At 63.1% G+C, this 57671-nt stretch carries 50 protein-coding genes, 1 pseudogene and 1 CRISPR repeat array (2 of these 52 running past the window's edge); of the genes and pseudogenes, 26 read left to right on the top strand and 25 right to left on the bottom strand.

The annotated features are described in order from the left end of the window. A CRISPR array of direct repeats spans positions 1–5193; the repeat unit is 28 nt; unit sequence TTTCTGAGCTGCCTGGGCGGCAGCGCAC; it reaches 1497 nt to the left of the window's first position. Between the two features lie 130 nt (positions 5194–5323). The 6 genes from cas6f to cas1f all read right to left on the bottom strand — a co-directional run bounded on the left by cas6f (position 5324) and on the right by cas1f (position 14061). Then, complete coding sequence (cas6f, locus tag DU490_RS03650; protein ID WP_114572978.1) at positions 5324–5893, bottom strand: type I-F CRISPR-associated endoribonuclease Cas6/Csy4; 570 nt, start codon at positions 5891–5893, stop codon at positions 5324–5326. Between the two features lie 4 nt (positions 5894–5897). Continuing rightward, complete coding sequence (csy3, locus tag DU490_RS03645) at positions 5898–6935, bottom strand: type I-F CRISPR-associated protein Csy3 (RefSeq protein ID WP_114572977.1); 1038 nt, start codon at positions 6933–6935, stop codon at positions 5898–5900. Positions 6936–6952: 17 nt separating this feature from the next. Next, complete coding sequence (gene csy2, locus DU490_RS03640; RefSeq protein ID WP_114572976.1) at positions 6953–7939, bottom strand: type I-F CRISPR-associated protein Csy2; 987 nt, start codon at positions 7937–7939, stop codon at positions 6953–6955. Then, a complete protein-coding gene (gene csy1 / locus DU490_RS03635; RefSeq protein ID WP_258801230.1) occupies positions 7932–9251 on the bottom strand; it encodes a type I-F CRISPR-associated protein Csy1 in 1320 nt (439 codons plus the stop codon). The genes csy2 and csy1 overlap by 8 nt, the downstream gene beginning before the upstream one ends. A 482-nt stretch (positions 9252–9733) precedes the next feature. Further along, positions 9734–13090: a type I-F CRISPR-associated helicase Cas3f gene (gene cas3f, locus DU490_RS03630; protein ID WP_114572974.1), complete on the bottom strand. Its 3357-nt coding sequence runs from the start codon at positions 13088–13090 to the stop codon at positions 9734–9736. Further along, complete coding sequence (gene cas1f, locus DU490_RS03625; RefSeq protein ID WP_114572973.1) at positions 13087–14061, bottom strand: type I-F CRISPR-associated endonuclease Cas1f; 975 nt, start codon at positions 14059–14061, stop codon at positions 13087–13089. Before cas1f ends, cas3f begins: the two co-directional genes overlap by 4 nt. 152 nt (positions 14062–14213) lie before the next feature. On the opposite strand from cas1f, the gene DU490_RS03620 reads away from it, so the two are divergent. Together DU490_RS03620 and DU490_RS03615 are read left to right on the top strand one after the other, a co-directional pair. Beyond that, positions 14214–15083, top strand: a complete 870-nt coding sequence (locus DU490_RS03620; RefSeq protein WP_114572972.1) for a WYL domain-containing protein — start codon at positions 14214–14216, stop codon at positions 15081–15083. A 417-nt stretch (positions 15084–15500) separates the two neighbouring features. Beyond that, positions 15501–16261, top strand: a pseudogene (locus DU490_RS03615) (aldo/keto reductase). Between the two features lie 31 nt (positions 16262–16292). On the opposite strand, the gene DU490_RS03610 reads toward DU490_RS03615, so the two are convergent. Then, a complete protein-coding gene (locus DU490_RS03610) occupies positions 16293–16886 on the bottom strand; it encodes a malonic semialdehyde reductase (RefSeq protein ID WP_114572971.1) in 594 nt (197 codons plus the stop codon). 255 nt (positions 16887–17141) lie between these two features. On the opposite strand from DU490_RS03610, the gene DU490_RS03605 reads away from it, so the two are divergent. The 7 genes from DU490_RS03605 (at position 17142) to DU490_RS03580 (ending at position 24475) form a co-directional block, all read left to right on the top strand. Beyond that, complete coding sequence (locus DU490_RS03605) at positions 17142–17810, top strand: hypothetical protein (RefSeq protein WP_181869945.1); 669 nt, start codon at positions 17142–17144, stop codon at positions 17808–17810. A 314-nt stretch (positions 17811–18124) separates the two neighbouring features. Beyond that, a complete protein-coding gene (locus DU490_RS17100) occupies positions 18125–18280 on the top strand; it encodes a hypothetical protein (RefSeq protein ID WP_181869944.1) in 156 nt (51 codons plus the stop codon). Further along, positions 18280–19017 carry a metal ABC transporter ATP-binding protein gene (locus DU490_RS03600; RefSeq protein ID WP_114572970.1) on the top strand — a complete coding sequence of 246 codons (738 nt, stop codon included), beginning with the start codon at positions 18280–18282 and terminating at the stop codon, positions 19015–19017. Before DU490_RS17100 ends, DU490_RS03600 begins: the two co-directional genes overlap by 1 nt. Further along, entirely contained in the window at positions 19011–19901 is an 891-nt protein-coding gene (locus DU490_RS03595) for a metal ABC transporter permease (protein ID WP_114572969.1), read from the top strand. The genes DU490_RS03600 and DU490_RS03595 overlap by 7 nt, the downstream gene beginning before the upstream one ends. A 39-nt stretch (positions 19902–19940) precedes the next feature. Beyond that, entirely contained in the window at positions 19941–20969 is a 1029-nt protein-coding gene (locus tag DU490_RS03590) for a metal ABC transporter solute-binding protein, Zn/Mn family (RefSeq protein WP_114572968.1), read from the top strand. 817 nt (positions 20970–21786) lie between these two features. Then, the gene (locus DU490_RS03585) at positions 21787–23523 is read left to right on the top strand and encodes an AMP-binding protein (protein WP_114572967.1); all 1737 of its coding nucleotides are present in this window, start codon (positions 21787–21789) and stop codon (positions 23521–23523) included. A 55-nt stretch (positions 23524–23578) separates the two neighbouring features. After that, a complete protein-coding gene (locus DU490_RS03580; RefSeq protein ID WP_114572966.1) occupies positions 23579–24475 on the top strand; it encodes a bile acid:sodium symporter family protein in 897 nt (298 codons plus the stop codon). 69 nt (positions 24476–24544) lie between these two features. On the opposite strand, the gene DU490_RS03575 is transcribed toward DU490_RS03580, so the two are convergent. Next, positions 24545–25561 (bottom strand): AraC family transcriptional regulator, encoded by a 1017-nt coding sequence (locus DU490_RS03575; RefSeq protein WP_114572965.1) that lies wholly within the window; start codon positions 25559–25561, stop codon positions 24545–24547. A gap of 72 nt (positions 25562–25633) precedes the next feature. Here DU490_RS03575 and DU490_RS03570 point away from each other — a divergent pair, with 72 nt between their 5' ends. From DU490_RS03570 to DU490_RS03535, 8 genes are all read left to right on the top strand, one after another. Then, entirely contained in the window at positions 25634–25936 is a 303-nt protein-coding gene (locus tag DU490_RS03570) for a nucleotidyltransferase domain-containing protein (RefSeq protein WP_114572964.1), read from the top strand. Next, on the top strand, positions 25933–26460 hold the full coding sequence (locus tag DU490_RS03565) for a hypothetical protein (RefSeq protein ID WP_114572963.1): 528 nt from the start codon (positions 25933–25935) through the stop codon (positions 26458–26460). The genes DU490_RS03570 and DU490_RS03565 overlap by 4 nt, the downstream gene beginning before the upstream one ends. A gap of 48 nt (positions 26461–26508) precedes the next feature. Beyond that, positions 26509–27192, top strand: coding sequence for an ABC transporter ATP-binding protein (locus DU490_RS03560; RefSeq protein ID WP_114572962.1), 684 nt, complete (start codon positions 26509–26511; stop codon positions 27190–27192). Then, the gene (locus DU490_RS03555; RefSeq protein ID WP_114572961.1) at positions 27192–29705 is read left to right on the top strand and encodes an FtsX-like permease family protein; all 2514 of its coding nucleotides are present in this window, start codon (positions 27192–27194) and stop codon (positions 29703–29705) included. Before DU490_RS03560 ends, DU490_RS03555 begins: the two co-directional genes overlap by 1 nt. Then, positions 29702–30934 (top strand): lipocalin-like domain-containing protein, encoded by a 1233-nt coding sequence (locus tag DU490_RS03550; protein WP_114572960.1) that lies wholly within the window; start codon positions 29702–29704, stop codon positions 30932–30934. Before DU490_RS03555 ends, DU490_RS03550 begins: the two co-directional genes overlap by 4 nt. A gap of 19 nt (positions 30935–30953) precedes the next feature. After that, positions 30954–31868 carry a LysR family transcriptional regulator gene (locus DU490_RS03545; RefSeq protein WP_114572959.1) on the top strand — a complete coding sequence of 305 codons (915 nt, stop codon included), beginning with the start codon at positions 30954–30956 and terminating at the stop codon, positions 31866–31868. A gap of 83 nt (positions 31869–31951) precedes the next feature. Next, positions 31952–32416, top strand: coding sequence for a DoxX family protein (locus DU490_RS03540; RefSeq protein WP_114572958.1), 465 nt, complete (start codon positions 31952–31954; stop codon positions 32414–32416). 66 nt (positions 32417–32482) lie between these two features. Continuing rightward, a complete protein-coding gene (locus DU490_RS03535; protein ID WP_114572957.1) occupies positions 32483–33220 on the top strand; it encodes a dioxygenase in 738 nt (245 codons plus the stop codon). Positions 33221–33228: 8 nt separating this feature from the next. Here DU490_RS03535 and gloA read toward each other — a convergent pair whose 3' ends face one another. Continuing rightward, positions 33229–33777 (bottom strand): lactoylglutathione lyase, encoded by a 549-nt coding sequence (gloA, locus tag DU490_RS03530; RefSeq protein ID WP_114572956.1) that lies wholly within the window; start codon positions 33775–33777, stop codon positions 33229–33231. A 349-nt stretch (positions 33778–34126) separates the two neighbouring features. Here gloA and DU490_RS17405 point away from each other — a divergent pair, with 349 nt between their 5' ends. The 3 genes from DU490_RS17405 to thiE are packed head-to-tail and all read left to right on the top strand — an operon-like array spanning position 34127 to position 35488. Beyond that, positions 34127–34300 carry a hypothetical protein gene (locus tag DU490_RS17405; protein WP_258801224.1) on the top strand — a complete coding sequence of 58 codons (174 nt, stop codon included), beginning with the start codon at positions 34127–34129 and terminating at the stop codon, positions 34298–34300. A gap of 35 nt (positions 34301–34335) precedes the next feature. Continuing rightward, positions 34336–34818, top strand: coding sequence for a C40 family peptidase (locus tag DU490_RS03520; RefSeq protein ID WP_114572955.1), 483 nt, complete (start codon positions 34336–34338; stop codon positions 34816–34818). A gap of 55 nt (positions 34819–34873) precedes the next feature. Beyond that, the gene (thiE, locus tag DU490_RS03515) at positions 34874–35488 is read left to right on the top strand and encodes a thiamine phosphate synthase (protein WP_114572954.1); all 615 of its coding nucleotides are present in this window, start codon (positions 34874–34876) and stop codon (positions 35486–35488) included. 42 nt (positions 35489–35530) lie between these two features. Here the strand turns inward: thiE and mntR are convergent, their stop codons facing one another. Beyond that, positions 35531–36013 carry a manganese-binding transcriptional regulator MntR gene (gene mntR, locus DU490_RS03510; RefSeq protein WP_114572987.1) on the bottom strand — a complete coding sequence of 161 codons (483 nt, stop codon included), beginning with the start codon at positions 36011–36013 and terminating at the stop codon, positions 35531–35533. Positions 36014–36178: 165 nt separating this feature from the next. Between mntR and DU490_RS03505 the strand changes: the two genes are divergently transcribed. From DU490_RS03505 to DU490_RS03495, 3 genes are read left to right on the top strand one after another with little or no spacing between them, the layout of a single operon-like run. Beyond that, a complete protein-coding gene (locus DU490_RS03505; RefSeq protein WP_114572953.1) occupies positions 36179–37105 on the top strand; it encodes a metal ABC transporter solute-binding protein, Zn/Mn family in 927 nt (308 codons plus the stop codon). After that, the gene (locus tag DU490_RS03500; RefSeq protein ID WP_114572952.1) at positions 37098–37886 is read left to right on the top strand and encodes a metal ABC transporter ATP-binding protein; all 789 of its coding nucleotides are present in this window, start codon (positions 37098–37100) and stop codon (positions 37884–37886) included. Before DU490_RS03505 ends, DU490_RS03500 begins: the two co-directional genes overlap by 8 nt. 43 nt (positions 37887–37929) lie before the next feature. Next, complete coding sequence (locus tag DU490_RS03495; protein WP_404872828.1) at positions 37930–38802, top strand: metal ABC transporter permease; 873 nt, start codon at positions 37930–37932, stop codon at positions 38800–38802. 6 nt (positions 38803–38808) lie between these two features. On the opposite strand, the gene DU490_RS03490 is transcribed toward DU490_RS03495, so the two are convergent. From DU490_RS03490 to DU490_RS03450, 8 genes are all read right to left on the bottom strand, one after another. Then, positions 38809–39684: a DMT family transporter gene (locus DU490_RS03490; protein ID WP_114572950.1), complete on the bottom strand. Its 876-nt coding sequence runs from the start codon at positions 39682–39684 to the stop codon at positions 38809–38811. A gap of 495 nt (positions 39685–40179) precedes the next feature. Further along, positions 40180–41502, bottom strand: coding sequence for a serine hydrolase (locus tag DU490_RS03485; RefSeq protein WP_114572949.1), 1323 nt, complete (start codon positions 41500–41502; stop codon positions 40180–40182). Positions 41503–42248: 746 nt separating this feature from the next. After that, positions 42249–43010: a sulfite exporter TauE/SafE family protein gene (locus DU490_RS03475; RefSeq protein WP_114572948.1), complete on the bottom strand. Its 762-nt coding sequence runs from the start codon at positions 43008–43010 to the stop codon at positions 42249–42251. Positions 43011–43023: 13 nt separating this feature from the next. After that, on the bottom strand, positions 43024–44073 hold the full coding sequence (locus DU490_RS03470; protein ID WP_114572947.1) for an ABC transporter ATP-binding protein: 1050 nt from the start codon (positions 44071–44073) through the stop codon (positions 43024–43026). Next, entirely contained in the window at positions 44063–45193 is a 1131-nt protein-coding gene (locus DU490_RS03465) for an ABC transporter ATP-binding protein (protein WP_258801219.1), read from the bottom strand. Before DU490_RS03465 ends, DU490_RS03470 begins: the two co-directional genes overlap by 11 nt. Then, a complete protein-coding gene (locus DU490_RS03460; RefSeq protein WP_114572945.1) occupies positions 45165–46130 on the bottom strand; it encodes an ABC transporter permease in 966 nt (321 codons plus the stop codon). Before DU490_RS03460 ends, DU490_RS03465 begins: the two co-directional genes overlap by 29 nt. After that, positions 46127–47107: an ABC transporter permease gene (locus DU490_RS03455; protein WP_114572944.1), complete on the bottom strand. Its 981-nt coding sequence runs from the start codon at positions 47105–47107 to the stop codon at positions 46127–46129. The genes DU490_RS03460 and DU490_RS03455 overlap by 4 nt, the downstream gene beginning before the upstream one ends. A gap of 66 nt (positions 47108–47173) precedes the next feature. Beyond that, positions 47174–48757 carry an ABC transporter substrate-binding protein gene (locus tag DU490_RS03450; RefSeq protein WP_114572943.1) on the bottom strand — a complete coding sequence of 528 codons (1584 nt, stop codon included), beginning with the start codon at positions 48755–48757 and terminating at the stop codon, positions 47174–47176. 219 nt (positions 48758–48976) lie between these two features. Here DU490_RS03450 and DU490_RS03445 point away from each other — a divergent pair, with 219 nt between their 5' ends. The 3 genes from DU490_RS03445 (at position 48977) to DU490_RS03435 (ending at position 52282) form a co-directional block, all read left to right on the top strand. Continuing rightward, a complete protein-coding gene (locus tag DU490_RS03445; RefSeq protein ID WP_114572942.1) occupies positions 48977–49468 on the top strand; it encodes a thioesterase family protein in 492 nt (163 codons plus the stop codon). A gap of 99 nt (positions 49469–49567) precedes the next feature. After that, the gene (locus DU490_RS03440) at positions 49568–51619 is read left to right on the top strand and encodes an NADH:flavin oxidoreductase (protein WP_114572941.1); all 2052 of its coding nucleotides are present in this window, start codon (positions 49568–49570) and stop codon (positions 51617–51619) included. Positions 51620–51652: 33 nt separating this feature from the next. Next, positions 51653–52282 carry a TetR/AcrR family transcriptional regulator gene (locus tag DU490_RS03435; RefSeq protein ID WP_114572940.1) on the top strand — a complete coding sequence of 210 codons (630 nt, stop codon included), beginning with the start codon at positions 51653–51655 and terminating at the stop codon, positions 52280–52282. A 36-nt stretch (positions 52283–52318) separates the two neighbouring features. Here DU490_RS03435 and DU490_RS03430 read toward each other — a convergent pair whose 3' ends face one another. The 7 genes from DU490_RS03430 to narJ form a co-directional block, all read right to left on the bottom strand. Further along, the gene (locus tag DU490_RS03430; protein ID WP_114572939.1) at positions 52319–52723 is read right to left on the bottom strand and encodes a putative zinc-binding protein; all 405 of its coding nucleotides are present in this window, start codon (positions 52721–52723) and stop codon (positions 52319–52321) included. 37 nt (positions 52724–52760) lie between these two features. Next, on the bottom strand, positions 52761–53504 hold the full coding sequence (locus DU490_RS03425) for a Crp/Fnr family transcriptional regulator (protein ID WP_114572938.1): 744 nt from the start codon (positions 53502–53504) through the stop codon (positions 52761–52763). Then, positions 53464–54705 carry a gephyrin-like molybdotransferase Glp gene (gene glp, locus DU490_RS03420; RefSeq protein ID WP_114572937.1) on the bottom strand — a complete coding sequence of 414 codons (1242 nt, stop codon included), beginning with the start codon at positions 54703–54705 and terminating at the stop codon, positions 53464–53466. Before glp ends, DU490_RS03425 begins: the two co-directional genes overlap by 41 nt. Then, complete coding sequence (gene moaB / locus DU490_RS03415; protein ID WP_114572936.1) at positions 54702–55286, bottom strand: molybdenum cofactor biosynthesis protein B; 585 nt, start codon at positions 55284–55286, stop codon at positions 54702–54704. Before moaB ends, glp begins: the two co-directional genes overlap by 4 nt. Before the next feature lie 9 nt (positions 55287–55295). Beyond that, positions 55296–56117 carry a peptidylprolyl isomerase gene (locus DU490_RS03410; protein WP_114572935.1) on the bottom strand — a complete coding sequence of 274 codons (822 nt, stop codon included), beginning with the start codon at positions 56115–56117 and terminating at the stop codon, positions 55296–55298. Between the two features lie 397 nt (positions 56118–56514). Then, on the bottom strand, positions 56515–57207 hold the full coding sequence (gene narI, locus DU490_RS03405; RefSeq protein WP_114572934.1) for a respiratory nitrate reductase subunit gamma: 693 nt from the start codon (positions 57205–57207) through the stop codon (positions 56515–56517). A 13-nt stretch (positions 57208–57220) separates the two neighbouring features. Beyond that, positions 57221–57671, bottom strand: partial view of a nitrate reductase molybdenum cofactor assembly chaperone gene (narJ, locus tag DU490_RS03400; RefSeq protein WP_114572933.1) — the 3' portion only. Its footprint extends 332 nt past the window's final position; the window shows 451 of its 783 coding nt (coding positions 333–783); its start codon lies beyond the right edge, outside the window; it ends in the stop codon at positions 57221–57223.

The following is a 57671-nucleotide window of genomic DNA, read 5'->3' as shown; positions in this document are numbered from 1 at the left end:
TCTTTTTCTGAGCTGCCTGGGCGGCAGCGCACACGAACAGCCCGTTCTCGTCTTCCCGCATCTCTTTCTGAGCTGCCTGGGCGGCAGCGCATGACGAGGTCGCAGGGCTTGCCGTTCTTTGCCATTTCTGAGCTGCCTGGGCGGCAGCGCACGGGATATGGATATTGCCGAGGATACGCTGGTCTTTCTGAGCTGCCTGGGCGGCAGCGCACCTCAGCGACACCGGGTCGGCCAACGAGCACATTTTCTGAGCTGCCTGGGCGGCAGCGCACTGATGTCTGCCGCCTTTTCCAGCAGCTCATCGTTTCTGAGCTGCCTGGGCGGCAGCGCACGACCGCAGAAGCCGGTCTGGCATCGACAAGCTTTTCTGAGCTGCCTGGGCGGCAGCGCACGCTCCCGCAGCAGTCGCCCCTTCACTGGATTATTTCTGAGCTGCCTGGGCGGCAGCGCACTCGAAGTCCCAATCCTTGAGGATGTAGCCGATTTTCTGAGCTGCCTGGGCGGCAGCGCACACGAGCCATGCCGTTACCCTACCCATGGGGCATTTCTGAGCTGCCTGGGCGGCAGCGCACATGCTCGCCGCGCAGCCACTTGCCCACCTTCCATTTCTGAGCTGCCTGGGCGGCAGCGCACCGAAAGCGCTTGTCTTTATGCGCCTTGCTTTTTTTCTGAGCTGCCTGGGCGGCAGCGCACATGGTCATTCATGATCCAGCACCTATCACCCCTTTCTGAGCTGCCTGGGCGGCAGCGCACGAGGAGGTCATCCATGACCATCGACACGACTATTTCTGAGCTGCCTGGGCGGCAGCGCACTCATCGCCCGCAACGACGGCACGATGCCCAACTTTCTGAGCTGCCTGGGCGGCAGCGCACCAGGCACTGGCCGATCTCGGCTATCTCGACCATTTCTGAGCTGCCTGGGCGGCAGCGCACGAGATGTATTTGCACTGTCAGCTATAGTAATTTTTCTGAGCTGCCTGGGCGGCAGCGCACCGCCATACGAAACAGCACTGTCGGCTCTTGCGTTTCTGAGCTGCCTGGGCGGCAGCGCACGCGAGTTGCTGTTCCGGCTGCCAGCCTGAGCCTTTCTGAGCTGCCTGGGCGGCAGCGCACGGAGCAACTGGAGGACTGGCGAGAGAGCGCCATTTCTGAGCTGCCTGGGCGGCAGCGCACGTCATCATCGGCGCGATTGTCGATGGGCAGATTTTCTGAGCTGCCTGGGCGGCAGCGCACGGCTCACGTCGAGGCAGCAGCGGGGCTGGTCATTTCTGAGCTGCCTGGGCGGCAGCGCACGCCTCGCCTTCCCACTCCGGCTGGGCACCCTTTTTCTGAGCTGCATGGGCGGCAGCGCACATCCGCGACCTGCGTAACTACGAGCGCCCTGATTTCTGAGCTGCCTGGGCGGCAGCGCACATATCTCGCTTTGTCTACTGCTTCAGGCAGGTTTTCTGAGCTGCCTGGGCGGCAGCGCACGCCAATGCTTGGATTCGGGAACGCGGTTCATATTTCTGAGCTGCCTGGGCGGCAGCGCACGAGGCTGCTGGATACCCATGGCTGCACCGATGTTTCTGAGCTGCCTGGGCGGCAGCGCACCATTGAGGTCTAGATGATGCGGCCGGCTGTCATTTCTGAGCTGCCTGGGCGGCAGCGCACACGTCGCCTCTCGTTATCGCCTTTGAGGATGTTTTCTGAGCTGCCTGGGCGGCAGCGCACCTTGACGCAACAGCTAAAGCCCTTATTGAAGCTTTCTGAGCTGCCTGGGCGGCAGCGCACAAAAAGCCCGCGCTTGGCGGGCTGTGTACATGTTTCTGAGCTGCCTGGGCGGCAGCGCACGGTCTTGGTTGTCATATGCACCTCATTGAATATTTCTGAGCTGCCTGGGCGGCAGCGCACGCTAGCTCTCGCTGAGTTCCTGCCGCTCTAGTTTTCTGAGCTGCCTGGGCGGCAGCGCACGCGGTGCGCAAGACTACTGCCGAGGCATCTTTTTTCTGAGCTGCCTGGGCGGCAGCGCACCCGTCGATCCTGTCGAGCTGCGAGCCCCCGGTTTCTGAGCTGCCTGGGCGGCAGCGCACAAAAGCGCATGTTCGAGGATATGGGCCACCAATTTCTGAGCTGCCTGGGCGGCAGCGCACGAGCTGACTGGAGGTCATCGGCGCATTGGCCGTTTCTGAGCTGCCTGGGCGGCAGCGCACCCATCCACCTCCATCGGCGACAGGCGCACGAATTTCTGAGCTGCCTGGGCGGCAGCGCACAGAATAAGGCGGGGGAATGAGTCAAAGGCCCATTTCTGAGCTGCCTGGGCGGCAGCGCACGGAATGGCCTTCGAGTCGGGCATCAAGACCCATTTCTGAGCTGCCTGGGCGGCAGCGCACGCCTAAACGAGTGAAGCCCGCCGAGCTGTGGATTTCTGAGCTGCCTGGGCGGCAGCGCACGCGCAAGCCTTCGTGGCGCTGGATCATCTCCATTTCTGAGCTGCCTGAGCGGCAGCGCACCTGCCGGTCTGCTCGAACGTCTCTTCGGCGCGTTTCTGAGCTGCCTGGGCGGCAGCGCACGAACGACACCTCCTCGTCGTCCTCGAGGTAGTTTTCTGAGCTGCCTGGGCGGCAGCGCACTGGCATCGGCCAGCGTCGCGCTTACCACATGTTTTCTGAGCTGCCTGGGCGGCAGCGCACGCCGCCGCCGAGTGGCAAAGCCGAGGATATGATTTCTGAGCTGCCTGGGCGGCAGCGCACGATGGGCATGCGCCGGCCACTGCCATCGGCGATTTCTGAGCTGCCTGGGCGGCAGCGCACAAAGACAAGCGCTTTCGCTCGGAGGCGTATCTTTTCTGAGCTGCCTGGGCGGCAGCGCACCCGGAGCGCCGCCAGGATGTGGAAGTCAAGGATTTCTGAGCTGCCTGGGCGGCAGCGCACGAGATATTGGTTTGCAGCGCCGGTATCGCTCATTTCTGAGCTGCCTGGGCGGCAGCGCACGCTGGGAGGCCAGGGCAGAGTGAGGCGCATCAGTTTCTGAGCTGCCTGGGCGGCAGCGCACGTCGCCCAGGCCTTCGCGGTCGGCGGCTTCGATTTCTGAGCTGCCTGGGCGGCAGCGCACCGACAAGATCAGCCGGCCCAACATCGAGGACTTTTCTGAGCTGCCTGGGCGGCAGCGCACATGGCGAATTATCGCGAGGTATAGCCCATGACTTTCTGAGCTGCCTGGGCGGCAGCGCACCAGGGATCTGGCCGGCGCCGAATTTTTCCATTTTTCTGAGCTGCCTGGGCGGCAGCGCACGGCCGCTTCCACCACACGCTAGGCGCTGTCGTTTTCTGAGCTGCCTGGGCGGCAGCGCACACGAACCCTTCCCGATGGCCACTCTCTCGAATTTTCTGAGCTGCCTGGGCGGCAGCGCACTATGTATCGCGTGCCCACCAGGCACCCAGACTTTTCTGAGCTGCCTGGGCGGCAGCGCACGGAACGATGAAATCAAGCAAGGAACTACTGCATTTCTGAGCTGCCTGGGCGGCAGCGCACACACAGCAAGAGACGTCGCCCCCACCGTAGCTTTTCTGAGCTGCCTGGGCGGCAGCGCACCCCAGGCGCTGCGCCTTATGCGGGCCATGACATTTCTGAGCTGCCTGGGCGGCAGCGCACTGACCAGCGATCCCACAGCGCCTGGACCTCCGTTTCTGAGCTGCCTGGGCGGCAGCGCACTCGGCGCCAAGCTCCATCTTATCGCCACGCCTTTTCTGAGCTGCCTGGGCGGCAGCGCACTCGCTGACACCGAGGCTTACGCCTCCCCCGAATTTCTGAGCTGCCTGGGCGGCAGCGCACGCGGACGTGGACGGCGGCGGGGTGGGCCTTCATTTCTGAGCTGCCTGGGCGGCAGCGCACGACGTGCGGCTTCGCGTGCGCGGTTACGCTGGTTTCTGAGCTGCCTGGGCGGCAGCGCACGCGGCGCTGTACGAGGACGAGCCGCGCCTGACTTTCTGAGCTGCCTGGGCGGCAGCGCACCTCCACCGCCTTATCCTCAGCGGTGCGGAGGGTTTCTGAGCTGCCTGGGCGGCAGCGCACTCGTCCAGGTGTGGGAGCTGGGCTGTCGTCCATTTCTGAGCTGCCTGGGCGGCAGCGCACTTTTTCAGGTATTCGATCCAAGACGCGGCGATTTTCTGAGCTGCCTGGGCGGCAGCGCACTACGAATTCGACGAAAACGGCTATCTTGCATATTTCTGAGCTGCCTGGGCGGCAGCGCACATGTCTTCCCTGTGCCAGCGGTAGAGGACGCCTTTCTGAGCTGCCTGGGCGGCAGCGCACGCATGCGCCAGTCGGGCCACTATATGCACAGTTTTCTGAGCTGCCTGGGCGGCAGCGCACTCTCTTTTCATGGGCTTGTGACCCTCGTGTATTTTCTGAGCTGCCTGGGCGGCAGCGCACGGGAGCTGGGCTGTCGTCCAGGTGTGGGAGCTTTTCTGAGCTGCCTGGGCGGCAGCGCACGTGCAAGAGCTCCAGCTCGCTGTCCGGGTAGTTTTCTGAGCTGCCTGGGCGGCAGCGCACGACATGAAACTCACCGCCCTCGAACGCCAACATTTCTGAGCTGCCTGGGCGGCAGCGCACTGGAGATGGGCGACGGGGGCGGCGACGGCATGTTTCTGAGCTGCCTGGGCGGCAGCGCACGCACAAGACGTTGTTGGCGTCGATGAGTTCGATTTCTGAGCTGCCTGGGCGGCAGCGCACGATATGCGGCCTCATAGCGACGATCCACATGATTTCTGAGCTGCCTGGGCGGCAGCGCACTCAACGCCGAAGAACTCGATAGCGTCATCGAATTTCTGAGCTGCCTGGGCGGCAGCGCACCAGGGCGGGGCGCGCTCGACCAGCTCCGACATTTTCTGAGCTGCCTGGGCGGCAGCGCACGTGCATATCGGCTACGGCGTGAAAGAGGACATTTTCTGAGCTGCCTGGGCGGCAGCGCACCGCAAGGTGGCGGTGCTGTTGGTGGATCTTGATTTCTGAGCTGCCTGGGCGGCAGCGCACCTTACCGGCCGTGAGAACTACCAGCGCTTCGCTTTCTGAGCTGCCTGGGCGGCAGCGCACCTCTGCTGGAGGATTGCCGCCTGCTACCGGATTTTCTGAGCTGCCTGGGCGGCAGCGCACATTTGATTCGCCGCGCTTCTGCTGCGAGTGCTTTTCTGAGCTGCCTGGGCGGCAGCGCACTAGAACCTATTCAAGTTAAGCGATTGATTGTTAAAGAGCAATGGCTTGATAGAACAACGCCTCCCTTTTCAGAGAGGCGTCGCCAACAACTTGATTTTTAAGAACCTAATGCCGCCCTCCTAAAAAGGGGTCAGAACCAGGGCACCGTTGCCTCATTGCTCAACCCGTAATGATTGAAGCAGCCAGTGACAGGCTGCGACTGTAGTTGGTCATGCTCGATGAATAGCGCGAAACGCTGCCCACTGGAGCGGCTGCTGACCTGCACGAAAGGCAGGGCGATCTGCCGCGCGGCAGGCGTTTCCATCAAGCGCTGGGCCTCTTCAATTTCAACCCCGTGCCGTTGGGCATAACGCTTCGCCCGGCTAGGACTTCCGGTATTGAACTGTCGACGCCGGACGACACGGTGCTTCACTTCAGCAGGTACTGGCTGAATGGCTTCGACCATTACGTGATCGCGCATGCCGGTGAGCCATGAAATCGCCATCAACTGCTCAAGCCGAGCCTGTTCGCCATGCAACCGAAGCCGGTCGCCCGGCGTGCGCGCACGCACGCCGGTCTTGTGATCGGGGAAGCTCACACCAATGTCATCGGCCGATAGATCATGCAGTGCCCGATGCAGCTTGCTGTATAGCGCCCCTATCAACATCGAAGCCGGAAAGTCCGGGTCGGGACGCAAGCGGATATCGATATAGTGATCCATGGGCTTACCCCGCTTCGCCGAATACACCACCACGAATCAGCGTAGCCATGACGAAATGCTGCTGTTCTGGTTCCGGCTGCTGATCCTTGATCATCCAGTTGTCGAGCAGAGAGTAGAAGTCAGCTTTCTGCTTGGGCTGACGATACGCCTTGCCTTGGGTGGTGACAGAACCATAAGGTTCGACGGCGATAGGTCCAAGATCCTCGTCGCCCTCCTGCGGATACCAAGTGTCCACTGTGCGGATGGCATTGCCGATCTTCTGAGAGTGCATGCCTGCAATTTCACCGACTTGATAGAGTGTTTTGCTTTTATCACCTCGACTACGATCCAGAATCAGCTCCTGAGAGGGGAAAACCTCCTGGCCGTTGCCGACTCGTGCGAAAGCCGTGACATCAAGCAGAACATGTCGCGAGCCGCTTAGCCCCTCGGCAATGCGTGCAGTGAGCGATTCCAAGTTAGAGCGCGTCTCTTCGGTCGGCTCGAAGTCACGCAGGGAGAGGGAGAGCGCATCGAACGTCCAAGTGTCGACGGCTTCACTTTGCTCCATCAGGCGTACCTGTATCTCGACCTGCTCCGCTCCAATTCGGTTGCGCCACAGGAAGCGTCCGTTCGCCAGGTTGTAAGCATAGCGGCTGGCCAGGGTCTCGAACCCTTGAGAGTGCACATAGCCACTCACCGCCTCCTTGAGTTTCGCCTGGTATTCGGCGTTGTTACAGGCCGAGGGTACACCGGCACCGCCGAGTACCCGAAGCGTAAAGCGCGCCTTCAGTGTATCGGCATCGCTGGGCAAGGTCGCAACATCGACAGTCTGCAGGTTAGGGTTTTCGATAGCTGCATCCAGCTTGGCGGGGTCCTGATCTTTGGCTTTCAGGCGGTTGGAAATCGTGCCTCGCACCGACTTCTCGCGAATGGCGATAGCAGGCCACGCTTCTCCCTCGTCGCGCGTTTCCCAGTTGCCCGCGAAGAACAGGGCATCGGATGAGTCGAGCTTCCGCTCGAAGGCGAGGACGGAAGCAGTCTTGAGAGTATCGTTCTTGGCCATGATTCGTTTCCCTGTCGTTATGCGGTTGTTGAGCGATTGTGATAGTCGTTATTGAGTCGATAGAGGCCGGCATCGAGATCGTTGTCTACATACCAGAGCAGCTCTTCGGGACGCTGCAGCCGATGCGGGCTAATCCACTGCCCGATGGAGTAAAGGCTTTCGACAAAGCGGAAAGGCGTTTCGGCATCGCGTGAATTGGCGACCGTACCCGGCTCGAAGACCTCGGACAGCGCGCCATAGCCGATCGGGATCGGCACGATCCAACCAGGCGGTCGGCGAATCTCCCAGCTCACCTCTTCGTGGATTTCGCCCTTGTCGCTCTCCACCGGCTTGAGGTAGCACTCATGGTTGAGACGCGACAGGTCGAGCCAGGCGTCCAATAGGGTGGCAACGGGGCTGGCCTCATGCATTTCCTCAAAGCGCTGCGCCAGCAAGTCATCGCGGGACACCAGCGTGAAACCCGGTAGCCAGCGCCGCTTGAGTCGCCTGAACTGCTCATCACGCTCCTCGCCGTTTTCCTCCAGTGGAATCAGTGCCGGGCGTGAGCGGGAGGTTCGGCCCGGCAGAGCCGGAATAACGCTACCACCGGCGATACGCATGCCCGCGACGATCTCGTCCACTTCCTTGGCCAGGGCACCACGCTCGGCTTCGTTACCACCGCAGGCGTCCCCTCGAACAGCAAAGACCAGGGTAATATCGAGGTGAACACGCCCTTCCTCGACAATGGCCGCAGTGCCACCGCTCCGATCGACCGGATTGCGCGTCAGATGGAAAGTGCGGGTAAAGCCACCCTCTGTCGCCTGAGCCTCGAAGTCGTGGCAAATGACACCGACACCGTCGAACAGCAACGAAATATCGCTGGCCGCCAGCTTGCGCTCCAGCGCATGCATCAACCCGATGAAGGCGCTCATGGCGGGAAAGCCCCAAGTCATCTGGCTGGAGATGGCATTGGCGTTCTGCACCCGTAGGCAGGGCAGCACCAGAAGATTTTGAACCTCACTCATGGCCAAGGCCTCCCTGCCAGTCATCCAGCTCGCGATCGAGCGACTCCATCCAGCGGCGGTCACGCTCCAACCAGCGCTGGTAGGTTGCATCGCGCCCCAGTTCCCGCGACCAATGGCGATGCTCGGTATCACCCAGCGGCAACTTGCGAACAAGCGCATGGTTCAGCCAGTTGGCGAAGCGCTGCCTGATTTCGCTCTCCCAGTTTGTTGACTCGCGTGCCTCACGAAACGCCTCATCGGTTTCCGCCCGGCCGGGGTCCAGCCAGTACGTTTCTTCAGCCGGCAAATTGCACTTTTCACTAGCAGTCCAACCGGACGGCAGGCTTTGTATCCTTGCGCTGAACTGAATTAGCTCGTCTATCAAAGACGCATTGATATCCTCACGTCGTTGTCGTGTATGAACAGTCGGAGAAGGATCGCTATTCAAAAACCATTTCAAGTGATTGACAGCCCTCTTGACACTCCTAATCCCCTGAAAACGATCAAATACACTTCCGATGCCATAAATTGGAGAAATATCCCGGGATACCCAGCTCGGCGGTAGCGAGGCCAGCAGGTAGTTGTTACCACCTCGTTCACTATTCAACTGGGATATGTTCTGTGGCTTGGTTCCCCCCAGCTTCTGTACCGCCAGATTGGGGTAGTCGTGATATCCCGCCTCAGAAAACTCCTTTTCACGACGCGCCTTGCGCGCCGCCTTGGCCGCTTCACCGAAGCGGTCCTCATTGATGGCCAGGAAGATGCTATGCGACAAGGACGTGGCATAGAGCGGCGCCAGCAGGTGGTAGTCACCGTTATCGACAGAATCCTCGCCCACTAGCCAGTAGACCTGCTTGGCTCGGGTATGCGAGGCCTCTTCGCCGCGCGGCTCGGTAATGGCAGCGAAGGCCTGCATCCAGGCATGGGCCTGTTCGGCATCGTCGCTGAGGGCAGCGGCGAGTTCCGCGTCGTTCTCCAGCACTCGCTCCAACAGTGACTTCCCTTGGTGTTCGAGTTTGAGAAACTTGTAGACATCCAGGGCGGCGGCATTGCCGACCACATCGCCGAGGAAATTCGTCGGTAGCAGATGACTACCCACCGCTGGATGAGCGGGTAGCGACTCTGGAGGTGCGTAGAGGTTGGTGCCCTTGGCATCGGGATGGATCGGTTTCAGCGAGTGAGTGACGACCTGAAGCTGGCCGACTCGCCGCGCTGCATCGTTGATCCAAGTATCAAACTTAAATTGCGCGACCAGCTCATCATGCTTGGGGTCGTCGGGCGGGAGCTTTTCGGCCTTGGCATCGAAGCGTTCCTGAAGGAAATCTTCGATCAAGGCGCGAAGTCCGGTGGGCGCCCCTGAAGGGGGAGAATCAGCAGGCATATCGCATCCTTCTCGATCCCCTATTGGGAATCGGTATGGTTCATGTAGAATATGCCCCGAGGCAACGCTGCCTCAGGACGTAAGGTAGGACGGGCAAGGCCCGTCACACGACTAATAACGTCACGTGGTAGCCAATCACGCTTCGCAACCTCCTATCTGCTCAGGCCTGGCAGATTCAGGTGGCTTTTGACCCGACTGGCCAATACCCAAGGGGTGTGACAGCACCCCTTGGTTTTTATATTGGCACCTCTAGAACCAAAAAACAACCAATCAGTGCGAAGCTAAAAAATGATAAAAATATCAGCATGAAAAAAAACAAGCTGCACTCTACAATTAGCGTCTGCCGTATAGGCAGCTAAGAAAAATCAATGCGATGCTAATTTAGCTAGCTCTTTCTGCCGTGCAGGCAGCGGGCCGGCCAGCGCCGACCCACCTCAACGCCGCTTGGTGAACCCCAAGGCGGCGTGATAACGCCACCCTTGCCGGTTCTCGGGTACCATCAAGGTGCCGAACTTCCGCGCGGCTTCCTCCAGCGGCAATTCCAAGTCGTCGGCCAGCGCCACCAGAGCCTCCATATAGTCCGCTTCCCCCCAGGTCTGAATACGTCTACCTTGCACAGCAGTCAGGTCAATGCGGGCCAACAGGCTCTCCTCGACCGGCACATAGAGACTTTCGCCGCGTCTGGCGCCCTTGTGGACTCGGTGTAGAACCCACTCCTCACCACTCTCGTCCGGCTTGAGAATGAGTTCCTCCTGGGGTGCGGTCTGCTCACGGAACGGCTGACACTGCGGCATCACGCCCAGCAGGTGGACGCGTGGCATGGCATACCAGGTATAGGCACCCAGTGATGGGGGCGGCGGCTCCTTCATGGCGCGCAATTCACGCTTGCTCAGTACCTTAGCGGGAGGTTCTATCATGGCGGCCTGCAAGCGCGCATGCTCGAGATCGACAAGGCTTTCATGTGGCTTGAGTGCGTCCCGTGTGACGATCCGCGGCCTGGCGTCGATGACCTGCCACTCCTCGGGCTGCAGCAGTTGCCGCAGGGAGTGGCTACTAAGTGCCCACTCCTGCGACGTCTCGAAACCTGGGCGGCGGAATGCCAAGTCGCCCGGGTTCTCCAGGTGCTTCAGGTTGGTATCGAGCAGCAGGATATTGGGCGTGGTGCACTCACCCTCGCGATGGCGACGCACCCGCCCAGCGAGCTGAATGATGGATCGCATGGAGGAGGGCTCGACAATGGCCCAGTCGTAGTCGTGGTCACGACCGACCTCGGTTACCGGGGAGCCGAGCACGATAAAGAGCTGATCCGCTTCCGGTGAGGCCTCGAGGCAGCGGCGCACCTCCGGTAGGTCGAACACGGCATCGGCATTACGGCGGTCGAGCATACGGTCGAGGCGTCGTTCGATAGCTGATCGAATCAGCAGCGGATGCTGAGAGTGGTAGACACACAGGTGGATGCGCTGCCCTTCCATAGCACCCAGACGATAAAGCGCCAGAGCCAGATCGAAGATCGGCTCGATGTTGGCCAGGCGAATCAACCCGAAACTGACACGCCTGCCGCTATGCGGGTCGATGCTGTGGTGGCGCTCATGCAGAGCCGTGGCATGCTCACGCAGCCGTTCGGCCAATGCTTGCCTTATCCCCTCTGGGGTCTTGCCCAATCCATCCATAGGCACCAGCTCGGCGCGGCGCCTTATAGCGTCTGAGGCCAAGCGCCCGTATCGGCGCACCGCGAACTGCCGATGCGCCTCAGCGAAGTCTGTGCCGTTGGCGCAGTCCGCATGCTGTCGATCATGCTCATCGAACCAGGCACAGCAGATATCCACCGCCAGGCCTGGAACGCCTCGATTGCGCTGGTAGTGCTCGCGTCCATTGCGATAGGCCTCATACAGCCCCCGCACCAGCGCCGGCGGCAGGGTGGCTGAGGAGAGCAGCACTCGCGACCCTAGCAGTCCCGCCCAGTGCACCAGCCGGGTCAGCGCGGGCAGGTCGTTGACATCGAAATCGTCGATCTCATCCAGCACCAGATCGCTGCTCATCAGCCGCAGCATCGGCGCAATCTGGCGACCGCCTCGGGTACTCTCGGTGGCCGGCACCAGGTGGTCGACGGTGCACACCAGGATCGGGGCGGCAATCAGTGGCCGGGTGCCGAAATCATCGTTGAGCCGCCGCAGTACCGGGTGGCTCTCGAAATTGCCATCGAAAACCACATGCCCGTCTTCCTCGATCAACTGCTGCACGGAGGCCGATCCGCTCTTCTCAGCCTCCCGTTCGTAGTGTTCAAACAGATCACGGTTGGCGCTACCGCCGACCCGTACCGCCAACTCGTCCTCGCCGAGATTGAGCCGCTCGCGGTAGGCCTGGCCAGTCTGCAACGTCAAGGTGCGCAGACCCAGTGCCACGCTGAAACGCGCACCCTGTTGCGGGTCTGCCAAGGCATAGAGAATCCGCCCGTTGGCCAGGGTCTTGCCACAACCTGTCGAGGCCATGTTGATACCGAAGAACCCTTGCCGCTCACTGCGCTCGCGTAGCCCCTGGGCGAGATCATAGGCCCAGTCCTGCCAGCGGAAGCGTGGGTGATCGCTGCGCTTACGAAAACCCTTGTGGCGAGCCAGCCTCGGAAGGTGGCTGGTGAGGCTTGGCAGCGCCCTGGCGACAGCCGCGGCATGTTTCTCGACGCCCAGTATATGTTCGTCGAGCGGCTGGTTGAGCTGGCCTGTCTTGCGAATGGTATTGGCGTGCAGAGGATATCCTGCTTTCCCTCTGACCCGATGGCGCAGCTCTTCCAGGCTGGAATAGTGGTGATCAGCCAGCATCAGGCTAAGCCGAGCCAGGTGGATGGCATATGGATCATCCAGCCAGGATCGATCAGGCAATGGACGCTTCAGGAGTCGCTGTGCCAGATGCCGCGCACGCTCACGCCACTTCTCTGTGGTTACTGGCAGGCCATGCTTGAAAGTCCAGTAGAGCGCCTGCTGCTGCTTGTCCTGGCTGACGCTGATCTCGTTCCAGTCGGCGGAGATCGTGGCAGGCAGGTCTCGTAACTGGTCCGCTCGAAATACAGGCTTCTCTCTTCCCCAGCGAGCTGACTCAGGATCGGAATGGGACTTGTCCCCCGGCATCAAGGGTAAGCGGTGATGAGTGACGATCAGCCAACCAATGGCCGCGGCCAAAGGGGGTAGGCTTTGAAATGGCGACTCGGGAATACCCTCCAATCCATCGCGCTCCAGTCGCGCCAGCCAAGTCGACTCGTCCGTGGATCTACCTTCTTCCGCCAAGCGAGTCAGCCAGCCCGTATCGTCATCATCGCCGACGAAGGCCTGGAACAGGCGGAGCGAGACCCATTCATGGCGATAGAGGTTACGTCCCTCGAGCTTGCCTAAGAGCCGCCGCTGAAAGGCCTCGCATGCCTTACCCAAATCGTGCAGAAGCGCGGCCATGGCGGCCAGCAACAGGATGTCTTCGCCGGTATGCCAGTCGTTTTCATCGCTGCGGCGCAGGATATCCCGGGAAGTCGTATTGGTGGGTACCGCTCCCTGTAAGTTGAATCGTTTGGCATCACCGACGATCCAAATCAGTTCGCTATGGTCGCGCCCCCGAATCCAATGACACGCCACGGCAGTATTCTTGCGCGCCCTTTTACGCAGCAGCTTCCTCAACGTATCTAGCCCAGCCTGAGTAATCGGTGTCTGCCAGGTGCGATCGCCTCGCCGCTCGGCAAACTGATCGAGAATACGACGCGTCTCCTTGAGCGCGTTCTTGCTGCACTGGGAGACCAGCAATACATTCATGCGCCGGGCCCACCAAGGTCGAGCGCAATAGCCTTGAGAGAATCGATCATGAAGTCGAGAGATTCCGTCCGCGTCAGCCGCTCGATACAGGCCTGACGAAACTCTTGTTCCTCATCGCCTCGCATGGCAGAGATAAACGCCTGGGGAAGAATCACGGCATCCTTGACCAGGTCGGCGACGTCAAAGATGAGCCCACCTCGGCGTGTTTTGCCATGCAACACGGCCAGCCCATGCGGAATGCCGAGAACCCAAGTGGCACTTGCCGCCAGGCCATAGGCCAGGTAATTGCCATGGTCGAGGAAACGGTTGGCGGGATCGGTGCCGCTGCCGCGCTTGGCTCGAGTAAAATCGCCGTAGTTCACGGCACGAGTTGCGAGTTTGAAAAGAAACTTGGTCAGGCGTGCTTCGAGGGTCAGCAGATCAGTCGTGTTGGGTGACATGGCAATGGCATCGCGATGTGTTGCCAACGCCTGATGGAGCGCATCCGCCGAAACGGTAAAGCCGGCCTCCGTGAGAAAACGGTCCGCCCACAATGCTTCGATCCTGTTCAAGCGCGCCAGTTGGAAGGCCTTCGCTGCCTCCAGGCGTTTCTCGTCGTCGAACCAGAAATGCACCCAGTGCTGTAGATATTCGGTGGGACGATACTCGCTCTGCGGCGTCAGCCAGGCGACATCCACATCCACCTCATTGGCAGCGAAGAGGGGCGTACCGCCGCCACCACAGAAGCCCACCAGCACGCCGGCCTTGGCCAGTTCCCGCATCGCCGCCTGAGTGATCGAGGTGCCGGTACCGAGCAGCAACGATGTCGTATTGGCTATTGGGATGTTCCAGTAGCGCGACCGACTGCCTTCATCGGTGACGTACTCGACACGACCGCCGTTCACCAACACACGGCAGTGTTGCAAGTAATAGAGATTGGCACGCTTCGAGTGGAGAATAGTTTTCAGGTCGGAAGGTGACAGATCATCCATGCGGGCTCCCTGCGCCTGTATATTGTTTCTAAGCTGTATCCTATCTAAGCACCCTATCCTCACAGCCACCACCACTGTCCAGGAAACCAGCATCTTTTTCAGGCCGGTGTTGATAGAGATCACAGCTTCAAAGAGCAGCACGAGGAGTTGACATGCTCGATATTACGCCACTGCCCTGGGACACCCTTGCCCGCTACCGGTTGATCGAAATTCTGGCTCTCTGGGAGGGCCGAGTGGCCTCTTCACAGCTAGGAAAGGCCTTCGGCATCGGGCGCCAGCAGGCGCAGAAAGTCCTCAAGCAATATCGGACACTTGCGCCGGACAACCTGACGTATGACGAATCCCGCAAGGGGTTTTTGCCGGCCGATGATTTCTCGCCCCAATTCACTCGTGGCCGGGTCGAAGAGTACCTACACCTGCTGGGTTCGGATCACGATCTCGATTCGCCCTTTGCGGGGCTGGGGCTAGGCGCGGCCGATACCGAGTCGCTGCCTTTACCCAGCCGCGAGGTATCACCAAAGGTTGTGCGTGAGCTGGTCAAGGCGTCACGGCTGGGCCTTCGCCTGGAAGTCAACTACGCTTCGTTTTCCAGCCCGACTGGAGAGGACCGTATTATCGTTCCCCACACCCTTGTATTCGCCTCAAGGCGTTGGCACGTAAGGGCTTTCTGCGAGAAGCATCTTGCGTTTCGGGATTTTGTGCTGAGCCGGTTTCGCGGCATTCCGGAACCCTGTGGCGACATGCTTGGTGAACATGGTGGCAATCAGGATTCTCAATGGCATGCCTATGTGGAAGTGAAGCTGATCCCGGACCAGCGTCTACCCCAGGCAGAGCGGGAGCTGGTGGCCAGAGATTATCGTATGGAGCATGGCGAGCTGCTGCTGCGCTGTCGCGGCCCGCTGGTGCTCTATGCGTTACGTGAGCTTGGCGTCAACCCGAACCACTCCGAAGTCGACCCCCGCGCTCAGCAGATCGAGATCGCCAATCGCGAGGCCTTGGCCGAGTGGATCCGATGGACCTAGCTCAGCGAACCGACCCTTCGCTCTTCCCTATGCGAGCCGCTCTCACCAAGCCACGGCAACCTCCGCCGGTCGCGAGCTGAAGCTACCTCCAACAATCGTCGATGCAACCCTACGGAAACCGCCGACACCGAGCTGCCTTCATCGGGCTACCGCAGCTTCCGCCTGTCGCGAGCTAAAGCTACCTCCAACAGTCGTCGATGCAACCCTACGGCAATTGCCGACACCAAGCCGCCCACGCCAAGCCACGGCAACCTCCGCCTGTCGCGAGCTGAAGCTACCTCCAACAGTCGTCGATGCAATCGATGGTGGCTGTCTCGACTCCCCACCTTGCGATGCCCTGCCCACCCTCGGCATGATGACAATCACCGCCACCGGCCCCGCCCGTGCGCCTTCCCCCTGCCACCCACAAGGATTCCCATGTCGCCTCTCTTTGATCGCCTGAAGGACGTTGCCTCGCCCCCCATCGGCCTGGGTTGCATGAACCTCTCCCATGGCTACGGCAGCCCCGTTCCCGAGCCCGAGGCAATTCGTGCCCTGGATGAGGCCTTCGACATGGGCTATCGCCACTTCGATACCGCGACGCTTTACGGGGCGACGGCCAACGAGAAGGTGGTGGGCCAGGCCCTGGCGAGCAAGCGCGACCAGGTGATGCTGGCCAGCAAGTGCGGCATGGCCACCGCGCGGCGGTGCAGTCGGAGTTTTCCCTGTGGACCCGCAACCCCGAGATCGCGCTGATCACGGCCTGCCGGGAGTCGGGTACGGCGCTGGTGGCCTTCAGCCCCCTGGGCAGGGGCTTTCTGGCAGGCGCCGTGACAGATACTACACAGCTGCAGGAGCACGACGTTCGCCGAGGCATGCCGCGCTTCAACGCCGAGAACCTGCCACACAACCTGCGCCAGCTAGAGAAGCTCAAGGCCATCGCGGACGAGCTGGGCGTGACCACCGGCCAGCTGGCCCTGGCCTGGCTGAGGGCGCAAGGGGAAGACGTGATACCGATTCCCGGCTCCCGCTTCATCGAGCATATGCACGAGAACCTGGCGGCGGGAACGCTCGACCTGGACCCGGCGACCGTCGCCCGGTTGAACACCATGATGACCCCGGACCAGATAGCCGGCGGCCGCTACAGCGCGGAGCAGCAGGCGGATATCGATACCGAGGAATTCGCCTTGCAGGATTAGTCGATGCGCGACAAGGCCCGGCTGACCGGGCTCAGACCACTTCCGCCACTTCGTCGAATTTCAATCGTGGGCCCCGGGGGCGCAGGCTCTCGGGGTCGCCTATGCCCAGGTTGACCAGGAAGTTACTCTTGTAGCGGCCATCGGGGAAGAACTCGGCGTCGACCATGGCGTTGTCGAAGCCGCTCATGGGCCCCACGTCCAGCCCCAGCATGCGGGCGGCGATCATCAGGTAGGCGCCCTGCAGGGTGCCGTTGCGCCAGGCCGTTTCACTGGCCGTCTCGAGATTGGCCGCGAAGTGCTCCCGCGCATTGGGCGAATTGGAAAACAGCGTCGGCAGGTGTTCGTGAAAGCAGATGTCGGTGGCTATTATCACGGTGGTACCGGCTTGGTAGGACTTGTCGCGGTTGGCTTCGGAAAGCGCCGGCAGCAGCCGCGACTTGGCCTCGACGCTGGTCACGAACACATAGCGCGATGGCTGGCAGTTCATGGAGGTCGGGCCCCACTTCAGCAGGTCGTAGAGACGACGCAGGAGTGCCTCGTCAATGGGTACATTGCGAAAACCGTAGTGGGTACGCGCTTCACGGAAGACAACATCGAACGCGGTATCGTCGAGCGGCGGTCGCATTAGGTTCTCCAGATGACGTATTCTCAGACCTTGTCCGAAAACTGGCTGCGCTTGGCCATACAGCGTTAAAAATTGACTCAAAGTACTCACTTACACTGCGCAAACTCCGTCTTTTTGTCGATTTTTGCCTGGCCTGACCTTCGCTCGCCGACTTTTTAGACAATGCCTAGACTCTACGGTATCGCTGCATGCCGGTCACTGTCGGCAGCTCGGCTTTGGTCGAAAAAATGTCTGTCCATGTCTATGGAGATGTCCATGTCCTCGTCACGCCTGTTCGCCTGCCTCCTCACTCTGTTACTGGGCGTTGTCTTTGCCGTACCTGCCCTGGCCCAGCAGCCCATTCAGGAATTCCAGGCCTACGAAGACGCCCTGGCCAGGGGCGAGCGGCACGCCAACTACTGGCAATACGGCTGGGCGGGGGTGTATGCCACTACTCTGGCGATGAACGCCTATCAGGCCAGCGAGTCAAGCAGCCGCGACGACCGCTACGACGCCCGGGTGGGCGTGGTGAAGTCGGCCCTGGCGCTGGGCGGCACTTTGATGGATCGCCAGCCACACCCACAGGCCTACCGCGAGTTGCGTGACGCTGATCAGGATATCGACCGGGCCCGGCGGCTGATGCGCTCGGTGGCCGAGCAGGAGCGTCGACGCCGTAGCCTGGAAGCCCGGCTGGGTTCGCTCGCCGTGAACACGGCTTCGGGACTGCTGATCGGTGTGGGCGACGGGCGCGGACGCGACGGGGCGATCAACTTCGCTACCGGTATGTTGATCAGCGAGTTGCAGCTGCAGACCCAGCCGCGCCAAGCCTCGGTAGCGATCAACCGCTTCCAGCCGGCCCGGGTGTTGGTGGGAGATATGCACCTGAAAGGTGAATATGCCCTGCTGGTGGCGCCGAATCAGGTCGGGGTGGCGCTGCGCTACTGAATCACGCCGAGCGGGGGCGAGACGGCTTTTACCCGCGGCTTGACGGTGCATGGCCCCTTTGATTTGTGGGTTTCTTGCGCAATAACTTTGCAGCAATCATTATTATGTTATAACGTTGCCTGAATAGTTCGATGACCGATTCCGGCCTCAGGCACGAAATGATTGCGCGAGCCTGCGGCCACGGAGCGCTACACAACCCAGCGCACGCCCCAGCGGGTTTTGAGTCACGAAAAACGCTGGTGCCCCTCCCCGCCGGCCGGGTTATTTGTTATGTTATATCCTAGTTTATCTTATCGCGCCGAGAGGCCAATCCCATGGCACATCACTCACGTTCGCATCGACACCGCCAGGAAGGGCCTTGCCATTTCTCGCTGATGTCGCTTTCCGCCACACGGCGCCTGCTGCTGGCCGCCGCGCCGCTGGGCACGCTCTGGCTGGCCGTCTCATGGGCGGCAGGATGGTGGGGCTGATGGAGCAGGAACCCAACACCCGGCTGCAGCTCCACAACCTGCAGCTGGCCCAGGCCAATCGCACCGTGCTCGAGCATGTGGATGGTCGCTTTCGCGACGGCGCCATCACCGCGCTGGTCGGCGCCAACGGCACCGGCAAGAGCACGCTGATCCAGGGGATCATGGGCATGCTCAAGCCGGTCGCCGGCCGCGTGGCGTGTACGGTGCCCAAGGAGCGCCGCGCCTGGCTGCCACAGCAACTGGCACTGGACCTCACCTTCCCCATGAGCGTGGAAGAACTGGTCATGACCGGCAGCTGGCCGAGCCACGGGGCGCTGACCGGGTACTGCGCTCGCCACTATCGCCGCGGCCGCGAGGTCATGGCTCGCCTGGGTATTTCGCACCTGGCGCACCGCCCGCTGGGTGAACTCTCCGGCGGCCAGCGCCAGCGCGCCCTGATCGGCCGTACCCTGATGCAGGAAGCCGAGCTGCTGCTGCTCGACGAGCCCTTCGCCAACGTCGATAGCGAAACCGTGGACGTGCTGATGACGGTGCTGCGCGACATGGCCGCCAGCGGCGCCACCCTTATCGTGGTGCTGCACGACATGGAGCAGCTCTCACGGCTGGCTGACGAGGTTGTGGTACTGGCCAACGGCCACGCCCACTGGACTTCGCCCCAGGCGATTCTCGAGGGGCACGCCCCCGTTGCCGGCACCGCCCGATTGATGCTGGGTATTCCGGGAGTCAGTACATGCTAGCGCTGCTCTACGAGTGGCTGATCGCCCCCTTCGACTACGGCTTCATGCGGCGCGCCGCGGTGGGCAGCTTGGCCCTGTCGCTGGCGGCACCTCCCATAGGGGTGTTCCTCATGTTGCGGGGGATGAGCCTGATCGGCGATGCCATGGCCCATGCCATCCTGCCCGGTGTCGCGCTGGGCTTCCTGCTCGCCGGCTTCTCGCTGCCGATCATGAGCCTTGGCGGCGTGCTCTCGGGGCTGCTGGTAGCCATGCTGGCGGGTAGCGTGTCGCAGATGACCGGCCACCGGGAAGACTCCGCCATGGCCAGCTTCTTCCTGATTTCGCTGGCGGCCGGGGTGATGCTCGTCTCGCTGGGCGGCAGCAGCGTCGACCTGACCCATGTGCTGTTCGGCTCGATCCTCGCCGTGAACACCACCGCCCTGATCCTGATCGCGGCGATCAGCAGCGTGATCGTGATCACCCTGGCGCTCATCTTCCGCGCCCTGGTGGTGGAGTGCCTCGACCCGCTGTTCTTGCGCGGCCAGGGCATGCGTGGCGGCCTGGTTCACGGCACCTTCCTCGGCCTGGTGGTGCTCAACCTGACCGCCGGTTTCCAGACCCTGGGCACCTTGATGGCAGTGGGCCTGATGATGCTGCCGGCCACCACCGCGCGCTTCTGGAGCAAGCGCCTGGAAGGGCTGATCGGCATTGCCATCGTGCTGGCCATGATCGCCAGTACCGGCGGGCTGCTGTTGTCGTATCACCTCAGCATTCCCTCGGGCCCCGCCATCATCCTGCTGGCCGGCGTGGGCTACATGCTCTCCGCCCTGTTCGGCCGCCACCACAGCCTGACTGCGCGGCTGCGCCGACGTGCGGCACCGCTCGGGGCTCCCGAGCCTCACTGACCGCCGCATAGACACCGACAACAAACCAAGGAGTACTGCATGCGTACTATCAAGCCCTCCGCCCTGGTGATTGGCGCTACGGCCATGCTCGCCCTGCCGGCTGCCTTCGCCGCCGAACGCGTACAGGTCGTTACCAGCTTCAGCATCCTGGCCGACATGGTCGAGAATGTCGGTGGCGAGCACGTCGAGGTCACCTCGCTGGTCGGCCCCGACAGTGACGCTCATGTCTTCTCACCCAGCCCGCGCGACGCCCGCGACCTGGCCGATGCGGACCTGGTGGTATTCAACGGGCTGCTCTTCGAGGGCTGGATGGAGCGCCTGATCGATTCCAGCGACTATGCCGGCCCGCTGGTGACCGCCACCGACGGCATCGACAAGCTGGATTATCATGACCAGGCACATGGCCATGACGATCATGGGCACGATGACCACGATGACCATGGTCATGATGACAGTGGACATGACGATCACGACCATGGCGAGCAAGACCCCCATGGCTGGCAGGACCTCGCCATGGGCCAGGTCTATGTCGGCAATATCCTCGAGGGGCTGATCGAGGCCGACCCGGACAACGAAGCCGCCTATCGCGAGAACGCCGAGCGCTACATCAACGAAATGCAGGCCACCGATGACGAGATTCGTCAGCTGATCGGCGAGATTCCCGCCTCCACCAGCGTGATCACCGGCCACGATTCCTTCGGCTACTTCGCCAATGCCTATGGCATCCGTTTCCTCTCGCCGGTGGGGCTTTCCACCGAAGCCGAGCCCAGTGCCGCCGACATGGCACAGTTGATCGACGTGATTCGCGAGCAGAACGTCAAGGCGCTGTTCCACGAGAACATGACCAGCCCGGCGATCATCAACCAGCTCTCGGAAGAGGCCGGGCTGCCCATCGCCGGCACCCTGTATGCCGACGCCCTGGCCACGGATGGCGACGCCAGCACCTACCTGGGCATGATGCGCCACAACGCCCAGGTGCTGCATGACGCCCTGGCCGAGCCCGGCCATGATGATCATGGGCACGGCAACAGCCATGACGACGATCACGGGCATGGCCATAGCCATTGACCGGACGGTACCGAGCAGGCCGCTAGCGGCAGCGTAATCCACAGCGGGGGCGCCAATGGCGCCCCCGCTGCTTCAAGGGCTTACTGGCCCGTACATTCGGCACGAAATGCACAAAGTCTGCCGCGATGCGTAAACCCGCGGCACGGGTTTCCTCCTGCAATGAATCAGCGTCGCAGCCGGCCGCAATGATACCGTCCACAGCCGGCCAACACCTTACGCACAAAAGTTCACACGAAAACACACAGGTTATCCACAGGCTGCCGGGGTCTGTGCAATTTCCCATGAAACGTCTATACAGCTATTGTTGCTTAGTAGCAGAGTTGGATACTGTAGGAAGCTATAAAAAAGGTTCTTCACACTTTGGCGTGAACCTGCTCTGCACAGACTGCATTGTGGAAGGACGCCTCGGCGATAGCGACGCAGGCGCTCCTTGTTGGAGCGCTCGGTTCGGCGCCCCGACTCTGCATCGCGACTGTCGCCGAGAGGCGCCTTGGAGGAGGCCGCCGCCACGGCGATAACCGTAACGTTTCCAACACCGCCGGGAGGCCTGCGGCCTCCAGTCGTGATCTAAAGATACTCCTACAGCGCGGTTACTGCTGACCTTGTTGGAGCGCTGGTTTCCATCGCGACTGGCGCCGTCAGGCGCCTTGGCGGAGGCCACGGCGTTGGCGATGGTCGCTGGCACTGGCAACCCCGCCGGGAGGCCTGCGGCCTCTTCACGCCAGTCTGCGTAGAACCATAAAAAAGGGACTGAGGCACTGTGACGGGCCAGGGATTTCCAGCTTTGCGCAGACAGACCCTTCACCAGAGGCCCTTCATGTCGAATGTTCACTATTACGACAACAAACCCTGGATGAGCCATTACCGGGCCGCTCGATCTGAAGCCGGTGAAGCAACAGACAGTCACCATTCACACGATAACCTGCCGGCGCTCATCCAGGCGGCAGGGCAAAACTACAGCCAGCAACTCGCCTTCACCACCTGCATGCCTAACGGCATGAATGGTCGTCTGACCTATGCCGAAGTCGATGAAATGTCGGACGCCTTCGCCGTTTATTTGCGCGAGTGCCTCAAGCTGGAAGCCGGCACCCGTGTGGCCGTGCAGATGCCCAACTGCCTGACGCTGCCCGTTGTGGCTTTTGGTATCCTCAAGGCTGGTTGCATTCTGGTGAACGTCAATCCGCTCTACACCAAAAGGGAAATGGAACATCAGTTAAATGACAGCGGTGCGCAGGCGCTGGTCATCGTCGATATGTTTGTCGACAAGCTGGAAGCCATCATTAAACAGACTGGCATCAAGCAGGTGGTCGTCACCTCTGTTGCTCAGTGGTTCCCGCCTGTGGTTCGCGGCGTTTTAAAAGCAGTACTGAAGTATTGGAACCGGGTGATTCCCAAACACCGGCTGGTAGTCGACACCATCGATCAAGCCTTGAAAAAAGGACAGGAAGCGAAGGCCGCGGCCAGCATCGATGTTCGCCAGTACTGGCAGCATTTGGCCCGGTCGGATACTGCCTTGTTGCAGTACACAGGAGGCACCACCGGGGTCAGCAAGGGCGCCGAGCTGACCCATGGCAACTTGATCAGTAACCTGGAGCAGGTCGATTCGGTCGCCGGTGATCACATTGAGCCGGGCAAGGAATGCATCCTGACGGCTTTGCCGATCTACCACATCTTTGCCTTCACCGTTAACCTGTTGGCTTTTTACCATAAGGGAGCGCACAACGTTCTGGTGCCCAGCCCACGCCCGATTCAAAATTGCCAGCGTGCTTTCGACAACTACCCCATTTCCTGGATCTCGGGCGTCAACACCCTATATAACGCCCTGTTGAACGAGGAATGGTTCACCGTCTATCCACCTCAATCCATGAAGGTAGCATTGGCTGGCGGTACCGCACTGCACAAGGCGGTAGCCGAGCGGTGGCGCGCGGTGGTGGGTAGCCCCATTGCCGAGGGTTATGGCCTGACGGAAACGTCCCCGGTCATCTGTTTCAACCCCATCGGCCAGGAGCGGTCCGACAGCATCGGAATACCCGCCCCGGATACCGATGTGCGCATTGTCGATGAGCAGGGCGAGCCGGTAGCGGTCGGTGAGCCGGGCGAAATCATCGTGCGCGGGCCACAGGTCATGAAGGGATACTGGAATAACCCCCAGGAAACCGCCAACGCCATCAAGAATGGCTGGTTCTACACGGGCGACATCGGTGTCATGAGCGAAGACGGCCATTTCAGCATTGTCGATCGCAAGAAGGACATGATTCTGGTCAGCGGTTTCAACGTCTACCCCAATGAAGTCGAAGACTGCATTGCCCGCATTCCCCAAGTACAGGAATCAGCGGTGATTGGGGTAGCCGACGACCAGACCGGAGAAGCCGTCCATGCCTATGTGGTCTTGCGTGAGGAGAGCGTCACCGAGAAGGAGGTCATCGCGCACTGCAAGCAGGAACTGGCTGCCTACAAAGTGCCCAAAAAAGTCGTGTTCTGGAGCGAGTTGCCCAAGACACCGGTTGGCAAGGTCTTGCGCAAGGAAGTGCGAGCCGCAGTCACTGGCGATTGATCGGCTCATCGGTTGATTTATCGGGATTGATAACAACAATGTTGGAGCATAAGGCATGCTGAGTCCATTGGAAGAGAGTTTATTGTCCATCATGATGGTCATCATCATGTTCGGCATGGGGTCATCGCTGACCTTCAAGGATTTCAGGCTGGCCTTGCGCCACCCTCAGGCAGTTGGGGTTGGTTTTGCCTCCCAGTACATGCTGATGCCGTTGATCGCCTTTCTGTTATCGCGAGTGCTGAACCTGACTGCTGAGCAAACGGTGGGCCTGGTGCTGATTGGCTGCATGCCCGGCGGTACGACGTCCAATATCTTCGCCTATTTTTCGAAAAGTCTGCTCAGCTTGAGCATCATGATGACCATCTGCTCCACCCTGGCAGGCTTCGTCATGGTGCCCTTGCTAATGGAGTTTTACACCCAGGGCATCGATGATGCCTTCCGCATCCCGCCGGATCAGATCGCTCGGCTGCTCTTCGTGCTGCTGATTCCAACCCTTATCGGCATGTGGCTGCGCCGCAGGAACTCCAATATCGGTGCCGTCATCGAGCTGATGGGGGGGATTCTCGGCGCCGTCGTCATCCTCTTCCTGGTGGTGACCTGGGTGCCCAGAAACTGGCGTCTGCTGGTTGAGACCGGCTGGGAAGTCTATGCCGCTGTCATTCTGATAGGCCTCATCGGCTTCGCTTTCGGTTACCTGTTCTCCCGTGTACTACGGCTGAACCCCCAGAAAGCCAGAACGGTGTCGCTGGAAACCGGCATTCAGAATGGCCCGCTGGCGGTGTTGATCGTCATCATGACGTTTGCCGGTGAAACTCAGCAGCTCATCCTGCTGATGCCTGTCATGTATTCGCTGTTCATCGTCATCAACTCTACCTTTGTCACCGTCTTCTATCGTCGCTGGACTCGGCATGAGGAGCTGGCACGAGATCAGGCCAAGATCGAACCGGCCTGAAGAAGCGCATTCGCCAGGAGGTCTGAATCAAGTGGTCTGAGCCAGATGGCCTGCGGCAAAAGAAGTGCCTCAGGCAAGCTGGGGCAGGGACGCGATCGCCCGCCGGTAGGCGGCGGGCGAGTTGCCGGTCCACGACTTGAAGGCACGGCTGAAGCAGGCCAGGTCGCGGAAACCGAGCTCGTCGGCGATGGCCGGCAGTGGCCGCTCGCTGCGAGTCAGCGCCTGGATGGCGAAGTCGCGCCGAAACTCGTCCTTGACCGCCTGGAAATGGGTGCCCTCGGCGGCCAGCCGACGCGCCAGGGTGCGCACCGACATGTGCAGCTCTCGCGCCACGTCGTGCACCGAGCCCGAGGAAGCCAGGTGGCGCGAGAGATGCTCGCGCACCCGATGCGAGACCAGGCGATCAGCAAAGGAGACGTAGAACCAGTCGGCGGGTGCCCGGCGCAGGAAGGCGCCCAGGTTCTGCTTGGTCTGGCGGATTGGCTGCTCGAGCAGCGCGGCGTCGAAGTAGATGGCAGTCTCGGCACGGTCGAAGCGCACCTTGCCGGGGTAGAAATAGAGATAGTCGGCGCTGTGTGCCGGCTGGGCGTAGGCGCACTCCATCATGATCGGCGGGATCTTGCGGGCAATCATCCACGAGGCGATGCCGTGGAACAGCTTGAGCATCAGCTCGTGGACCAGGATCCGGCTGCCCGCCGGCGGCTGTCGCTCCACCAGCGCCACCCTGACCAGATCGTCCTCGACGGTGTACTCATAGCCGAAGTCATCCAGCACGATGCGGAAGAACAGCGTGTAGCGATGCAGCGCCACCTTTAGCGTCGGCGCCTCCAGCACACTCAAGCAGAGCAGCTTGAGCGTGCCGCCCCGCAGCGGCCGGGCGAAGAAGCCCGGCGTCTCGTCGTCATACTCGTTCACCAGCAGCCGATAAAGGGTGGCGAACTGCTCCACCGTGACACGCCCATGGGGCGCCGCAAGCAGGAACGGCGAAATCCCCGCGCGCTCGAGATAGCTCCTACGGTCATTCCCGACGGCAGGAACGCCGCGAAACAGCTCGTTGACGAAATGCATGGACACCGTGACGGTCAAGGCTGGCTCACCTGTAAGCGTGATATTGCGCAATGATGCTAGACTCATCATGCCATTGATGGAGTACGTCGCATGCGCCTGACGCACGAACAGATCCACACCATTCTAACGACCGTCCGCGACATCGCCGGCAAAGACGTCGAAGTGCGACTGTTCGGCTCGCGCCTGGATGACAACCGCAAGGGCGGCGATCTCGATCTGTTACTCATCTCGCCAACCCCTTTGGCACGCCTGATCCTAGCCGAAATCAAGGGTAAGCTTGAAGAGAGGCTTTTCCTGCCAGTGGATCTTCTGGCCTACTCGCGGGATAGGACTCCTTCACCTTTCCAGGCCATCGCCCTCACACAGGGCTGCCCATTGGAAGAGGCCGCATGACGCACGATCTGCTCGAAGAACAGCGCCGACACCTGGCCAAGCTGCTCGAAGCCATTCAGCGCTGCGCATGGTTCCTTCATCAGTCGGATGGCAAGCTCCACTGGCCGATCGACGCAGCCGAACTAGAAACGCGCAAGAAGGACGTCGACCTGTTCGAAACCCTGGCCGCCATCAACGAGCGATTCGCCAAGCTTCAGGACTCCCTGGCTTCCGCCATGCGTCACTGCGCCCTGCTGATGGGGGAGCCTACTGACAGCTTTCTCAAAGTGTTGTCTTTCTTCGAAAAACAGGGCGTGATCGACTCCATGGACGACTGGCAGCGCTGCCGCATGGTTCGCAACATGGCAGCACATGACTATGCCACGGATTACAGAGAGGTCGCCGAGCATTTCAATCTGCTCCACGGCCTCAGCGACATGTTATTCCAGACAGCACGCAAGCTGCTCGAACTCTGCCGTGCCCTGATCGGGATTCAACCCGCTTCTCCCGACTTCACGGATGAATTCGAGCGCATCTTCGCCTAGGCAGCCAGCCTGTGGGACGATACGCGTTTTCCTGGGAAAGGCTCATCCATGCTCGAATTCCGCCAGGTCCACAAGTCCTACGCGACACCCCAGGGGCCGCTTCAGGTGCTGGACGGCATCGACCTGCGGCTCGCTGCCGGGGAGAGCCTGGCGCTGATGGGCGAGTCGGGCAGCGGCAAGTCGACCCTACTGCATCTGGCGGCGGGCCTCGACCTGCCGGAGGCCGGCGAAGTGTCGGTCGCCGGCCAGGCTATCTCGTCGCTGGACGAGCCCGCCCGGGCCCGGTTGCGCCGCGATACCCTGGGCCTGGTGTTCCAGCAGTTTCACCTGGTGCCGAGCCTGAACGTTGGCGACAACCTGCGCCTGCAGGCCCGACTTGCCCGGCGGTGCGACCCGGAGTGGGCGGCCCACCTGATCGAACGGCTCGGCCTTTCCGGCATGGAGAAACGCTACCCGGAACAGCTCTCCGGTGGCCAGCAGCAGCGCCTGGCCATCGGTCGCGCCCTGGCACCTCGCCCAGCGCTGCTGCTGGCCGACGAGCCCACCGGCAACCTGGACGAGACCAGTGCCGACGAGGTGCTAGGCCTGTTGCTTTCGCTGGTGAGCGAGAGCGGCAGCGCCCTGCTGATGGTGACCCACAGCTCCCAGGTGGCCGCGCCGCTGGACCGCTGCCTGCGGCTGACCCACGGCCGGCTCGGCCCCGTTGATGAACGAGAGGCGAGCCATCGCTGATGTTCACTACCCTGGCGACACTGCTTTCCCACTACAAGCGCCATCCGGGCCAACTCGCCATGCTGCTGCTGGGCCTGTGGGTGGCTAGCGCCCTGTGGAGCGGCGTGCAGGCAATCAATGCCTCGGCCCGCGACAGCTACGCCCGCGCCGAGGCGTTATTCACCACCGGGCTCGACCGCCTGGAGCGCCGCGACGGCCAACCCTTGACCCGGGATGACTACCTGCGCCTGCGCCGCGCCGGGCTGCCGATATCGCCGCTGCTGGAGGGCACGCTGGAGGCCCCCGATGGCACCCGGCTGACGGTGATCGGCATCGAGCCCTTCACCCTGCCCGGCGACAATGCCTTCGCCACCGCCGGCAGCCTCTCTTCAAGACCAGGTGACCTGACCATTTTTCTCACCCCGCCGTGGCAGACCCGCGTGGCCCCGGACACCCTGCCCGCCCTGGGTGTAGCGGATCGCCAGGCGCCAGGCGGCGAACCGCGCCTGGTCGACGGGCGGCCACTACCACCGCTTGTGCTGGCACCTTCGCTGCCTCCCGATACCCTGGTGATGGATATCGCCGCGGCCGCGATGCTGCTCGACAGTGGCGAGACGCTGTCGCGGCTGGTCACCGCCCCCCATGCCCTGGACGAAGCCCCTACAGGCCTGGTACTGAGCCGGGCGGCCACGCTGGCCTCGCCGGGCCAGCTCACCGAAAGCTTCCACCTCAACCTCACAGCCATGGCACTGCTTGCGCTGGTGGTGGGGCTGTTCATCGTTCAGGCGGCGCTGGGCCTGGCGCTGGAACAGCGCCTGGCCATGTTGCGCACGCTGCGGGCGCTGGGCGTCTCGGGGCGCCGCCTGGTGGGGCTGCTGGCCCTGGAGCTGTTGCTGCTGGGCATCATTGGTGCGCTCGCCGGTATCGTCAGCGGCGTATGGCTGGCACGGCTGCTGCTGCCGGACGTGGCCGCCACCCTGGGCAGCCTCTATGGCGCCGGCGTAACCGCCGAACTCAACCTGCCCTGGCACTATTGGGTTGGCGGAATCGCCGTCACCCTGGGCGGGCTCTTCCTGGCCGGCGCCGGGGTGCTGTGGCGCGCCGCCCGGCTCAGCGTGCTGGGGCTGGGCCAGGCCCAGGCCTGGCGGGCGGGCTTCCGGCGCCAGCTCACCTTCATGACCCTGGCCGGTGCCCTGGTGGCCTTGACCGGCCTGGTGCTGTGGGCCTGGCTCGCCGGGCAGCCGCCGGGTGAAGGGCTGCTGGCCGGTTTCGGCCTGATGGCGGCGCTGCTGCTGGCCAGCGCCCTGTGGCTGCCGCCACTGTTGGCAGCCTTTATCGCCGCGCTGGAACGGCTGGCGCGCCGCCGGCCACTGGCCCAGTGGGCCCTGGCCGACCTGCAGCTCCAGCTGCCGCGGCTGTCGCTGGCCATGATGGCTCTGCTGATCGCGCTCTCCGCCAACCTGGGCGTGAGCAGCATGGTCGGTGGCTTTCGCCTCACCTTCCTCGACTGGCTGGACCAGCGCCTGGTAGCGGACCTCTACCTGCGCCCGCCGGCGGAGCAGTTCGAGGAAATCGAAACCTGGCTCGGCGAACGGCGCGAGGTGGCCGAACGGCTGCCCACCCGCCGTATCGAGGCCACCCTGTACGAGGTCAAGCGCGGCGGCAACACTCGGGATCTGGCGCTGCCGACCCACCTCTACGGCATTACCCCCGGCGACGCCTTGATGCCGAGCTGGCCACTGCTGGACACCCTCGCGGGCCGTGACGCCGCCTGGCAGGCCTTCGGCGGCGGCGAGGCCTTCATCAACGAGCAGTTGGCGATCAGCGAGGGGCTGACCCCAGGCGACAGGCTGACCCTGAGCGCCCCCCGGGGCCAAGAGCAAGCCACCGTGGTAGCGGTCTATCCCGACTACGGCAACACCCAGGGGGAAGTGCTGTTTGCCACTGCCCAGCTGGCCAGCCGCTTCGGCGCACCGCCGGGTTCCATCGGCATCGTGCTGGCGGCAGGCGCCGACGAGGCGGCGCTGGGCCAGGCCCTGAGCCAACACTTCGGCCTGGGCAGCGACAGCCTGGTGGACCAGCGCGAGGTGAAACGCATCGCCACCGGCATCTTCGAGCGTACCTTCACCATCACCCGGGCGCTGAGTGCGCTGACCTTGGGGGTGGCGGCCCTGGCACTGCTGGCCAGCCTGCTGGCCCAGGCCCGTGAGCGACGTCGCCAGCTGGCGCCGCTCTGGGCGCTGGGGATTCCCCGGGCCCAGCTGGTCCAGGTACAGCTGGGCCAGCTCGGCGGCGCCGCCTTGGTGACCGGCGCCCTGGCGATTCCACTGGGCATCGTCCTCGCCCTGGGCCTGGTGGCGGTGATCAACGTCGCCGCCTTCGGCTGGCGCCTGCCGCTGTTCCTGTTCCCGATGGAGATCGCGCTGACCCTGGCCACCGCCGTGGCAGTCGCCCTGCTGGCGACCGCCCTGCCCGCCATCACGCTGTGGCGCACCCCACCCCGGGCACTGCTGGCCGAGGAGGTGAATACATGAGTGGCACCAGGCTGGTCGTGATACCGCTGACGCTGCTGTGGCTTGCCAGCTGCGACACCGGGCGAGATGGCGCCGCACCCGGCGAGCCCGCCGGTTTCGCCGGGCTGGGCGAGGAGGCCGGCGACTTCGCCCAGGCCCATGAAGGCATCACCCTGCGCTTCCCCGAGGACCATGCCGCCCATCCGGACTACCGCATCGAGTGGTGGTACCTCACCGCCAACCTGGAGGACGACAGAGGCGAACCGTTGGGCCTGCAGTGGACCCTGTTTCGCCAGGCGCTCACCCCTCCAGGTGAACGCCCCGAATCCACGCCCTGGGCCGCCGACCAGCTGTGGATGGCGCACATGGCGGTCTCCCGGGGCGAGACCCACCGGGTAGCGGAACGCTTTGCTCGCAGCCATTCCGACGACGATCTCGAAGAGCGGGATGGCCAGGCCGGTGCACGGGCCGAGCCGTTCCGGGCCTGGATCGACCACTGGCAGCTGGCTAGCCATATAGAAACATCAGACGAAACGTCAGACGATGAGCCCGACACAGACACCTTCGACGAGCTTGAATTGACAGCGCACCAGGACGACGAGTACGGCGGCTTCGGCTACGACCTGACCCTCACTGCCGAGGGCCCGCTGGTGCTCCACGGCGAGAACGGCTTCAGCCAGAAATCCGCCGACGGCCAGGGCTCGATGTCCTCTGGTTCGATGTCCTCTGGCTCGATGTCCTCTGGCTCGATGTACTACAGCCAGCCGTTCTGGCGTATCGAAGGGGAGGTCACCCTGGATGGCGAGACGCGCACGGTGAGCGGGCGCGGCTGGCTCGACCGCGAGTGGAGCAGCCAGTTGCTGGGGGCCGAGCAGCGCGGCTGGGACTGGTTCTCGCTGCACCTGGATAGCGGCTACAAGCTGATGGCCTTCCGACTGCGCGGCGGCGCCACGGACGGCGGCGACTACCGCTCAGGCACCTGGATCAGCCCCGAGGGCGAGCCCACCGCGCTGACGCCGGACGAGATCCACATGGAACCGCTCGGCACCCGGCAGGCCGCCGGGCGCGAGGTGCCGACCCGTTGGCGCCTGGAAATCCCCCGTGCCGAGCTCGACCTGATCGTCGAGGCCCCCCATGCCGAGCGCTGGATGGACACCAGCGTGCCCTACTGGGAAGGAGAAGTGGTCGCCCGCGATGCCGATAGCGGCGAGAACCGGGGCGTCGGTTATCTGGAGATGACCGACTATTGACGCGACGTGAGGAGAGACCATGAACCTGCTGGACGCCATGAGCGCCTACGTGCGCGTCGCCGAACTCGGCAGTTACACCCGCGCGGCGGAGGCGCTGGACCTGTCGCACACGCGGGTCTCGCGGCTGATCATGGAACTCGAGAGCCACCTGGGCGTACGACTGCTGCAACGCACGACCCGGCGCCTGCATTTCACCGAGGCCGGCGAGAGCTACCTGGCCCACGCCCAGGGCATCCTGCAGGCGCTGTCAGACGCCGAGGCCGAGCTGGGCGCCGGCAGCACTGAGGTCTGCGGCCGGCTGCGCGTCAACGGCCCGATGTCATTCGGCACGCGCTTCCTGTCGCCACCGATCACACGCTTCATGCTGGCGCACCCCGCGCTGCAGGTGCGCCTCGACCTCAACGACCGCCGCGTGGACCTGCTGAAGGAGGGCTACGACCTGGCGATTCGCATCGGCGAGCTGCCCGATTCCAGCCTGGTCGCCCGCCGCCTGGCCCGCTGCCGCCTGCTGCTGTGCGCCTCGCCGGAGTACCTGGCACGCTACGGCGAGCCGCGCACGCTGGCGGAGCTGGCCGATCATCGCTGCCTGCGTTATCGCACGGCCAACGGTAGCGAGTGGCAGTTCGGTGGGCAGCGACTGATGGTGCACGGCCCCCTGGAGAGCAACAACGGCGACGTGCTGACCCAGGCCGCCGAGGCCGGGCTCGGCATCGCCCATCAGCCAAGTTTTCTGGTCACCGAAAGCATCCAGCGTGGGCGCCTGGTGCCGCTGCTGGTCGACGAGGCGACAGTGACGATAGGCATCCACGGGGTCTACCCCGCGCGGCGCCACCTGCCGGCCAAGGTCGAGCGGCTGCTCGACTTCCTGGCCGAGGCCTGGGGCGACCCACCCGAGTGGGAGCGGGAGATTGGATTGTCGCCCATTGCGCAATGATGTTGTTCGTCAAGCGATGATTATCCCGGGGAAAGGGCAGCATAGAGTGACAGGCATCCCCTGACACAACACGGAGTCTTTCCATGCAAGCCACTCATTCTCACAACACGCCGTCTCATACCACGCCGTCTTACAGCGCGCCGCTCAGCGGCTCCCAGCAGGCAATCCAGGCCCATGCCACCGCCCTGCTGCGGGTGTCGCTCGGCATCATGACCCTGGCCCACGGCCTGCTCAAGGTGTTCGTCTTCACCGTGCCCGGCACCGTCGGCTATTTCGAATCCCTCGACCTGCCCGGTTTCATCGCCTACCTGACCATCTTCGCCGAGATCGGCGGTGGCCTGGCCCTGCTGTTCGGCGTCTATACGCGTTGGGTGAGCCTGGCATTGATTCCGGTGCTGATCGGCGCCGCCTGGGTGCATGCCGGCAATGGCTGGGTCTTCTCCAACCCGGGTGGCGGCTGGGAGTATCCTGTGTTCTGGGCCGTCGCACTGCTGGTGCAGGCCGGCCTGGGGAGCGGTAGCCTCGTCGTCAGCCGTCGCTTCGCCTGATCGTCAACCGCTTGAACGTCATTCGCATGGCGTCGCCCGTCGGCGCCATGCCGCGAGGAGAACACCATGCAACCCAGCCTCTTCATTTCCCACGGCTCCCCGATGCTGGCCCTGACACCGGGGCCGGCCCACGACTTCCTGCGCGAGCTGGGGCGGGCGTTGCGCCCCGAAGCCATCCTGGTGGTGTCGGCCCACTGGACCACCCGCCAGTTGATGGTGAGCACGAGCCCCCGGCCCGAGACCATCCACGACTTCGGTGGCTTCCCCCAGGCGCTGTTCGACTGCCAGTACCCCGCACCGGGCGAGCCCGAACTGGCCAGGCGATTCGCCCGGGAACTCAATGCCGTGCCCACCGAGCGCGGCCTCGACCATGGTGCCTGGGTGCCGCTCTCGCTGATGTTCCCGGAGGCCGATATTCCCGTCGTCTCGCTGTCGCTACCGGTCGAGTGGTCGAACCAACAGCTGGTCGAGCTGGGCGGGAAGCTGGCCGGGGCGAGATGCGACGGCGTACTGGTGATCGGCTCGGGCAGCCTGACCCACAACCTGGCCGAGATGCAGGCCGGGCAGGTCCCAACGCCCGAGTGGGTCAGCCAATTCGTCGACTGGATTCACTTCCGCCTCGAAGCCGGTGATCGCGACGCCCTGCAGGAGTGGGAGCTAGCGCCACAGGCGAGGCGCAACCACCCCACGCCGGAACATTTCCTGCCGCTGCTGGTAGCCATGGGCGCCGGGGGGCAGGCCAGGCGGCTGCATCACAGCGTGGAGCAAGGGGTGCTGACCATGGATGTCTACGCCTTCGCTTGAGTGCGCGCTCACTTATCCAGCGGTGTCTCACCCAGGCCGGCCAGCCGGTCGGCCTGGACCACCTCGATCCAGTAGCCGTCCGCGTCCTTGACGAAGACCACGTCCTTCATCTTGCCCTGGTCCGAACGCTTGATGAACTCGACGTCATTGGCATCGAACCAGGCCTCGGCGGCATCGAGGTTGGGCACCGAAAAACAGATATGACCGAAGCCCTGGGGTTCGGCATTGCCGTCATGGTAGGCGAAATCGGCCTGATCCTCGGTGCCCCAGTTATGGGTCAGTTCCAGCAGGCCTTTCTGGCTGAAGGTCCAGACGGTCCGTTCGCCTTTCTCCTCCGGCACATGCTCCTCCTCTTCCAGCCTGGCCAGGAAATAGAGCGAGAAGCCCAGCTCCTCGAAGTCGAGACGACGCAGTACGCTCATGCCGAAGACACGGGTGTAGAAAGCCAGTGACCGTTCCGGGTCCTTGACCCGCAGCATGGTGTGGTTGAGACGAAAACCGAGGGAGTCTCCCGTAGGCATCTTGACACCGGGGTGCTGCTCACCCTTGAAGTTCATGGCCACTCTCCTTTATCGCTAGCTGGGTCGCGGTAGGTTCCCTTCCGGAATAATGATGCCCTGACCGGGATATTTCCAGCCGCGAGACACTCCCAGCGCCTCAATGCATAAGAACTGTACAACAAACGGACGGCAGGATGACCCGTGCCGACCAGCCGACGGGATTATTTGGAAAAAGCGGCCACAAAATCCTACTCTTATTGTACGATTGCCTCCAAAGAGATAACACCATGCCCAACACCGACTTGACCATTGGTGACCACCTCACCCACAAGCAGCTCACCAGGGCCGTGGCCAACGGCTTCACCCCCCCCTCATCGAGGTGGAGTCCCAGGACGGCATCTATACGGTGCGCCTACACCACGTCAACGGGGTCGCGACGCTATCCGATTGCCAGGGGCACACCCGGACCTTCATGGGCACCGGCGAGATCCGCGACCTGCTAGCAGAAGCCGGCCTGACCTATGGGGTGCTGACCTGGTCAGACCAGTATGGCGGCGAGATGATCGGCGGCAAAAGCTAATGTAGTGGCATGACCACTGAGCAGGAGCAAAAGACATGCCCAACCGGCCCACTACCTGGCGTCTTTTTGCCTACCTTGCGCTGCTCAGCCTGCTTGCCGGCTGCGCCAGCCGTGACCTGGCGACCCATGACCCAAGACCAGACGAAGACGTGTCCATCGAGAGAGCCCTGATACTGGCTACGGCAGAGGGGGCATTGGGGACCCCTTATCGCTTCGGCGGCAATTCTCCGGGAGGACTCGACTGCTCCGGGCTCGTCGAGTTCGCCTATCGTGCCGCCGGAATCTCAGTGCCTCGCACCGCCGACGATCAATTTCGTAGCCTGCCAGAGGCCCGCCGGGCACGCCCGGGCGACCTGCTGTTCTTCGGCGATCGACGCAAGGCCACCCATGTCGGCATCTATCGCGGCAACGGCCAGATGATCCATGCCCCGGGACGGGGTCGCCAGGTCGTCAGCGTACCGCTGGACGTCGACTACTGGCAGGATCGCTTCCTGGGCGCGGCAAGCCCCGCCCCCTGACGCCATGGCTGCGGGCAGGTATGATCGAGGCCCGACAACTCTTTCCGGTGAGCCTATGCGAGTCGACCTTTCCCTCTATCTGGTAACCGACCCCCGACTTTGCGCCCGCCATGGCCTGGTGGAAACCGTGGTGGCCGCGGTACGCGGTGGCGTGACACTGGTGCAATTGCGCGACAAGCACGCCAGCGACGACGCGCTGATCGACCAGGCGCGGCGCCTGAAGACCGCATTGGCCGGCAGCGGCGTGCCGCTGATCGTCAATGACCGGCTGGACGTGGCGCTCGCCAGCGAGGCGGATGGTCTCCACCTAGGCCAGGACGATGGCGACGTGGCCCTGGCGCGCCAGGCGATGGGCGAACAGGCCATTCTTGGGCTCTCGGTGCAGAACTTCGAGCAGATGGCACGGCTGGACCCGGGCCCGCTGGACTATCTGGGCCTGGGGCCGGTCTTCGCCACCGGAACGAAGCAGAACCATGCGCGGCCGCTGGGCTTCGACGGACTGGCCACGCTGGTCGCGGCAAGCCCGCTGCCGGCGGTGGCCATCGGCGGGCTTCAGGCCGAACATGCGGCACGGGTGCGCGCGGCCGGCGCCCGGGGGGCCGCGGTGATTTCGGCGATCTGCGGCCAGCCGGACCCGGAAGCGGCTGCGCGAACGTTCTTCGACGTTTGAAAACCGATCGCCGTCCGGCTGGTAGCTACACGCTTCACCGACTCAGGAACTCCCACGCTCCTGCTCTCGCGAAAAACGCTGCATGATATCCAGGGTTTCCTGGCTGGCGTGGTGTTCCATGCCCTCGGCATCGATTCTCGCCGTGTGATCGCTGACGCCCAAGGCACGCAGAAACTTCAGCACGATGGCATGACGCTGATGCGACATGGCCGCCATCGCCTCGCCCTTCTCGGTGAGAAACAGCGAGCGATAGGGCTTGCTGGAGACCAACTCCAGGCTCTTCAACCGGGCCACCGTCTTTGACACCGTGGCCTGACTGACCCCCATTCGCGCCGCGACATCCGTCGAGCGCGCCTCACCCTGATGCTGGAGCAGGTCAGCGATCAGCTCTACGTAATCCTCGAGTAGCTCGGTTTCATGGGCACTGCGCACGGCAGCGTACTGCCGCGCATGTTGGTCGCTGGGCGGCAGGGCATCCGCCTTGCAAAGGCGATCCGGTGTCACATCGTTCGGGAAGTCGGTCATCGCGCCAATATAGCCAATCTGCTCATAGGGCAGCAACAAGAGCCCGATAGAGATTTACTACTACCTAATAAGTTAACCTTGGCTAAAATAGTAGCTATGCGCTCACAAACTCGCCAAAACGTAACAACTGACTATCAGCGGTCAGCCACCAGAGGAGAGTGCCCGATGACGGCCCCCAGAGGTTTCAAGCGCCTCAGCGCCCTTGCGTTAGCGTTGTCGATCACAGTGTTGTCGACCACCACCCAGGCCGAGGAACCGCCGCTCAAAGTGGCCGCCACTTTTTCCGTGATTGGTGACCTGGTCAGCAAGGTAGCCGGCAAGGATGCCCAGGTCGACGTGCTGACCCCGATTGGTGCGGAGGTGCATGAATGGGAGCTGGTTCCGAGCAACTTCATCACGCTCGAAGAGGCCGACTTGGTGTTCTATAACGGCTACGGCCTCGAGCAGTGGATGAGCCAGGTCAATGCCACGGTGCTTGACGGCGTGCCGGTGGTCGCCCTGGCGGAGCAGAGCGGCTATCCCACCCAACCGATCGCGACCGGCGATTACGCCGGCGAAGTCGACCCGCACCTGTGGATGGACCCGCGCGCCGCCGCCGCATACGTCCAGGTGATCGCTGAAACCTTCGCCGAGGCGCGACCCGAGGCTGCCGAGGCTTTCCAGGCACGCGCCGAGTCGCTGGGAGAGTCGTTGCTCTCACTGTTCGACGAGTTGACCGAAGCCCTCGCGACCATTCCCGAAGAACAGCGTCTGCTTATCACCAGTGAAGCGGCCTTCGTCTATTTCGCTGATGCCTTCGGCTTCGAGCATGACGGCATCTGGGGCACCAACGCCGAGGAAGAGGGCTCGCCGCGCCAGATCATGCGCATCGTCGACCTGATCGAGGAGAAACAGCCGGCCGCCCTCTTCTGGGAAAGCACCATCTCCGATCGCCACGTGCGCAGCGTGGCCGACGAAACCCAGGTGGCGATCGCCGGCCCCCTCTACGTCGACTCCCTCAGCGAGCCGGACGGCGACGCACCGGATTATGCCAGCATGCTGCGCCACAACGTCCGGCTGCTGCGCGACACCCTGGGTGGTGGACATGACTGATACAGTTCCGGCGCTTCAAGCAAGCCGTCTCTATGCGGCCTACCACCAGCAGCCCGTGCTGGAGGACATCACCTTGACGCTGCCACAAGGTCAATGGACAGCCATCGTTGGCCCCAACGGCGCCGGTAAATCGAGTCTGCTGAATCTGGTCATCGGCAGTCTCGCGCCGCTGCGCGGCGAACTGCGGATCCTCGGCGAGAGCCCTGCCGCACAGCGCCGTGCCGGCAACATCGCCTACATGGCCCAGCAGGAGAACATGGAGTGGGACTTTCCCATTTCGGTGCGCGAGACGGTGCTGACCGGCCGCTACGGCCTGATACGCCAGGATCCGCTGTGGCAGCGTCTTATGCCGCGCTACTGGGCCAACCCCAGCCATCGGCAGGCCGTGGAAGCCGCCCTCGAGGCCGTCGACATGGCCGACCATGCAGCGCGCCCCATCGGTGAGCTCTCCGGCGGCCAGAAGAAGCGCGTGATGCTGGCTCGCGCCCTGGCTCAGAAAGCCAGGATCCTGCTGCTCGACGAACCCTTGGCCGGGGTCGACCCACCCAGCGAAGCGTTGATTCTCGCCACACTCGAGCGTGAGCGCAGCAACGGGCGCACCGTCATCATGGTGACCCATGACATGCCAAGCGCGCGACGCTATGCCGACAACGTACTGCTGATCAACCGCACCCTGATCGGCATGGGATCCCCTGGCGAGATGCTCAGCGACACCATGCTGGCTCGCCTGGCGGTAGGTGCGCCCGACGCCAGGCACGGAGGCGTGCGTGTTGCCGCTTGAAGCCCTGGCCACCGGCGTCATCGACGCCTTGATTGCCCTGCTGATGATGGCGGTCAATCTGCTGCCAGAACCCCTGGCGGCTCCCTTCGAGTACCGCTTCATGCAGCGCGCCCTGCTCACCTCGGTACTGGTGGGGGCGATCTGCGGGCTGCTCTCCTGCTACGTGGTACTCAAGCGCTGGTCGCTGCTGGGTGACGCCATCTCCCATGCGGTGCTGCCCGGCGTAGCCATCGCCTACCTGCTGGGCTGGCCGTTCTTCATCGGCGCCTTCATCACCGGCGCGCTGACCTCGCTAGGCATCGGCGCGCTGGAACGCCATACCCGTATCAAGGCGGATGCCGCCATGGGCCTGATGTTCACCGCCGCTTTCGCGCTAGGCATCGTGATCATCAGCAAGATCGCCACCAGCACCCACCTGATGCATATCCTCTTCGGCAACGTGCTTGGCGTGCAGACAACGGCGCTGATACTGACACTGGTGGCCAGCCTGGTGGCCGTGCTGGCGATCTGGCTCGCCTACCGCCCATTGCTGCTCTACACCTTCGACCCGCAGCAGGCCCAGGCGCTGGGCTTCAATACCAGCATCATCCACTATGGGCTGATTCTGCTGCTGACCTTGACCATCGTCGCCAGCCTGGAAACCGTGGGTATCATCCTGGTGGTGGCGATGCTGATCACTCCCGGCGCCACGGCCCACCTGCTGACTGACCGCTTCCCTACCATGCTGGTCATTTCGGTCGGCGTCGGCGTGCTATCCGCCATCGTGGGACTCATGCTCTCGGTATCGCTGGATATCGCCTCGGGCGGCGCCATCGTGTTGGTGGCCTCGGGCCTATTCTTCATCGCCCTGCTGGCGGCACCCAGACACGGCCTGATTGCGCGCCACTGGCGGCGCTGGCGGTTGAATCGTGCCTAAAGCTGATCAGGAGGTCGGACGGCGTTTCAACGTCGTGCGGCGATCGTGATAGGCGATCACCAGGCCGCTGCCGATGATCAGCGTACTGCCCACGAAGACCCAGACATCCGGCATTTCGCCCCAGAACCACCAGCCTAGCAGTACCGCCCAGAGCATAGCCGTGTAGTCGAAAGGCGCAGCAATGGCCGCCGGAGCGAAACGAAATGCCAACGTGATGAAGGCTGTCGCCCCCACGCCGATGATCCCCGCCCCCAGGAAGCCCAGCCAATGCCACGGGTGAGGCGTCTGCCACACCCAGGGTAGCACCAACGCCGTAAGCACCAGTGGCACCAGGGTCATGTAAAAAACCATCGCCCAGAGGTGCTCACGGGCACCGTAACGCCGCGCGGTGATCATCATCAGCGCGTAGAAGACGGCCGCCGCCAACAGTGCCAGCGCCCCCGGATGAAAGGCGTCGCCGCCGGGGCGCACGACCACCAGCACCCCCAAAAAGCCCAGCAGGGACGCCGCCAACACAGGAGGATCGATCTTCTCACCCAGCAACGGTACCGAAAGCAGCGTGACGAACAGCGGGGCGACGAAAGCGATGGCGGTCGCCTCGGCCAGAGGCAGCAGCGTCAGACCGAGCACGAAGAAGAACATGGTGCCGGTGTAGATCAGGCCGCGCACCAGATGCACTCCAGGGCGACGGGTACGCAGCTTGGTGAGCCCACCACCGTAGTAGGCCAGCACGGCGATCAGCGGCAGCGAGACCAGGGTACGGAAGAAGATGATCTGCACCGGCGAGTGCACCTCGCCCAGCCATTTGGCGATGGCATCGCCAATCGCCAGGCACAGCACGCCCGCACACATGCACAAAATGCCCTTCAACGACGGCGTCATGGCGATCTCCCCCCTTGCCAACCCTGGCAGCCCAAAAAACCACCCCGCCGACCGGAAGGGACGACGGGGCTTATTGTTACCAACCTAATAGCTCGGGGCGATGGCGGCAAGCCGATGTCGTCATCGCTGCTACCCTCGTCTCCAAGCCCTGCTTCTTCCGGTCGCACCGCACCACTGTGTTCTTGGCGACGATGTCTCGGTACTGCGGCGCATATTCGAGGAGCAAATCTCCCTGGCAGTGATAATCCGCAGACTCGACCCGACACTTTCCGACTGCGTGCGGGCAGAGTTGGAGGCGACTCGGCCGGTGGGCTGGCACTGGATCCCGGCTGAGCACCTTCGACACCAGCAGGCATCTCCGCCAGATCCATCGCCATTGTGTCTGCTTCTCACTCGAGCCTCTAGGCGCTGTAAGGGCTCGATATGGATAGCCAGGCTCAAACGACTGACGCCCCGCATCGGCGGAGCGTCAGTACGGTCGGACAGTAGTTACGCTCAGTTTTGGGCCACAACCATGCAATCCATACCCTGGGAGCGCAGGCGCTGGCAGGCGCTACGAGCATCCTTCTCCTGCAGGTCGATCAGCCGGGCGCGGAAGACACGCTGCTCGTCCTGGGACTCGGCCACCGAGACGCGCACGTCGTGCAGTTGGCTGGCCAACTGGTCGGCCGCTCGTGATGCCAGGCTGCGAGCCTGGTCGGCATTGTTGAACGCTCCGACCTGCACGGCCCAGGCGCCGCCCACCCGCCGCGAGTCCGACCGCGCGATCAGGTCGCGGATCGGATCATCGGCGGAGCCTATCTCGGCTTGGTGGCTCCCGAAGGTGGAGGCGCGCGGCTCGGAGGGACTGGCCTGCAGGGCGGCATTCAGCGTCACCGCGGACGCCTGTCCGGCGCTTGCCACCTGAACGGCGGGCACCGGTGATGGCGGTGACTGTGGCAGCGGCATTCTGTCGCCAAACATTTCCGCCTGAGCGATCCAGTCGCCCTGATGCAGCATATTGAGCCGTACATAGCCACGATCGAGCAAATCGGCCATATGGGCATCGCGCGAGGCCGCGGTAAAGCCACCCATCACCACCGACACCAGGCGGCGCCCGTCACGCACCGCCGAAGTGGCCACATTGAAGCCCGAAGCGCGAATGAAGCCGGTCTTCATGCCATCGGCCCCGGGATAGCTGCCGAGCAGACGGTTGTGACCGGTGATGGTCTGGCCATTCCAGGTGAACCGGGTCTGGGAGAAGTAATGATAGTACTGGGGAAAGTCCTGCATCAGCCGAATCGACAAGGTGGCCATGTCGCGTGCGGTAGTGGTCTGACCGGCATCAGGCAGGCCATTGGGGTTGCGAAAAGTGGTGCGAGGCATACCCAATTGCCGAGCCTTGTCGGTCATCATGCGGCCGAAGTTTGCCTCGCTACCGCCTAGCGCCTCGGCCACCACCACCGCCACATCATTCGCGGAACGGATCACCAGCGCCTGGATGGCGGTCTCAACCGGAAGGGTCGAACCTGCCCTGACATAGAGCTTAGAAGCCTGCCTGGAGGCTGCATAGCTGGAGACTGGCAGCGGCGAATAAAGATTCAGCCTGCCGTCCTCGATGGCCTCGAACAGTATGTAGAGCGTCATCATCTTGGTCAGTGACGCCGGATAACGGGTCGCATCGGGGTTCGCTGCGTGCAGGATGTCCCCACTCTCGACGTCGATCACGATAGCTGCATAGCGCGGATTGGCCTGGGCCGATTTCGCTGTCAGCAGCAGAAGGCTGGCCAGCAGCACAAATACGGCTACCCCGAGGTAGTGTCGGTAGGCGGAGGACATGGCAGACACCTCTAATTCCCTTGGTTGTTCCCAGTGGCCTTTTTAGCAGGCCTTGCTCCAGTATGGACAGTAAACGTCCGCCTTACAGCCAGAAAAGCGATGTTTCCAGGCGGCATACCGTTTTATGATTCAACGCAAGGAGTTTCCCACCCACTTTCGCTCTTCCACCAAATCTCACTCCCATGTGGAAAAAGGATCCGGGGTGCAGTTCAGAAATCGCAGGCCCGCTTTCCAGCCAGCAGCTCTGTCTCGCTGACGAGGCACTCGTCCAGGGCCTGGCGTATGCGCAATTCGTCCAAATGCTGGCCGATGAAGACCCGCTCCTAGGAGCCTGTCACCGAAGGGCTCCTGCCACTTTTCCATGATATAGCCGCGATATTCCGGGTCGTCCGGCCAGCGACTATATAGTGGACCCTATGGTCCACTATAACTGCCCTGCGGGAGATACCCTACCCGTATCCCCCTGGAAAGGTATGACTTTCGAGCACCACGCGGGCGGGAGCCTCCAGGGTAAAGGTGAAATAGCGATGCCCTGGCGTCATGACCTCGTAGGGTCGACCCGGCACCAGTTCAATCGCACCGTCCCGTGGCTATCCCAGGCCGGCACAGCCGGTCAACAGCAGCAAGCTCAATAGCAGTGAACCCGTGACGCGTTTCATGACAGACTCCCTTCTCCGCACGAGCGATGCGCTGTGCTCTTCCATCGGCGCAGGTGCGGTACTCAGGCTCCCGGATAAGCCTGACCTTCAGCCTACCCCCAACAACCGCTCCACCCCCAGCCAGATCAGCCGCAGGGCGAGCAGGGAGAGGGTCCACTTGAAGAAGAAATCGAAGCGATGATCGGTCACGCGATGCAGTAGCCGCAGCCCCGCCCAGGTGCCCACCACACCGGCCGCCACCATGGCCAGGATCAGCCAGAGCCAGTCGCGGAAGACGAAGCCGGCGAAGCCGAAGACGAAGGCCTTGGTGAGATGCTGCAGCGTCATGCAGGTGGCGAAGGTGGCCACCCGCGGCAGCCGCTCGGCGATGCCCTGCTTGATGAAGGAGGCCACCAGTGGGCCGCTGGCCCCCACCAGGCTGGAGAGCAGCGTGGTCACCGCACCGGCGACCACGGTACCCGTGCGCCCTACCGCCCGCTGAGGCAAACCCGGTCCCCAGCAGGAGTAGAGCACGAAGGCGGCGATGCAGAGTTCCAGTACGCCTGGCGGCAGGCGCACCAGGAGCCAGGCCGCCACCAGCGCACCCACGACCACCCCGGGCAGGAAGGCGGCAATCACGGGCATCCGGACATGACGCCGGGTCATCACCGCGCGGCCACCGTTGGAGCCGAGCTGGACCATGCCGTGTACCGGAATCAGCGCCGTGGCCGGCATCACCTGGGCCATGACGATGATCAGCAGCGTGCCCCCGCCGATACCGGCCACGGCGGAGAGCGCCGAGGTCAGTGCCGACAGCGCCACCAGCCCCAGGTTGAGCCCGCCCGACAGCGGCGAAAGCAGCGCCAGCATCAGTCGCGGCGTCTCACTCGATGCGCCCCTCCTCGACGGCGTGGCAGGCCACTTCGCTGCCGTCGTCGCGGGCGATCAGCAGCGGCACTTCGGCCTTGCAGCGCGCGTTGGCATGGGGGCAGCGCGGATGGAAGGCACAGCCCGAGGGGGGATGTACCGGGTTGGGCACCTCGCCCTGAATCATGGTGCGCTCCTTGCCGACCCCTTCCAGCGAAGGCACTGCCGCCAGCAGCATCTTCGAGTAGGGGTGGTGCGGATTGGCGAAGAGCTGGTCGGAGGGGGAGATCTCGGCGATGCGTCCCAGGTACATCACCGCGATACGGTCGGACATGTGCTTGACCACTGCCATGTCGTGGCTGATGAACAGGTAGGTCAGGCCATACTCGTCCTGCAGGTCGCGCATCAGGTTGAGGATCTGCGCCTGCACCGAGACGTCCAGCGCCGAGGTGGGCTCGTCGCAGATCATGAACTCCGGTTCGTTGGAGAGCGCCCGGGCGATAGAGATGCGCTGACGCTGACCACCGGAGAACTCGTGGGGGTAACGCAGCGCATCCATGGGGGACATACCCACCTGTTCGAGCAGCTCGCCCACCCGGCGGCGGCGATCGGTGCTGCTCATCTCGGGGCGGAAGAAGCGCAGCGGTTCGCCGATGATGGTGCCCACGCGCCAGAGCGGATTTAGGCTGGCGTAGGGGTCCTGGAAGATCATCTGAAAGCGCTTGCGCAGGCTGGCCGCCTGGCGGCCGGTTCGTTGGGACAGGTCGCTGATGTCCTCGCCGTCGAAGACGAGGCTACCCCGGGTCAGGCCGTACAGCCCCACCACCAGCCGGGCCACCGTGGACTTGCCGCAGCCGGACTCGCCGACCAAGGCGACGGTCTCGCCGCGGCGGATGGAGAAACTCACCCCGTCCACCGCCTTGAGCGACAGCTTCTCGCTGCGCTCCAGCACCCGGTTGAGCCAGGGCTTGGAGACGTCGAAATGACGCGCCAGGTCCCGCGCCTCCAGAAGGATGTCGCCACTCGCCGGTGACGGCTGCTGCTTGATGGCCGTGTCAGCGCACATGAGCATGCTCCTGTGTGTCGTTCTCATCGAGCCTGGGTAGCGGGTCGACGGGGTCGTGCAGCCAGCAGGCGGCCTGGCCGGCCCCCGCCGGCATCAGGTCGGGCCGTTCCGTGCGGCAGCGATCCTGGGCATGGGGACAACGCGGGTTGAAGGGGCAACCCAGGGGGATGGCCGCCAGTCGCGGCATGGAGCCTTCGATCTGGTAGAGCCGGTCGAGCCTCTTAACGATACCCGGAATCGAGGCCATCAAGCCCTTGGTGTAGGGGTGCTGGGGGCTGCGAATCACCTCCTCCACGGGGCCAATCTCGATCAGGCGGCCGGCATACATCACCGCCACGCGATCGGCGGTTTCGGCGATCACCCCCATGTCATGGGTGACCAGCATCACCGCGGTGCCGTGGTCGGCGCAGAGCCGCTTGAGCAGGGCGAGTATCTGCGCCTGCACCGAGACGTCCAGCGCCGTGGTGGGCTCGTCGGCGATGATGAACTCGGGCCGCGCCGCCAGCGCCAGGGCGATCACCACGCGCTGGCGCATACCACCGGAGAACTGGTGAGGGTAGCTGTTAAGCCGCTCTTCCGCCGCGGGGATGCCCACCTCCCGCAGCAACTTCAACGCCTCCTCGCGAGCCTGCTTCTCGTTCATCGGCAGGTGCGTGCGGATGGTCTCGATCAGCTGGTCGCCGATCGAGAACAGCGGATTGAGGCTGGTCAGCGGGTCCTGGAAGATCATGCCGATATGGCGACCGCGCAGCGGCACGAAGTCCTCCTCCGCCAGGTCGTCGATGCGCTTGCCGGAGAGATAGACTTCGCCCTCGGCGATACGGCCCGGCGGTTCCAGCAGCTGAATCACGGCGTTACCGGTCATCGACTTGCCGGCACCGGATTCGCCCACCACGCCCAGCACCTCGCCGGGGGCGATATCGAAGGAGACATCGTCCAGCGCCACCAGGGTGCCGTGTCGGGTGGGAAACTCCACCCGCATATGGCGCACGCTGAGTACCGGTTTTTGCTGAAACGTCGCATCGTCGAGCTTGTGGCTCGGCGACTGGCCACTCTGTTCACCTGGGCCGGCATGGGTAGCGGCGCCTTTCTTATCGGAGCTTGGGGTTGAGGATGTCACGCAACCAATCTCCCAGCAGGTTGACGGAGAGCGCCAGCATCAGCAGCGCCACCCCGGGGAAGAGCAGGATCCACCACTCTCCCGAGAACATGTAATCCTGTCCGACCCGGATCAGGGTCCCCAGGCTCGGCTGGGTGGCCGGCATGCCGACCCCCAGGAACGACAGCGTGGCCTCGGCGATAATCGCCAGCGCCAGGCCGATGGTGCCGATGACCAGCACCGGTCGCATCACGTTAGGCAGGATGTGCTGGAACAGCAGCTTGCGCGCCGGCAGGCCGATCACCCGGGCCGCCTGCACGTACTCCTTGTTCTTCTCCACCATGGTCGCCCCGCGCACCGCCCTGGCGTACTGCACCCAGTCGGAGAGCCCGATGGCGATGATCAGCACGATGATCGCCACCTCGGCGTGCATCGATCGCGGCAGGAAGCCGCGGATCACGCCGAAGATCAGCAGTGCCATGAGGATCGAAGGGAAAGTCAGTTGCACGTCGGCGATGCGCATGATCAGGGCATCGCGCCAGCCGCCGCGGAAGCCCGCCATCAGCCCCAGGGCGGTACCCAGCGCCAGGGCGAAGATCACCGCCGCGAAGCCCACCAGCAATGAGATGCGCGAGCCGTAGAGAATCGCCGAGAAGACGTCCCGCCCCTGGCTGTCGCTGCCCAGCAGGTAGAAGTTGCCGGTGAAGTCCGACGTCGTCAGCGGCGGCGTGAAGGCGTCGATCAGCTCCAGCTGGCGCGGATCGAAGGGGTTCTGCGGCGCGATCCAGGGCGCAAACAGTGCCGCGGCGAACATGATCAGCGTCACCAGGGTGGCCACGATGACCACCGGCTGGTTCTTCCAGGAATGGACGATATCGCTGTCGAGGAAGGTGCGCAGCTTGCCCGGCGGCTTGGCCACCACCGGGGTCGGGTCGGCGCGCTGGAGTTCCTGGCTCATTTGCCACCTCCCGGCGCGCGCAGGCGCGGATCGACGGCGTAGTAGAGCAGGTCCACCACCAGATTGATGATGACGAACACCAGCGCGATCATCATCAGGTAGGCAGCCATCACCGGCACATCGACGAAGCGCACGGCGGTGATGAACAGCGCACCGACACCGGGCCACTGGAACACCGTCTCGGTGATGATGGCGAAGGCGATGATGGTGCCGAGCTGCAGGCCGATGATGGTGATGACCGGGATCAGCGTGTTCTTCAGCGCGTGGCGCAGGTTGACCACCCGATTCGAAAGCCCCCGGGCCCGGGCGAACTTGATGTAGTCGGTGCTGAGCACCTCGAGCATTTCCGCACGCACCAGGCGCATGATCAGGGTCAGTTGGAACAACCCCAGGGTGATCGCCGGCAGGATCAGCGAACGCAGCCCACTCGTCGTCAGCAGGCCGGTGGTCCACCAGTCGCCAATGCGCACGGTCTGGCCACGCCCGAAGGCCGGCAGCCAGCCCAGCTCCACGGCGAATAGATAGATCAGCAATACACCAATCAGGAAGGTAGGCAGTGACACGCCGATCAGCGAGGCGGTCATGATGAAACGCGACAGCCAGCTGCGGCGGCGCAGGGCGGTATAGATGCCCAACACAATGCCCATGACCACGGCAAAAATTGCCGAGATGATAGCCAATTCCAGGGTGGCGGGTAGCCGCTCCATGATCAGGTCGGTTACGGGCCGCGCCGAGCGGTAGGAGATGCCGAACTCGAACTGGGCGGCATTGACGATAAACCGGTAGAACTGCACCACCACTGGTTGGTCGAGGCCCAGGCGTGCCCGAAGTTCGGCGCGGTCGGCCTCGGTGGCCTCTTGCCCAAGCATGTTGAGCACCGGATCGCCGACGTAGTGGAACAGCGAGAACGAAATGAGCGCGACAACGAACATCACGAAGATGGCCTGCAGTACGCGCTGAATCAGAAACGCTAGCATGGGATCACCAAATAACGACGATACCCCTGGCCGCTTTTGACGGCCAGGGGTCGTGCCTAGTCAGACTTACTGATTGAAGCGAAGATATTTGAAGTGCGGGGTATTCTCGCTCTGCACCTTGAAGTCGATATCGTCGCGCATCGACCAGGTCAGCATCTGGTGGTGGATCGGAATATAGACGATCTCGTCGTGCACGATCTGCCAGGCTTCGGAGATCATCTCGTTGCGCGTATCCTGGTTTGTCTCCTGGGCCATGCCCACAGTCAGCTCGTCGACCCGCTCATCGGAGTAGCCGGTGAAGTTCCAGGTGCCGCGGTCGTCCTCCTTGGTGTGGTAGAGATAGTTGAAGACGTACTCGGAGTCCATGGTGGGCACACCCCAGCCGAGCATGTAGAAATCATACTCGCCGCGAGCCAGCTCGGCGAAATGCAGCGAGCGGGTCTGGGCCACCAGGTCCACGGTGATACCGATGCGGGCCAGCATGCTGACCACCGCCTGGCAGATCTGCTCGTCGTTGACGTAGCGGTCGTTGGGGCACTGCAGGGTGACGCGGAAGCCGTAGCCGTAGCCGGCCTCTGCCATCAGCTCCTGGGCGCGGTCGAGGTCGGCAGGCAGCACCTCGTCCATCTCTTCGCTGTAGCCGTTGACGAAGGGCGGAGCGATCATGCCGGCGGGCTCGGAGTTACCACGCATCACCGCCACCTGGATCGTGTTGGCATCCACCGCCAGGTTGATTGCCTCACGCACGCGGCGATCGGCGAAGGGGTTGTCATCGGTATCGGCGGTCTCCAGGGTTGCCGCCCCCATCTGCATGCCCAAGAAGATGGTGCGGTTCTCGGCGCCCTGCTCGTTCTTGAGGCCCGGGGCATTACCCAGGCGCTCGATATCCTGAACCGGGGTCTCCTGCAGGAAGTCGACCTCACCGGAAAGTAGCGCCGCCACACGAGTGGAAGCCGACTCGATCGGTGTGAACACCAGGCGAGAAATTTCCAGCGGGTAATGGTCGATACCCCAGTACTCATCATTACGCACGAACACAGTACGTACATCGGGCTCGCGACTCTCGACGCGGAAGGGGCCGGTACCGTTGGCATTGCGCACGGCATGGGTCTCTTCGCCCGCCGCATAGTTCTGCGGCTCCTCGACGCCGTGCTCCTCGGCCCATTCACGGCTCATGATGAACAGGTTGGTGAGGTTATTGGGCAGCAGCGGATTGGGTTCGTGGGTTTCCACTTCGACGGTGTAGTCGTCGGTCGCACGGACCTCGGAGATAGAAGTCAGCAGGCCGCGCATGTCGGCATGCTCGTGGCGAGCGCGATTGAGCGAGAACGCCACGTCATCGGCGGTCAGTGACTGCCCCTCATGGAAGGTTACGCCCTCGCGGATCTTGAACACCCAGACGGTGGGCGCGCCTTCCTTGACGTGCCATTCAGTCGCCAGGCCCGGCTGGTACTCCACGTCCATGTCCTGATAGAGCAGGGTGTCGAAGATCTGGTGGTTGACCGAGTGGGTCGGCCCCTCGTTCTGGGAGTGGGGGTCCATGGTCAGACTGTCCGCGGAGCGTGTCCAACGCAGGGTCTCTGCATTGGCGGCTGTTGCCAGCATGGCACCAATCACGGCGCTAGCCAGTAAGGTCTTCTTGAGTAGCATCTTGTTATTCCTCAATCGAGCGTTTGTTGGGCCAAAGCCCTGTTAGTCTTCTCCCATACCTTAGTCAATAATGCCAGCCTCGCACGGCGAGAGGCTTTCAGCGCTATTTTGACTATCGGTAGTTGCATTTTTTACAGAGTGATTTTTACGTAGTCGGAACGCCTCGATCTGCACAGAAAATACCGTGCCATCGACGACACCGGCCGAGGGAGAAATGGAATGGTACTACTGGAAACGCGAGTCGCCCCCGAGTGGGTCGACTATAACGGCCATATGAACGACGCCGAATACGCCAGGGTCTTCTCCCTGGCGGTGGAGGCGCTGATGGACGGTATCGGCCTCGACGAAAAGGGTCGGACGCAACACGGTCTGACGATCTATACCCTGGAAACCCACCTCTGCTATCGACGCGAAGCCCACGAGGGCCAGCTGCTGGCCGTAGACATCACCCTGCTGGACCGCGACGCCAAGCGGCTGCATGTGTTCTTCTCGATGCGCGATGACCAGGGCGAGCAGCTGGCCACCAGCGAGCAGATGCTGATGGGCATCGACCGGCAGAGGGGCCGCTCGGCGGCGTTTCCGGAACCGGTGACCGAGGCCATCGCCGCCCTGCCCTGGGCCAAGCCGGACGCCTGGCCAGCAGTCGCCGGGCGGCGTATCGGCATTCCGCGGGGGGTGAGAAGCGTCGCGACAAGCCTCGTCGCAAGATAGCCTTCATCGCCCGCCTTATACAGCGGTGAATATATAATTGACACATGTGTACATCCATCACTACTGTTGTGAGACAGACAACAAGATGGAGGCCTGGCCATGGCCAACGATCCGCTGCTGCAGCCCTTCCAGCTCAAGCATCTCACGCTGAAGAACCGGCTGATGATGACGTCCCACGAGCCCGCCTACCCCGAGGAGGGGATGCCCAAGGCGCTTTATCGTGAATATCACGTCGAGCGGGCCCGGGCCGGTCTTGGCCTGACCATGACTGCAGGATCAGCAGCGGTAGCCAAGGACAGCCCTCCGGTGTTCAACAACATCCTGGCCTACAAGGACGAGGTGGTGCCCTGGATGCGCGAGCTCACCGACGCCTGCCATGAACACGGCACCGCGGTGATGATTCAGCTGACGCATCTGGGGCGGCGTACCCGCTGGGACAAGGGCGACTGGCTACCGGCGGTATCGGCCTCGCATCGTCGTGAAGCCTCCCACCGTGCCTTTCCCAAGCAGGTGGAGGAGTGGGACATCGAGCGTCTGATCCGTGACTATGCCGACGCCGCCGAACGTATGCACGCCGCCGGCCTCGACGGCATCGAGCTGCAGGCCTATGGCCACCTAATGGACCAGTTCTGGTCATCGCTGACCAATACCCTCGAGGCACCCTACGGGGGCGATCTCGACAACCGGCTGCGTTTCACCTTCGACGTGCTGTGCGCCATTCGCCAGCGAGTCGGTGAGGATTTCATCGTCGGGGTGCGCTATACCGGCGACGAGATGCTGCCGGGCGGACTGACGGCCAACGACGGGATGGCGATCTCGTGGCGCCTGAAGGAGAGCGGCCTGGTCGACTTCCTCAACGTGGTTCGCGGTCATATCGACACCGATGCCGGGCTCACCGACGTGATTCCCATCCAGGGCATGCCGAGCGCCCCGCACCTGGACTTCGCCGGAGAGATCCGTCGACAGGTGGACTTCCCCACCTTCCATGGCGCCAAGATCCAGGACGTCGCCACCGCGCGCCATGCCATCGCCTCGGGCAAGGTCGACATGATCGGCATGACCCGCGCCCACATGGCCGACCCGCACATCGTGCGCAAGATCATGGAAGGCCGCGAGGAAGAGATCCGCCCCTGCGTCGGCGCCAACTACTGCCTCGACCGCATCTACCAGGGCGGCGCCGCCTACTGCATCCACAACGCCGCCACCGGGCGCGAAACCACCATGCCCCACACCATCCCCAAGGCAACGCAGAAGCGGCGGGTGGTGATCATCGGCGCCGGACCCGCAGGGCTGGAGGCCGCCCGCGTCGCCGGTGAGCGGGGTCACGAGGTCGTGGTACTGGAAGCTGCCAGCGATGCCGGCGGCCAGGTGCGCCTCACAGCGAAGAGCGAGCGCCGTCGCGAGATGATGGGCATCATCGACTGGCGCCTGGAACGCTGCGAGGCACTCGGCGTCGAGATCCGCTACGGCATCTGGGCCGAGGTCGAGGACGTGCTCGCCGAGAAGCCGGATGTAGTGATCGTGGCCACCGGCGGCTATCCCCTGGAATACCAGCCCGAGGTCGGCAGCGATCTGGTGGTCAACACCTGGGACATCCTTTCCGGGCACGTGGCCTCGGGCAGCCGGGTATTGCTGTTCGACGATGCCGGCGATCATGCCGCCATGCAGGCGGCGGAAATCATAGCCGCCACCGGGGCCGAGCTCGAGATCATGACGCCGGACCGCACCTTCTCGGCGGAGATCATGGCCATGAACCTGGTGCCCTACATGCGCGCCCTGCAGCGGCCCAACGTCACCTTCACGCCCACCTACCGGCTGAAGTCCGTGCAGCGCGACGGCGGCGAGCTGCTCGCCAGGATCACCAGCGACTATGCCGTTCAGGATCAGTTGGACCTGGACCAGGAGCGGCGCATCGACCAGGTGGTGGTCAACTACGGCATCACGCCAATGGCCGACGTCTACTTCGAGCTGAAGCCACATTCAAGCAACGGCGGCGAGGTGGACTACGAGGACCTGATCACCGGCCGGACTCAGGCGGTTGTCCGTAACCCGGACGGCAGCTTCCAGCTGTTCCGCATCGGCGATGCCATCGAGTCGCGTAATACCCACGCGGCGATCTACGATGCCCTGCGGCTGGTCAAGGATATATAGTGGCCTGGCACCCGAAACAGGGAGACCCTCTCGATGCCAACCGGCAGTGACCACAGCACCAAATGGAAAGGCTCCCGCGACGCCTGGCTCGATGCCGCCTTCGAGCTGCTGCTCGACTCCGGTGTGGATAGCGTGCGGATCCTGCCGCTGGCCAAGCGGCTCGAGGTCTCGCGCACCAGCTTCTACTGGTTTTTCAAGGATCGCGAGGCGTTGCTGAACGCGCTGGTTGAGCGCTGGCGGGAGAAGAACACCCAAGGACTGGTAGGGCAGACCGAAGCCTATGCCGAGAGCATTACCGAAGCGATTCTCAACGTCTTCGACTGCTGGCTGGATTCCGGGCTTTTCGACTCCCAACTGGAGTTCGCGATGCGTAGCTGGGCGCTGCAGTCCGAGGAGGTATCAAGGGAGATTGATACCGCGGACGAAGCGCGCATCGAGGCGCTGACGCGTATGTTCGAGCGCTACGGCCATGAACCGCTGGCGGCCAACGTCCGCGGCCGCACCATCTACCTCACCCAGATCGGCTATATCTCGATGAAGACCCAGGAGGCGCTCGAGGTGCGCATGCGGCGCATACCCGCCTACGTAGAGATCTTCACCGGGCAGACGCCACGAGTCCGAGAGCTGCAACGCTTCCAGGCCCGGCATGATCATGTATCGTAATCCACGGCCGGGTGACACGAATTCGAACCCGTCCCGTTAGTTGCGCTCAGTGGCGGGAATCGTTTTCATCGGCAGGCGGGCTATCAGCTCGCCAACCTGCTCGACGACCTCGTTGACGGTGTCGTCGTCGTAGTTCTGGCCGCGCCGCTTGCGAAAGCCCTGCTCATAGAGCTTGACGTGTTCGGTGGCAATGACGTCAGCGTTGGCCAGGCAGTGGGTGACACAGTGCATCTGACAGCCGTCGATGGCGACGATGGGGCGCCCGGAGCGGGCGGTCTTAACCAGGCCGGGCACACCACCGCCTACGCCGGCGATACAAGACATCTCCGCCACCCCGGTGTGATCGAGTGACAGGGCGACGTCGTTGGCCAGCTGTGCAACGTCAGAACAACCGGAACAGGAGTAGACCAGGGTGCGCGGCTTCTTGATAGTGCGGGACATGTTGCCTCCCCTTGCGACAGGCCAGTCTGTCACCTGTCTAGTCATCCGTCATCATGGCGTCACGCAGCTTCTGCTCATCGAGCACCACCAGGCGCTGACGGTCGATATTGATGGCTCCGCAGTCGCGCAACTTGGCCAGTAGCCGCGACAAGGTCTCGGGTGTCATGGCGAGCTGGGCGGCAAGCCAGCGCTTGGGTATGGAGAGGCGCACCACCCGCTGCGACTTCGAGCGGCCGGCAGGCAGCTGGCGCAGAACATAGCTGACCAGCCGCGACATGGCATCCGCCTGGGTCAACAGCGCCAAGTCCTCGAGCCGCTCGGTCAGCTCGAGGGCCAGGCGGCTCATGAATTCGGCACGACAGGCGGGCTGGCGATCCATGATGTCGCGACAGCGCTGGGCCGGAATGGTCAGCACATGGGTACGGCGCAGCGCTTCCGCCGAGTAGAGATAGACACCGGCGCTCGATACCATACTCAGCTCGCCCAGGGTGCCGCCGCGCTCCACGCAGCGAATGGTGGCCAGGCGTCCATCCCCCGCGGCGCGCGTCAGGCGCACAGCGCCGTTGATGACGATATACAACCAATGGGCTGGGGCATCCTGACGAAACAGCCACTCGCGACTCTTCAGTGCGCGCAGCTCGGAGTCTTCCAGCAGCGACGTCACTTTGTCTTCATCGAGTCCACCCAGCCACGGCACACCGTGGACCAGCTCGCGCAGCTGCTTGGGCTTGAACAGCAGGTCAGCCGACGAATTGTCCGGCGGGCAGATAGGGGTATTCATGACCTTCCTCCACATCAGTATCGGCGGCCATCATCAGATAGCCGTGTGCCTGGCTGGCTGCCCGCAGCATGTGCGACCCCTGCCCACCAGCAATAAAGGCTACTGGAAGGCCATGTTGCCAGTCGAGCACGACTCGCAGCAACTCACGACGTCCCGGGCTGGCGCGCCGCGAAAAGCCGGCACGAACACTGAATTTTTGTAATGGTTCGACGGAGCGCCCCTGGCACCCATGGACGAAGGGCCTGGCCAGGAACTGCCACCCCACCAGCGACGCCACCGGATTCCCCGGCAATGCGATGAGCGGTACACCCTTTGCCGAATCATCGTCCAGGAAGCCGAACGCGAAGGGCTTGCCGGGCTTGATCGCCACGCCGTGAAACACCACTCCGCCCAACGCCTCGAGCACCGGACGGACATGGTCCTCCTCTCCCACCGATACGCCGCCGGTGCAGATTACCAGGTCGGCGCTGTCGCGGGCGGTGGTCAAGGCTGCATGCAGCGCCTCTGCCGTATCACCGATGATGCCAAGGTCAAGCACCTCGCAGCTCGCCTGCTCGAGCAGCGCTTTTAACATCACACGATTGCTGTTGTAGACCTGTTCCGGCAGGCAAGGCTCGCCGGGTTCGATCAGCTCGTCGCCGGTGGAGATCAACGCCACCGTCAGGCGCGGCAATACCGGAACCTCGGCTATCCCCTGGCTCGCCAGCATGGCCAGAGCCGGAGCATTGAGGGTCGAACCTGCCGGTAGCAGGGCATCGCCAGCACGGTACTCCTCGCCCCGGCAGCGAATGTTGGCCCCCGACCTCGCCTCGCCGCTGACATGTATGCAGCCCTCATCATCCAGCGTGACTCGCTCCTGGGGAATCACGCAGTCGGCACCCGTGGGCACCGGTGCGCCGGTGAAGATGCGCGCACAGCCGCCTTCGGGCAGCGTCGAGACCGCTGCCCCCGCCGGCACCCGCAGGACGACGGGTAGACCCCGCTCCCCGAGTTCCGACACACGCAGGGCATAGCCGTCCATCGCGCTGTTGTCGATGCCCGGCATATCCAGGCGGGCGGTAAGGTCGCGCGACAGCACCCTGCCGAAGGCCTGGTCGAGTGCCACGGACTCTTCACCCTGGACCACCTCGGCCGCAGCGATCATTTGCGCCCTGGCGACATCCAGGTCGAGTAGACCTTTGGCAAGACTGGCACAGCTCATGCGTGCGCTCCTTGACCGTGATCAGGTGCCGCTTCGGCGCTTCGCGTGACACAGCGCGACTGTTCGGGCAGTACCATAGCCACGAAGTTGCACGGTCGGGTGCGGGCATCGAGCTGGGCGAGAAGGATGCCATCCCAGGCGGTGGCACAGGCCTTGGGCGATCCGGGCATGGCGAATATCAGCGTGCCGTTGGCGACGCCCGCCACGGCACGGGACTGGATCGTGGATGTGCCGATCGTCTGGTAGGAGAGCTGACGGAACAGCTCGCCGTATCCGTCGACCGCCCTGTCGAAGAGCGGTGTCAGTGCTTCCGGCGTGGTATCCCGAGTGGTGAATCCCGTCCCCCCGTTGACCAGGATTACCTGTATATCCTCGCGTACCACCCACTTCGATACGGTCGCCCGGATACGGTAGATATCGTCAGGCACGATACGTCGCTCGACCAACGCATGGCCCGCCTCGGACAGGCGCTCGCTGAGCAGATCGCCACTGCCGTCGCGGTCGAAGCCACGCGTATCGGATACGGTCAGCACGGCGATACCGAGCGGTGCGAAGGGGGTATCAGCGTGAACATGGGACATCATGAGCTCCTATTGCATGAGACTACCGGCACCATCATCGTCAAGGGCAATTCCCTCGACGCCCACCTCGGCCTCTAGCGCCAGCAGGTAGTGGCGCAGGGCGCGGCGCGTCGCCTGCTCACGCAGGTTGTGACGCACGCGGTCGACCACCTGCTCGAAGGGCAGTGGCTGACCCTCGGCACGCTGATCGATCAGGATCACGTGCCAGCCATAGCGCGAGGCCAGCGGCCGCTCGTGGAGCCCTTCGGGGAGGTGCTGCAGGGCACGGTCCAGTTCACCGACGGTCTGTCCCGGCGCAAGCCAGCCCAGCTCGCCACCCTCCTCCTTCGATGGACACGCCGAGTGGCGCATGGCGAATTCGGTGAAGCGTTCGGGATTATATTCCATCTCTGCGATCAGCGTCTCACCCAAGCGGTACTGGGCATCACGGGACGGCACATCGTCCGGCGCGGCGGCCAGCAGGATGTGGCGAACGGCCAGCCGGGTAGGCTCGCTGAAGCGCTCCGGAGCAGCATCGAAAAAGCGCCGGCAGTCAGCCTCCGTGGGTTCCGGCACCACCAGTTCCTGCTCCAGAAGACCGGCGATGGCGGCGTCGCTGTCGCCTTCCTCGGCCTCGTCGGCCGCCACCAGGCCCAGCTCGACGGCACGCTGACGCAGCAGCTCGCGAACGACCAGTGCTCGTGCGGCCTGGAGCTGCGCCTCACCGGCGGTTCCCGCGGGATGGTACTGCATCTCCCGGGCGATGCTCTCTTCGTCGATGGCCTTGCCGCCGACCCTGATGGGCGGCGGGGTGACGCGGCCCGGCAGCTGTTCGATCTCGATCATTTGCATGTCATTCACCTCAATAATCTTGCCGGAGCAGGCCCGGGGACCAGGTTTCCGAGGAGGCGCTGTGAATCCTTCCCTGGACGCTACTTTTTCCATCCCTGGAAAAAGACCTCCTCGTCCACCTGTCCCCGGCCCGCTCGGTGGTGCCATTATTCGCGAAGCTGAGCGAGCGATGGTCAGCCCGTTCGGAGCAGTGCTCCTCACCCATGGCGAAGGACCTCCTCTTCGGCCTGTCCCCGGCGCCCCTCACGGGAAGCTCCGAGACTCGCGAAGCTGAGCGAGCGAGCGAGCGATGGCCATACTAGGCGGAGATCGACGAAAAAGCGGAGTTTACGTGTTTGTAAATGAGCATTTTAAGTCGATCTCCAACAACGTCTGGCCGAGCTCTGCCAGCTTGTACTTAGCCCCGGCGGCGGACCAGCTGGTAGCGCCTAGTGATATACCCGAACGGCACGCTCCAGACATGCACCAACCGCGAGAATGGGAACAGCAGAATGATGGTCAGGCCGACGAAGATGTGCAGCTTGTAGATCCAGGAGACCTCATCCATGTAGTAGGCGGCGCCGCCGCCGAAGAAGACGATCGCCTGGGCCCAGCTGGCCAGGGTAACCATCATCTCGCCATCCATGTGACCCAGGGAGAAGAGGATGGTGACCATTCCCAGCGCCGCCTGGAACACGATCAGGCCGAGGATGGCGGTATCCATGGTGCTCGATGAGGCCCGAACCCGGACGTTGGTGAGGCGGCGATGCAGCAGCATGGCACCACCCACCACGCACATGGCACCGGCGATGCCGCCCACCACGATGGCGAGAAGCTGCTTGGTGCCGGGATCCAGGAACCGGTCGTACATCCAGTGCGGGGTCAGCATGCCGAACAGGTGGCCGAAGAAGATCACGATGATGCCGACATGGAACAGGTTGCTGGCCAGGCGCATGTTCTTCGACGACAGCATCTGGCTGGAGCCGGTCTTCCAGGTGAACTGGCCATGGTCGTAGCGCATCAGGCTGCCGATCAGGAAGACGGTACCAACCAGGTACGGGTAGTAGCCGTAGATCAGGTGATTGAGATAGGTGGATATGGCGTCAAACATGACAGTTCTCCTGTTAACGACCGCTCACGCGAGGCGCATCCGCCCCGGGTGACATGATCCGTACCGGCTGGCTCTGAGTCTCGCGCTTGCGCTCGGCCAGACGGCGCCCTTCGGCGGACTGCAGCGCGCAGTCCTCATCGGACTTGGCGGAAAAGCGCACCGCCTCCTCTTCCCATACCGCATCGAGCGCCTCGGGGGTGTCGTCACGACTCTCACCCACCACGGTCTCACGCTGGGCTTCCACCTCCTCCTCGGCGCCGATCATCGCCAGCAGGGCGCGCATCACCAAGGCGTGGTCGGTGCCACGCTCCTCCAGACGCGCCGCCAGCAGCGCCAGGATGTGGCGGATCTCACCCAGCCAGCGGCCTATCTCGGCCTCGCTGCGGGTGGAGAGATATTCCAGGAACAGCGGCAGGTAGTCCGGCAGTTCGCGGGCATCCAGCTCGAAGCCGGCTTGCTGGTAC

Origin of the sequence: Halomonas sp. DQ26W, assembly GCF_003339685.1 — a bacterium.
In the GTDB taxonomy this organism is placed as follows: Bacteria; Pseudomonadota; Gammaproteobacteria; order Pseudomonadales; family Halomonadaceae; genus Halomonas.
The sequence above is the reverse complement of the archived record's forward strand: the minus strand, read 5'-3'. Positions and strand labels throughout refer to the sequence as shown.

Bases quoted from the DNA above. Each gene is read 5' to 3' on its own strand.
- DU490_RS03590 (WP_114572968.1), top strand. From the start codon at position 19,941: ATGCGTACTATCAAGCCCTCCGCCCTGGTGATTGGCGCTACGGCCATG.
- narI (WP_114572934.1), bottom strand. From the start codon at position 57,207: ATGTTTGACGCCATATCCACCTATCTCAATCACCTGATCTACGGCTAC.
- DU490_RS03440 (WP_114572941.1), top strand. From the start codon at position 49,568: ATGGCCAACGATCCGCTGCTGCAGCCCTTCCAGCTCAAGCATCTCACG.
- csy3 (WP_114572977.1), bottom strand. From the start codon at position 6,935: ATGGCCAAGAACGATACTCTCAAGACTGCTTCCGTCCTCGCCTTCGAG.
- DU490_RS03425 (WP_114572938.1), bottom strand. From the start codon at position 53,504: ATGAATACCCCTATCTGCCCGCCGGACAATTCGTCGGCTGACCTGCTG.
- DU490_RS03620 (WP_114572972.1), top strand. From the start codon at position 14,214: ATGCTCGATATTACGCCACTGCCCTGGGACACCCTTGCCCGCTACCGG.
- csy2 (WP_114572976.1), bottom strand. From the start codon at position 7,939: ATGAGTGAGGTTCAAAATCTTCTGGTGCTGCCCTGCCTACGGGTGCAG.
- DU490_RS03610 (WP_114572971.1), bottom strand. From the start codon at position 16,886: ATGCGACCGCCGCTCGACGATACCGCGTTCGATGTTGTCTTCCGTGAA.
- thiE (WP_114572954.1), top strand. From the start codon at position 34,874: ATGCGAGTCGACCTTTCCCTCTATCTGGTAACCGACCCCCGACTTTGC.
- DU490_RS03485 (WP_114572949.1), bottom strand. From the start codon at position 41,502: ATGTCCTCCGCCTACCGACACTACCTCGGGGTAGCCGTATTTGTGCTG.
- DU490_RS03505 (WP_114572953.1), top strand. From the start codon at position 36,179: ATGACGGCCCCCAGAGGTTTCAAGCGCCTCAGCGCCCTTGCGTTAGCG.
- DU490_RS03475 (WP_114572948.1), bottom strand. From the start codon at position 43,010: ATGCTGGCGCTGCTTTCGCCGCTGTCGGGCGGGCTCAACCTGGGGCTG.
- cas3f (WP_114572974.1), bottom strand. From the start codon at position 13,090: ATGAATGTATTGCTGGTCTCCCAGTGCAGCAAGAACGCGCTCAAGGAG.
- moaB (WP_114572936.1), bottom strand. From the start codon at position 55,286: ATGTCCCATGTTCACGCTGATACCCCCTTCGCACCGCTCGGTATCGCC.
- glp (WP_114572937.1), bottom strand. From the start codon at position 54,705: ATGAGCTGTGCCAGTCTTGCCAAAGGTCTACTCGACCTGGATGTCGCC.
- DU490_RS03585 (WP_114572967.1), top strand. From the start codon at position 21,787: ATGTCGAATGTTCACTATTACGACAACAAACCCTGGATGAGCCATTAC.
- mntR (WP_114572987.1), bottom strand. From the start codon at position 36,013: ATGACCGACTTCCCGAACGATGTGACACCGGATCGCCTTTGCAAGGCG.
- DU490_RS03595 (WP_114572969.1), top strand. From the start codon at position 19,011: ATGCTAGCGCTGCTCTACGAGTGGCTGATCGCCCCCTTCGACTACGGC.
- DU490_RS03550 (WP_114572960.1), top strand. From the start codon at position 29,702: ATGAGTGGCACCAGGCTGGTCGTGATACCGCTGACGCTGCTGTGGCTT.
- DU490_RS03565 (WP_114572963.1), top strand. From the start codon at position 25,933: ATGACGCACGATCTGCTCGAAGAACAGCGCCGACACCTGGCCAAGCTG.
- DU490_RS03520 (WP_114572955.1), top strand. From the start codon at position 34,336: ATGCCCAACCGGCCCACTACCTGGCGTCTTTTTGCCTACCTTGCGCTG.
- DU490_RS17100 (WP_181869944.1), top strand. From the start codon at position 18,125: ATGGCACATCACTCACGTTCGCATCGACACCGCCAGGAAGGGCCTTGC.
- DU490_RS03555 (WP_114572961.1), top strand. From the start codon at position 27,192: ATGTTCACTACCCTGGCGACACTGCTTTCCCACTACAAGCGCCATCCG.
- DU490_RS03500 (WP_114572952.1), top strand. From the start codon at position 37,098: ATGACTGATACAGTTCCGGCGCTTCAAGCAAGCCGTCTCTATGCGGCC.
- cas6f (WP_114572978.1), bottom strand. From the start codon at position 5,893: ATGGATCACTATATCGATATCCGCTTGCGTCCCGACCCGGACTTTCCG.
- DU490_RS03560 (WP_114572962.1), top strand. From the start codon at position 26,509: ATGCTCGAATTCCGCCAGGTCCACAAGTCCTACGCGACACCCCAGGGG.
- DU490_RS03545 (WP_114572959.1), top strand. From the start codon at position 30,954: ATGAACCTGCTGGACGCCATGAGCGCCTACGTGCGCGTCGCCGAACTC.
- DU490_RS03605 (WP_181869945.1), top strand. From the start codon at position 17,142: ATGTCCTCGTCACGCCTGTTCGCCTGCCTCCTCACTCTGTTACTGGGC.
- DU490_RS03460 (WP_114572945.1), bottom strand. From the start codon at position 46,130: ATGAGCCAGGAACTCCAGCGCGCCGACCCGACCCCGGTGGTGGCCAAG.
- gloA (WP_114572956.1), bottom strand. From the start codon at position 33,777: ATGAACTTCAAGGGTGAGCAGCACCCCGGTGTCAAGATGCCTACGGGA.
- DU490_RS03495 (WP_404872828.1), top strand. From the start codon at position 37,930: ATGATGGCGGTCAATCTGCTGCCAGAACCCCTGGCGGCTCCCTTCGAG.
- DU490_RS03410 (WP_114572935.1), bottom strand. From the start codon at position 56,117: ATGCAAATGATCGAGATCGAACAGCTGCCGGGCCGCGTCACCCCGCCG.
- DU490_RS03470 (WP_114572947.1), bottom strand. From the start codon at position 44,073: ATGTGCGCTGACACGGCCATCAAGCAGCAGCCGTCACCGGCGAGTGGC.
- DU490_RS03445 (WP_114572942.1), top strand. From the start codon at position 48,977: ATGGTACTACTGGAAACGCGAGTCGCCCCCGAGTGGGTCGACTATAAC.
- DU490_RS03450 (WP_114572943.1), bottom strand. From the start codon at position 48,757: ATGCTACTCAAGAAGACCTTACTGGCTAGCGCCGTGATTGGTGCCATG.
- DU490_RS03535 (WP_114572957.1), top strand. From the start codon at position 32,483: ATGCAACCCAGCCTCTTCATTTCCCACGGCTCCCCGATGCTGGCCCTG.
- DU490_RS03540 (WP_114572958.1), top strand. From the start codon at position 31,952: ATGCAAGCCACTCATTCTCACAACACGCCGTCTCATACCACGCCGTCT.
- DU490_RS03600 (WP_114572970.1), top strand. From the start codon at position 18,280: ATGGAGCAGGAACCCAACACCCGGCTGCAGCTCCACAACCTGCAGCTG.
- DU490_RS03570 (WP_114572964.1), top strand. From the start codon at position 25,634: ATGCGCCTGACGCACGAACAGATCCACACCATTCTAACGACCGTCCGC.
- DU490_RS03430 (WP_114572939.1), bottom strand. From the start codon at position 52,723: ATGTCCCGCACTATCAAGAAGCCGCGCACCCTGGTCTACTCCTGTTCC.
- cas1f (WP_114572973.1), bottom strand. From the start codon at position 14,061: ATGGATGATCTGTCACCTTCCGACCTGAAAACTATTCTCCACTCGAAG.
- DU490_RS03435 (WP_114572940.1), top strand. From the start codon at position 51,653: ATGCCAACCGGCAGTGACCACAGCACCAAATGGAAAGGCTCCCGCGAC.
- DU490_RS03455 (WP_114572944.1), bottom strand. From the start codon at position 47,107: ATGCTAGCGTTTCTGATTCAGCGCGTACTGCAGGCCATCTTCGTGATG.
- DU490_RS03490 (WP_114572950.1), bottom strand. From the start codon at position 39,684: ATGACGCCGTCGTTGAAGGGCATTTTGTGCATGTGTGCGGGCGTGCTG.
- DU490_RS03580 (WP_114572966.1), top strand. From the start codon at position 23,579: ATGCTGAGTCCATTGGAAGAGAGTTTATTGTCCATCATGATGGTCATC.